This is a genomic window from Microbulbifer salipaludis (assembly GCF_017303155.1).
Taxonomy (GTDB): Bacteria; Pseudomonadota; Gammaproteobacteria; order Pseudomonadales; family Cellvibrionaceae; genus Microbulbifer; species Microbulbifer salipaludis.
The window spans coordinates 1,845,486-1,903,156 of record NZ_JAEKJR010000002.1; the positions used below are offsets into that span (position 1 = coordinate 1,845,486).

Below are 57,671 nucleotides of genomic sequence, written 5' to 3' on the forward strand. Positions count from 1 at the left end.
CGCTCACTGGAGCCGCGAAGCAAAATGATCGTGAACACAGCATTCACCATTCGACCGTTGTTGGTGCCTCAGAGCAGGACATTCAGCTTGCTATTGATGCAAGCGTTGAAAAAGCCTGCGAACTCTTGGAGAACAACATCCAGGACGATTCCCGATACCTGCTTTTTGGCTGGGACAGCGAGGTATCAACACTGACCATTGTGGTCACTGACGACGACAAACGGCACGATTCCCGTGATGTGGTGCAATGCCATCTGGTCACCGGTGGCCAGCAGCCGGATCCCGAAGACATCCAGTTTTGGATCAAGGACTACCTGACGACCTGCGCCCCCTTCTTACGCTACTCCCTGATCGCGGCATTCCATCGGGGATCCAGAGCAACCTGCACGCTACTGTGAGCGAGCCGGACTATCTGGGGTCGCCGCGACCGGCCCTCACGCTCTATCTTCCCCACCGCCCGCAAGGCCTGGATGAACTGGTCGCTGCGCCGGATGCCCGGCGGTTGGTGGAAAACAATTCCAACCACTGGCGAAAGATCGTGACCTTGCTGGCGAAGATTGTCAGCCCACAGGCGGAATGGCGCAGTTTCAGGGACGATGCGCTGTTTGCACATACCGCGCTGTGCTTTGCGCCGCGCCTCGAGGATGCATCAGGGTGGCACTGGATAGGAGGTAAGGACAACCTGCAGCGCTTTACGATCGAAGACCTGAATGCAAAAGCTTTGAAGAGTGCGCCAGAAGTTGCTCTGGACATTGAGAAGCGTGTGCTGCTGACACCCTACCCCGACTACCGCCAGCTCAGTAATGCAACGGTAGCCGAGATTCGCAACGCACTGGAGCGCGCGGGGTTTTATCGCAGGAACCAGGGACGGCCAGTTAGAGCAGTCCCTGTGCGCTGAGAGGGCTTCAAGGCCTCCGCTTTACCTCAGCGACGGGAAAGCGTCGATCCCCGGGCATCGAGCCCCGCCAGAATCGCTTTCATCTCGTCCGCTTCTTCCTGCGCCTTCTTGGCTTTCGCCGCTGCAATCCTGGCCTTTTCCGCTTCGATACCGGCTTTGATGGCACGCTCTTTGGCGGCGCTGCCGGTACGCCCGATCGCCAGCTTTTCTTTGACCGGCTTGGCCGGTTTCTTGTTGGCCGCTGCACCGGCTGCCGGCTTTACGCGGGTCACGCGGGTTTTTGCCTTGGGTGCCAGCGCGGACTTGGTGGTTCCCGGCTTTACGGTCTTGATACCAACGAGACTTTTTGCATTGAACGAGTCAAGTGCCTCTTCCACCATTTCCTGTAATTCCAGGCGATCTTCCGCCACGGCAAACAGACTCGGGGTGAAGGCGCTGGCACCAAACTTCTTGAGTTCATCGTAAAACGGATGATCGATCCCCAATGCAAGTGCGGCCTGGATTTGCTCGAAACGGGCTTCCGGGGATACCCCCTCACGCGCCGTGCCAACCCATACCTGGTCCGTATCTTCATTGGTCAGGGTGAAAACGATCATAGAACTTCAGTCAACCTCTTCTTGCTCTGGATGGTGGATCGACGGCCTGAGCCCGATTGCCGACCCACCGAAAGGCCGCGCATTCTAATGATTTAAAAGTAAAAGTGCAGACTTGACTTGAGGATCCTGCCCATTACTTTTGCGCGGGAAGATTTATCACTGAAATATCCTGTATCTGCCCTATTTCCTCGGTTGGCCAAAGTGGCAGCACCCGGCGGGCTACGCACCACTGGAACGCTACAGTCAGGTGCTGAACTGCGTCGAGGGCAATACCACGTTCTACGCCACCCCGACGCACGCGCAATGCGCTGCCGTTCAACGAAAAACAGCCCCGATTAGGAGCTGTTTTTGCACGCTGGAGCGCGGACGATCAGAGGGTGGTGATCAAAAGGTATAGGTAATCGCGGCAAAGCCCTTGAGTACGTAATCGTCATCAACGATCGGGCTGTCCGCGATATCATCCCCCAGGTACTCGGCGTTGATGTCGATCACCAGGCGCCAGTGCTCGGTAATCTCCAACATACCGCCAATGCCGCCTTCGAGGGTGACCGTGCTACCTACATCATAGGCGGGGCGACCGACGATAGCCGCCCACTGTGGTACACCAAAGTCGTAGTTGGCCAGGTCGCTACTCATCCAGTTTACGCCGAGAGACGGTCCCCAGCTGATATTTCCGTTCTGGAAGCCTTTTGACACGCGCAGGGCCGCGGTACCGCCACCAAAGCGATCGAGCACATCGTGCTGATAGCGGAAGTCCACATCGACCTGATTGGGGCCGTCATACACCAGCCCTACCCCAGCCATCAGGGTGTTGTCCCTATCCCCGAGTCCGACCAGAATCGGGCTGTCGTCCTCTTCATAGGCACCGATGCGATAGGTCGCATTGACCGCAACGCGGAGGGTGTCGCTGCCCCAGAGGCCATAGCGCAGGCTCGGGCCCACCCACTGCAGGCGCTCACCGAAATAGGTGATGGCCGGAATCACCTGCGCGACGGTGGCATCAGAACCAACATAGGGGCTGCTGCGAGCAATCACCCCCAGGCCAACACCCCATTGGCCGGACTCTCCCAGTACCTGATACAGCTCGACATCAATACTGCTCACCTCACCTTCGGCAAGGTAAAAGCTGGCACGCTGGAAACTGGGTGGCCCCTTGGGGCGATAGCCATTGGAGAGCGCAATGGGCTCTTTGGGAATACCGATGAACGTCCGGTCCAGCGCTTGGTTGTTATTTTGATCGGCGTATACCAGCAGCGCGATTGCGCCCGGGGCCACGCTATCCAAACGATAAACACCCTCCGGGTTTACCGGCATACGGAATTCTTTACGGGGGCTGCGGAAGTCACCAAAGGCATCGGGATTATCGTAAATCTGAAATACCAGGGTACCGTCGCTCGGTGGATTGGAAACACGCACCTGGAGATCGGCACTGCTGGCAGTTCCGACAAAACACAATGTGTAAATAAAACACAATCCGGCAATCAGTTTTTTCATGAGGGAGTTCACGTCCGATCGGAAATTCAAATAAGTCATACGCAACCGCAACCTCAACAGATCATCACCCCAAACACAACAACAGGCGGCCCATTGGCCGCCTGTGTCGAAACGGGTATCCCGTGGTCATCGTCGGTAATTATCGTAGGCAGATACACATCGGGACTTAGTCGAATCGATCCAGATTCATCACCTTCGACCACGCTGCCACGAAATCGTTGACGAATGCCTGATTGGCGTCCTCCGTGGCGTAGTACTCGGCAACCGCGCGCAACTCAGAATTTGAACCAAAAATCAGGTCCACCGGCGTCGCCGTCCACTTCACTTTCCCGGTCTTGCGGTCTTTGCCTTCGTAAACACCATCACCCGAAGACGACTTGGACCATTCGTTGTCCATGCTGAGCAGATTGACAAAAAAGTCATTGGTCAGTGTCCCTGGCTTATCGGTAAACACCCCGTGCTTTGAATTACCCGCATTCGCACCGAGGACCCGCATGCCGCCGAGCAGTACCGTCATTTCCGGCACGGTCAGGCTCAGCAGGTCCGCGCGGTCCACCAGCATGTCCGTCGGAGGCACAGAGTTCCCTTTGCCGTAATAATTGCGGAAACCATCCGCCATCGGCTCCAGCCAGCTAAACGACTCCACATCGGTCATTTCCGTCGTGGCATCGGTGCGCCCCGGCTTGAACGGAACATGAACGTTGTGCCCCGCCTTCTTTGCCGCCTCCGCAATCGCGGCATTGCCGGCGAGCACGATGGTATCGGCCAGTGACACCTGCTTACCACCGGACAGCGATTTATTGAAGGACTGCTGGATGGCTTCCAGTTTACCGAGCACCTTGCTCAGCTCCTGAGGATCATTCACCGGCCAGTCTTTCTGCGGCGCCAGCCGAATACGCGCACCATTCGCGCCACCACGCATATCCGAGCCACGGAAAGTGGAAGCCGAGGCCCACGCGGTGCGTACCAGTTGGGGTATCGTCAACCCGGAAGCCAGTATCTGCTCCTTGAGTTTGAGAATGTCACGCTCATCGATGGGCTGGTAATCCGCTTTGGGCAAAGGATCCTGCCAGAGCAGATCCTCTTTCGGCACTTCTGGGCCCAGGTAGCGCGCTTTCGGACCCAGATCGCGGTGTGTCAGCTTGAACCAGGCACGGGCGAAGGCGTCTTCCAGCTCTTGCGGGTTTTTGTGGAATCGCTCGGAGATCTTCCGGTAGGCAGGATCTTCCCTCAGGCTGAGATCCGTGGTGAGCATGATCGGCGGATGGCGCTTATCTTTCAGGTGCGCGTCCGGCACCATGTTGGCGGCATCCGGGTCTGTGGGGATCCACACTGTGCCGCCGCCCGGCGACTTGGTCTTTTTCCACTCGAACTTGAACAGGTTGTCCAGATAATTGTGGCTCCACTTCATCGGGGTAATTGTCCAGGCGCCCTCCAGGCCGCTGGTGCCGGTGTCTTCGGCATTGCCCTTGCCGCACTTGTTTTTCCAGCCAAACCCCTGCTGCTCAATCGAGGCCGCCGCGGGTTCTTTGCCGATACAGTCTGCCTTTACCGCACCGTGCACTTTACCAAATGCGTGACCACCGGCGATCAGCGCCACCGTTTCCTCGTCATTCATGGCCATGCGCCCGAATGAGAGTCGAATTCTCTCCGCCGCCGACTTCGGGTCCAGATTCCCGCCGGGACCCTCCGGGTTCACATATATCAAACCCATCGTCGTGGCGGCCAGATTGCGGTCTGCGAGCTTCTTGCCCTTGAAGCGCTTTTCGTGGTCCAGCATCTGGGTTTCGGGCCCCCAGTACACCAGCTCTGGTTCCCAATCATCGACACGGCCACCGGCGAAGCCAAACGTCTTGAAGCCCATGGATTCCAGCGCCACATTACCGGTCAGGATCATCAGGTCTGCCCAGGAGAGCGCATTGCCGTATTTCTGTTTTACCGGCCAGAGTAGCCGCCGGGCTTTATCCAGGTTGGCGTTATCCGGCCAACTGTTGAGCGGGTCAAAGCGCTGCTGACCACCGCCGGCACCGCCGCGACCATCGCCCACCCGGTAAGTACCCGCTGAGTGCCATGCCATACGGATCATCAGCGGGCCGTAGTGGCCGTAATCGGCAGGCCACCAGTCCTGGGAAGTGGTCAGCGTCTTCTCAATGTCTTTCTTGACCGCATTCAGGTCCAGACTATTGAACGCCTTGGCGTAATCAAAATCCTCCGCCAAAGGGCTGGAGGATGGTCCATGGTCGCGCAACGGCGAAAGATCCAGCTGATCCGGCCACCAGAAACTGTTGGGTTTGGGTTCGCCCGGTGCAGGTGCTTCCTGCGCCTGCGCCTGTAGAGAGATACTGGCGGACAGTGTCGCCACCGTCATTGCAATGGCCGTACACAGTGTTGTGGATTTTTTAAGCATGTCACTGCCTCCTGAGAAGTTGCTCGCGGTTCTGTTCTTACTATTGCTGGGTTTGAATATAGGCACTCGTACAAGGTCTATACCGGCAATTAAATCCATTGCACGCCAACCATGGGAGAATCCCTGGAAATTTCTCATAGCCCAGCATGGCCACCGGCACCATCGATAGGGCCGACCAATCGCACTTATTGGTTTTGCTGATTGTCCAGTGGCGACTACCGACAAAGCCTGACCTGAGGATTACTACACTAGCGAGAGCCATTTTTTTAATTTCCCACCTATGCAGTCAGTCAGTGCCCTGATAACCGCTCTGATTCTCGGCCTCAGTGCAGCTTCTGCCGTTTCGGCCGAAGACACGAAGAGCGCCACACCTATTGCCGTTGAGGCAGTGGTCGCGCGCACGCAGCCGTTGATTGAGGAAGTTCCCGTCACCGGCACCATTACGCCCCTGCGACAGGCCCTGCTGTCCGCGGAAGTCGCAGGGTTGATTCAGGACATTCATGCGGATACTGGCGACCGGGTAAAAAAAGGCGACCTGCTGGTGGTCCTCGATCCGGAGCTGGGCAGCATTCAGCGGGACGCGGCCGTGGCGGAAGCTGCCAGAGTGCGGGAGCTACTGGCCGATAGCCGACGCCGACTCGCGGAACTGCAGCAACTCATCGGCCAAAACCACGTGGCAGAAACCGAAGTGGAAAGCCTCGGTTCGGAAGTACGTGCGCGCAGCGCGCAGCTACAGGCGGCCCAGGTGGAAACCGAACGCCTCAGCGCCGTGCTGCGGCGGCATCAGGTAGCGGCCCCCTTTTCCGGCACCATCAGCCTGCGTGAAGTGGATGTGGGGGAATGGGTAGAGCCCGGCACTGGCCTGTTTGAGCTGGTGGATACGGACTCCCTGCGCGCCGACTTCCGGGTACCGCAACGCTATTTCTCCAGAATCCAGCCGAAAACCGGCATCCGGGTAACCCTCGACAGCGGCGAAACCTTCGATGCACAGGTGGAACACAAGGTCCCCGTGAGCCGCAGTGGCAGCCGCACGTTTCTGCTGCGCACCACTATCGACACCAGGCAGAAGAGCCTGGAACTCATTCCCGGCATGTCGGCCTCGGCGGTACTGCAGCTGAAAAGAGATCGGCAGGGAATCGCCGTGCCCAGGGATGCGGTACTGCGCTACCCCGATGGGCGCATCACTGTATGGGCGGCAGCGCCCGGCAGCCAGTGGGGTACAGTGACTGAGGTGAGCGAGCAGCCGGTGACCGTCGGGCTCAGCTTCAACGGGTGGATCGAAATCAAAACCGGCTTGCAGGCGGGGGCGCAGGTCATCGTGCGCGGTAACGAAAGCCTGCAGGCCGGGCAGCAGGTGCTGCTCAAGCGTGCGGCGACAGCGAAGCCGGACACTGGCGGCCCTTGATGTTTGAGCAGATCATCAAGCATGGAATTCTCGTCACGGTCACGGTGCTGATCATCGCCATTCTGGGCGTGGTGGCCGCGTTGCGTATTCCGGTGCAGATGATTCCCGACCTTGAAGTGCGCACCATTTCCATCCGCACCAGCTGGCCCGGCGCCACGCCGCAGGATATCGAAAAGGAAATCCTCATCGAGCAGGAAGAATACCTGCGCAATATTCCGTATTTACAGGAGCTGAAGTCCACCGCGGACCTTGGCTCCGCGTCCATCGAGCTGGAATTCCCGTTCGGCGTGGACATTCTCGAAACACAGATCCGCGTCAACAACGCCCTCACCCAGGTGCCCTCTTACCCGGAGAATGTGGATGAGCCCCGGGTCTACGCCACCTCCTTTTCCTCCAACGCCTTCATGTACTTCCGCGTGGCGCCCCTGCCCGGCAACCCGCGCGGGCTGGATATGGATATGCTGCGGGATTACGTGGAGGACAATGTGCGCCCGCGCATGTCCGGCGTACCCGGCGTGGCCCAGGTGGATGTGCGCGGCGGCGCAGAGCGACAGATTCAGATACGGCTCGATCCCAAGCGGCTGACCGAACGCAATCTCACCCTCACCGACGTGCGCACCGCCATCCGCGAACGCAACCGGGACATCTCCGGCGGCGAGGTGGAAAGCGGCAAACGCCGTTATCTGCTGCGCACCCTGGGGCGCTTCAAGGACCTGCAGGAACTGCGCGCGCTGGTCCTGCGCCGCGAGGGTGACAGTATCGTACGCCTGGGCGATGTGGCGGATATCCAGCTGGATCATTTCAAGATTCGCCGCCAAGCCTACGTCAACGGCCAGTCGGTGATCTTTCTGTCAGTACGGCGCGAGAGTGGCTCCAATGTCATCGACATCAAGCGCGCCATGCTGCGCGAGGTGGCGCAGATCAACCGGGAACAGCTGGAGCCACAGGGCATGCAGCTGGCGCTCACCGCGGATGATGTGGGCTATGTGGAAGCCTCGGTGTCCAATGTGTGGAAGAACCTGGCACTGGGCGCGCTCCTCGCCACCGCCATCATGTATGCCTTTCTGCGCTCGATACGCGCCACCGCTCTGGGTGTGGTGGGCATTCCCATCTGCACCATTGCCGCGTTTATCGGGCTGATGGTGGCCGGGCGCACCATCAATGTGATTTCCCTCGCCGGGGTCGCCTTCTCCATCGGCATGACCCTGGACAACAGCATTGTGGTGCTGGAGAGCATTGAACTGGAGCGCCGTCGCGGTCTGGATCGGCTGCAGGCTGCCATCCGTGGCGTACAGCGCGTGTGGCCGGCGGTACTGGCCTCCACGCTAACCACGGTGATGGTGTTCCTGCCGGTGGTGTTTATTGCGGAGGAAGCCGGGCAACTCTACTCGGATATCGCCATTGCCATTTCCGCATCCATTCTCGTTTCCATGCTGGTGGCGATTACGGTGATTCCCACCGCCAGCGCGCGGCTCCGGTTTGACGGCGCACGTGAGAAATCGAGGGCAGACAAGCTGGAGCACAGTCGACTGCGCCACAAGGTGATCGACGGCATAAGTTGGCTGATCTCCTCCAGCACCAGACGCCTTTACTGCATCGGACTGACCGTAGCCACCAGCCTCGCTATTGTTCTGCTGCTGACACCCCCGGCGGAGTACCTGCCCGAGGGCGAAGAGGCGAAGACCTTTGCCAGCATGAACGCGCCCCCCGGGTACAATCTGGCCACCATGCAGGAAATCGGCCTGGCACTACAGGAATATTTCCTGCCGTTTGTGGACATGGATGCGGAAGCCTTCGATAACGGCGAGGCTGAAGTGCCGGCAATGAAGTTCTTCATCCTCAGCGTGTCGCCCCAGCGCCTGCGGATCATCGCCGAAACCAAAGACCCGCGGCACATCGACGAACTGATGACCGCTATTGTGCGCAAGTACAAGCAGTACCCGGGCATGCGCGCCTTTGCCACCCGCGGTTCCATTATCAGCAGTAACGATGGCGGCACCCGCAGTGTGAACCTGGATATTTCCGGTGCCAACCTGGCGGACCTGTATCAGGTGGCCCGCACGGCCTATGATCGCGCCCGGGAAATTTTTGACGATCCCAATATCCAGACCCAGCCACCCAGCCTGTCACTGGCACAACCTTTGCTGCAGGTAACACCGCGATGGGAGCGGGCAGCGGAAGTAGGCATGAGTGCGGAAGATATCGGCTTTGCGGTGGCCACTCTGACCGACGGGGCCTTCGTCAATGAATTCTTTCTCGACGATGACAAGATCGACATCTACCTCTACAACCAGCAGGGACCTGAGGCCACCATCGAAACCCTGGAGCAGATCGTGGTCGCCACCCCCACCGGTGCGGTGCTGCCACTGTCAGAGCTGGCCACGATTGAGGAAACCGTCGACACCGCCACGGTGCGCCGTATCGATGGTCGCCGCACCGTGAGCCTGAATATCATTCCCCCCCGCTCCGTGGCACTGGAAACCGGTGTTGCCGCGGTACGCGAGGAACTGGTGCAGTACATGCGCGACAACGGCCAGGTACCGCTCGGTGTTTCCATGAATATTTCCGGTGCCGCCGACCAACTGGATGCCACCCGCGCGTCCCTCGGCAGCAATTATCTGGTGGCGCTGGCCATCATCTACCTGTTGATGGTGGCCATCTTCGCCCATTGGGGATACCCGCTACTGATCATGACCACCATTCCCCTGGGGATTGCAGGCGGAATTGCCGGGCTGGCGCTGCTGAATCTGGTGGGCGCGGTACTGCGCGGCTTGGGTTTTGAAGGCCTGCACCAACCCTTCGACATGATTTCCATGCTCGGCTTTCTGATCCTGATGGGCACGGTGGTCAACAACCCGATCCTGATCATTCATCGGGCCATCAGCAACGTGCGGGAGGACGGCCTGCAGGCGGTAGAAGCGGTTCAGGAAGCCGTGGACTCCCGCCTGCGTCCGATTGCGATCTCCACACTGACCACCATTTTCGGCCTGGCACCACTGGTGTTTCTGCCGGGTGCGGGCACCGAACTCTACCGGGGCGTAGGCGTCATCGTGATGGCGGGCATTATCGGCGCTACACTGGTAACCCTCACCATGCTGCCCTCCCTGACCGTGTTCGTGCTGGAGTGGCACCAGCGCCACACTCAGACACAAATCCATCATCCATGAAATCGCAGCCCCCGGAAATGCAGGAAGAAATCAGGAACCTGACACAACTGCTGTTTCAGCTGGAGCAAGGAACCCGTGCGCAGGATCGCGTGTCTCTCGCGCAGGTCCTTGAGGCACTGGGGCAGCGTTCTTTTGCCCCCTTGTTGCTGGTAGCCGGGCTCATCCTGTTTTCACCGCTGTCTGGTATCCCCGGCGTCCCCACGCTGATGGGGCTTCTGATACTGCTCACCTCGGTGCAGATGCTGATGCTGCGGCGCCACCTGTGGCTACCGCAATGGCTGTTGAGGAAATCCATCGCCGGCCCCCGCTTCCATCGGGCCCTGCAGTGGCTGCAACGCCCGGCCGCGTTCATCGACCGCTGGCTGCGACCCCGCCTGCCCGCACTGGTGCATCGCGTGGGGACTTACCTCACCGCGCTGCTGTGCACGGCGATCGCGGCGGCACTGCCGGTGATGGAGCTACTGCCCTTCTCAGCCACCATCGCCGGGCTGGCACTGACCGCATTCGGGCTGGCGCTGGTTGCTCAGGACGGACTGGTTGCGCTGCTCGCCCTGGCCGTGATGGGCTCTCTGGCCGGGGTGGCGATGCTGGCGTGGGTCTGAATAATGCCGGCGAGCAACCGGCAAGGATCAGGCGTCCACCGGAACCTGTTTTTCCGGCACACTGACAAGGCGCACATCGCGTTGCGGAAATGGAATTTCGATGCCGTGTTCCTGCAGGGTCTCGAGGATCATCAGCAACAGATCACCACCCACCCGGTTGCGCCCGTCATCGATGCCCTCCATCCAGAACTCCACAAACATATTCACCCCGTTATCACCGAAACTGTCGATTTCGCAGTCGGGGCGTTCTTCCAATGGCACCTCGGGGCCACTCAAGACTTTCGGGTGACTGGCCACGGTTTCCTTGATGATCTCCACCAGCTCGCGGACATTGGTGTTGTAGCCAACCCCGAAGTCCACACGGTAGCGCTGTTTCTTGTTTTTGTGCGTCCAGTTGATAAAGGAATTTGATACGAACTTTTCATTGGGCACCACGATGTCTTTACCATCGAAGGTTTCCAGCGTGGTCGAGCGCATATTGAGCTGTGTGACCAGCCCCTTCCGGCCATCCTCCATCTCGATATAGTCACCGACGGATACCGAGCGATCGAGAATGATGATGATCCCCGATATGAAATTCGAGGCGATTGTCTGCAGGCCGAAGCCGATACCCACACCAACCGCACCCCCAAACACGGCAAGTGCAGTGAGGTTGATGCCCATCAACTGCAGAATCAGCACCGCAATAATGACGAACAGGCCAATCTCAAACAGTTTGGCCACGACTTCACGGGTGCGGAAATCCAGGGTTTCCTGCTTGCGAATGATGGTCTGCCCGGTGGAATTAGAGACCCGGCCCAGCCAGAACAACAGCGAGCCAAAGATGGCGGTACGCACAATGCCATAGGCGGTCAGGCGAATATTCCCCACCTGTATGGCCATCGAGTCCAGCACCTGCACTACGTCATCCAGCACCCCCAGCACATAGAGGAACAGGATGGGCATCCCCACCCACAGAAACAGTTTCGCCACCGTGCGATTGCGGATCACCGTGCGCACGAACGAGCGGAAGAGCAGCACCAGCGCCACCGCCAGCGCAAACTGCACCAGCCAGTTACCGCCGCTGACCAGCGGTACAAACGCCGCCGCTATTTTCAGCAGTAATATCGCGAGCAGCGGAAACAGCAGCTTCCCACAGCGAAACAGCAACAGGCGTACAGGCTGGTTTTCCGGAGACGCCGGAGGGCCAGCCAACACCGGCAACAGTTTCAGAATGCGCTGAGACAGCACCCAGGCGAGAACATACACCAGCAGAATAATAACGGCCTGGCTAAACGCCTCCGGCGAAGTGAGTGCAGCCTGCCACTGCGACCAGGTGCTTGCTAAATCGAACTCGGTATCCATTGCTTAAATCCAGATAACTGTCTGTGGATCAGCCCCAGCAAGCCGCGCGATCGCGTCGGCTTCCATGGCGCTGGCCGGCACTCCGACTGTACTGGCAGAGTGAAACACAGCCGGCGCCGCCCGGACACCGAACCGTTGGCACAAACAGCCGACGCCCCTCAAATAGCGACTCCAGCCGACCTCTCCAGCCGACCCTAGTCGGCTACTCCAGCGCCTCGGCATCCGACGCGCTATAGGCATCCGCGGGCAGGTCCGCAACGTCTGGCTGACGGCGGCGACGAGTCTTGGCAGGCACCATGCCACGCATGGCTTCCAGCTTGCCAAAACACAGCAGTTTGTCGTTGGGTTCAAGCACTCGCTCGTGCTTGGGATTTGGAATAATCTTGGCGCCCCGGTACAGGGTAAGCACATTGATGTCGTGCTCATCCAGTTGCGTCTCGGCAATCGTCTTGCCCACAAACCTGGACCCTTCCGGTATATAGATTTCACTGACGCCGTAGCCCCGGCTGACCGTCAGCCGCTGGCGCACATCGATTTCGGGGAAATCCACCTGTGCAGCAATATACTCGATCACAGCGCCGGCCACATCGAGGCCGGTACAGGTTTCAATACCCTCGAGCCCCGGCGAGGAGTTCACTTCGAGAATTTGCGGGCCGGTACTGCTTTCCAGCATATCCACCCCCGCCACCTGCAACCCCATAATCTGGGTGGCACGCACGGCGGTGTCGATAAACTCCTGAGGCAAGTCCACGGGCTCCGCAATACCACCGCGGTGCACATTACTGCGGAATTCCTGCCCCTGCGCCACCCGGCGCATGGCCGCCACCACCCGATCGCCCACCACGAACGCACGGATATCCTTGCCCTTGCTCTCGGCAACGAACTTCTGGATCAGCACATTCTGTTTCTGCGCCTGCAGCAGCTCAATGATGGCTTCTGCCTGTTTTACGGTGTCGGCCAACAGGACGCCGATACCCTGGGTCCCTTCAATCAGTTTGATCACCACCGGCGCCCCGCCCACGCGCTCGATCGCGGGCAGCACGTCTTTTTTGTTGTGCACAAAGGTGGTCCGGGGAATGCCGATTTGATGCCGGCTGAGCAGTTGCAGGCTGCGCAACTTGTCGCGGGAGTTGTTGATGCCGTGGGCAGTATTCGCACAAAAGACATCCATCTCCTGAAACTGACGCACAACCGCCGTGCCGTAATAGGTGATGGAGGCGCCGATACGCGGCAGTACCGCATCGAAATCGGCAATTTGTTTTTGCCGATAGTAGAGGTCGGGAGCAGCCCGCTCCAGGTCAATGGCAAATTTGATGGTATCCAGCACGCTGACATCGTGACCGCGACTGACCGCAGCTTCCTTCAAACGACGAGTGCTGTAACAGTTGGGGCCTCGAGACAGTATGGCGAGCTTCATAATGTGTTCCTTGGCTGCATGACGAATAGCGTGGGGAATTTTTCCGACGAGCGCGGGTAGACCAGAGTTTTATTGATATTCAGGTTACCAAGTGGCAGATGCGCCAGCGGGACAATCGACGATTGCCCTACTTTATCATTTTTATCTGGCGGGGCTCGCCTTGCGTAAAAACACGCCTGACAAGGGTAGATCAATACCCGCCGAATACAAAAGCGCGCTGCCCGCTCTCCCTAATCCGGGCAGCGCGCAAAACTATCCATGAGACCCAGCTGATAGCCAAGGTCAATCACCGCCATATAAATCAATAATTTCAATTAAGGGCGACCCACCAATAGTATCTCCCCCGTACCCGATAACGCACGCCCTGCAGCCCAGGGCGCACATTCTCCAAAGAGACAAGGAAATACCATGGCTAACTACATCAACAGTGAAATCAAACCGTTCAACGCCAAGGCCTACCAGTCTGGTGACTTCTTCGACGTGTCCGACGCGGACCTGAAGGGCAAATGGTCCGTCGTCTTCTTCTACCCGGCAGACTTCACCTTCGTGTGCCCTACCGAGCTGGGCGACTTGGCGGACAACTACGCCGAATTCCAGAAGCTGGGCGTTGAGATCTACTCCGTGTCCACCGATACCCACTTCACCCACAAGGCGTGGCACGACACTTCGGAGACCATCGGCAAGATCCAGTTCCCGATGATCGGCGACCCCACCGGCACCATTACCCGCAACTTCGGTGTAATGATCGAGGAAGAAGGCATCGCCGATCGCGGTACCTTCGTGATCGACCCGGAAGGCCGCATCCAGATCGTTGAGATCAATGCCGGTGGTATCGGCCGCGACGCTCAGGACCTGCTGCGCAAGATCAAGGCCGCTCAGTACGTCGCCGCCCACCCGGGTGAAGTCTGCCCGGCCAAGTGGAAAGAGGGTGAAGAAACTCTGGCGCCCTCCCTGGACCTCGTCGGCAAGATCTAAGGAACTACTGAAAAACTACTGCGCGGGCGCCTGGCGGCGTCCGGCGGTGCCCGGAATGCTCATGTACTGTAAGTACACTCCGCTTCCTCCGCTCCGGCGGCCACCACCAGCCACCCGCTCGCTACGTTTTTCAACAGCCCCCACCTCGAAATTTACTGATTCGAAGTGATGAACTCGCCAGGAAGGTGCTGCTACCGGGTGCAACCTTGTGAGACCGTCTGCGGCCAGGACGGCCGCAGCCGAGCCCCCATGGATGGGTTTACGGCGTGTCTCACAAGGTTGCACCCGGTAGCAGCACCGCCACGACACTTAAAAAGAACCACCCAAGAATTTCAGGACACACCGATGTTGGACGCAAACGTAAAGAAACAACTGGACACCTATCTGCAGAATATCGTTACGCCGATCGAGATCAGTGTGTCCGTCGACAGCAGCCCCAAGGCTGCTGAACTGAACGACCTTGCCAGCGAAATCGCAAGCCTCTCCAGCAAGATCGATTTGAAGCAGGAAAACCGCAAACGCACCCCGAGCATGGCCATTGCGCCAGCCGGAGAGACACCGCGTGTGAGCTTCGCCGGTATCCCCATGGGCCACGAATTCACCTCCCTGGTGCTCGCCCTGCTGCAAGCCGGCGGCCACCCTTCCAAGGTGGACCCGGAGCTGCAGGAGCAGATTCGCACTATCCAGGGCGACTTCCACTTTGAAACCTATATCTCGCTGTCGTGCCAGAACTGTCCGGACGTAGTCCAGGCCCTGAACCTGATGGCGAAACTGAATCCCAATATCACCCACGAGATGATCGACGGCGCCCTGTTTCAGGACGAGGTCGACGAGCGCCAGATCATGGCGGTACCGGCGGTGTACCTGAACGGTGAGCATTTTGGCCAGGGCCGCATGGATCTGGAAGAAATCGTGGCCAGAATCGACACCGGTGCCGAGGCGCGCCAGGTGCAAGAGTTAAACGAGCGCGAACCTTACGACGTGCTGGTGTTGGGCGGTGGCCCCGCCGGCGCCGCCGCGGCGATTTACGCCGCGCGCAAGGGCATCCGCACCGGTCTTGTGGCCGAACGTTTTGGTGGCCAGGTGATGGATACCGTGGGTATCGAAAACTTTATTTCAGTCCCTTACACCGAGGGCCCGAAACTGTCCGCCAGCCTGGAGCAGCACGTGAAAGAGTACGGCGTCGACATCATTACCGGTCAGCGCGCAGCCCAGCTGAAGCGTGACCAGCTGATTGCGCTGGAACTGGAAAGCGGTGCCACCCTGGCGAGCAAATCCGTGATTCTCGCCACCGGCGCACGCTGGCGCGAGCTGGGAGTACCCGGCGAAGCCGAATACCGCAACAAGGGCGTAGCCTACTGTCCGCACTGCGACGGCCCCTTCTTCAAGGGCAAACATGTAGCCGTGATCGGCGGTGGTAACTCCGGTATCGAAGCCGCCATCGATCTGGCGGGGATCGTCAAGCACGTCACCGTGCTGGAGTTCGCCGACACCCTGCGCGCCGATGACGTGCTGGTACGCAAGGCGCGCTCTATGGCCAACATCGACATCATCACCAATGCACAGACCACCGAGGTGCTCGGCGATGGCAACAAGGTCAATGGCCTGCAGTACACCGACCGTGTCAGCGGCGAAAGCAAACAAGTGGAGCTGGCGGGCGTCTTTGTACAGATCGGCCTGGTGCCGAACACGGAATTCCTCAAGGACAGCGGCCTGGAAATGAACCGCATGGGCGAGATCGTGATCGACAGCCGCGGTGCCACCTCCATCCCCGGGGTGTTCGCCGCCGGCGATGCCACCACCGTGCCGTACAAGCAGATCGTGATCTCCATGGGTGCCGGTGCCACCGCCGCACTCGGCGCCTTCGACCACCTGATTCGCACTTCGGTCAGTGATGAACCGGCAGAGTCCGAGTCAGGTTCCGTGACGGATGCCGCATCAGAGCCCCTGTCGATGGCCAGCTGACCGCTGCATCAGACCCAAAACCCGGATACCGGTTTCCCAGCGGTATCCGCTCCTCCCCCTGCGGTTACCCCAACCGCGCACACTGGGAAACATCCTCAATGATTGCAGCCGGCACCAGCCGGCTTTTTTTGGGGTAGACCATGCCTGACCGGACTGGCGCGCAATTTCGTCTACGCTTCCTACAGAGACGTTCCCAAAAGGTAACGTCACATACCGTTTCTGGCTGGAAAGGGAAAGACAATGGGCAATCTCATGCAGATTCTGAGGCACCGTTCATCGGTCTATTTCACTCTGATACTCCTGGGCGCCGCAATCTCCGGTATCGGGTTAACCGGCTGTGGCAGCGACCACGAGCGCAACGCACCATCCGAGCAGAGCCAGCGTGCGACCCAGGTGTCACAGGAGGCGTCACAGGAGCCGTCACAGGAGGCGAACGGCACAGCGACCGGCGCTCCATCCAATGCCGAGGGCCCGGGTGTCGCCATGAGCGATACGTTTATCGAAGATCTGGTGACCCGCTCCTACCCGTACGTGGCACTGTACAACGTCAACAACAAGTTCGCCGCCAAACAGGGGGGCTGGAATACCTGCTCAGCGGACACCCAGCTCAAGGATCACACGACGCGCGAAATTGCGCGGCCCAACAACGACACCCTGTATATCAGCTGCCTGCTGGATCTGCGCAGCGAACCCGTGATTCTCAAGATCCCCGCATTTGACTCAGACTACGTTTCCCTGATGATCACGGCCTACGACCATTACGTGAATGTGCCGCTGTCTACCCGTGCCGGCGATTTCAAGAAACCACTGACCCTTCTGCTCTACAGCGCGCGCACAAAAAACTACGACGGCGCGCCGGTAGAGGGGGTGGATAAAATCTTTGAAGCCAGTGGCGATTTTGTCTCTGCGGTATTCCGCGTGATGCCCCACAGCCAGGACAAAGACCGCTTTGCCAAAATCCTCGAGCAGATGAAAAGCGTCACACCCGCGCCCCTGAATGCATTTCTTGGCAAGCCGGCCATCCCTGCTGAGTCGGTGGACTTTCCGGCGGTGGGTGAAACCGATGTCGCGGTGTTTGGTAATAACCTGTTTGAGGTGATGCAGTTTGTGTTCAACCACACCACGTTTGATCCGGACAACCCGGAGGATCAATCCGTACTGGCGCTGTACAAGCACTTTGGCATTGCGCCGGGGAATACGTTCGACCCGGACAAGGTCGCTAACGTCGACAAGCGTCGCATCCGTGACATGGCCGAGCGCATCCTGAAAAAAGGGCTGGCATCGAGCGCAGATGACGCACTCATGGCCAGACTACAGCCAAAAATGTTCCAGCCAAAAGGCCAGACCGATCTCGAAACCCTGCTGACCGTATCAATATTTGGCCCCATCGGCCTGCCCATGGAAGAAGCAGTCTACCCGAGCATCACCACCGCCGATGGCAAACCAATGAATGCCATGCACGATTACGTGCTGCGTATGTCCGCCAATGAATTGCCCCCGGCGGGCGCCTTCTGGTCACTGACACTGTACGACCTTAAGGATGGTTTCTTCATCCCCAACGAGCGCAAAAAATACAGTGTCGGCCAGAATGCGGGTATGAAGCTGGATGATGATGGGGGAATCACCATTTATATCGCCAAAGACAAGCCCGACGGTGTGCCGGAGGAAAACTGGTTGCCCATCGAACGCAAGGATCTGGATCTGAGCCTCACCATGCGCATCTATGTGCCGGATCTCGAGAAATACGCCAACTGGACCGCGCCGAAGGTCGAACAAATCGACCAGTAGACCGGCACATTTCCCCGCCAACCTTCCGGTGTCGCGGCAACCTGCCACTGAACCGACCACTGGAAGGTAGCGGGAATCCGCGCAAACCGGGTAGTATCAAGACGATCAGTACGAGCACCGCGGTGACCGCACTGCTGTTCCATGCCGGCCAGCTTTCGGCCGGCACAACCCTGACCTGTTACGGGAGATGCAGTAGAGACCCGCCCGTTTGTTGGAGCAACGCGCATGACACGCACCGAAACTCCCATACGCCGAGGCAGAGCACTGCGCTACTCTTTCGCCTACTTCCTGCCAATTATTGTCTGTTTCAGCCTGCTAAAAGGCGGCTTCTGGCTCGCCGCCCCGCTACTCTACCTCTATGGCGTACTCCCCGTGGCAGAGTGGCTGCTCCCCCAGTCCACCAGAAACCTGCCGGAGGACCAGGAGGCCCACGTCGCAAAAGATCCGCTGTACGATCTGCTCCTGCTCATGGCCCTGCCGGTTCAGTGCGGGGTGCTGGTGCTGTTCTTTTCACGTATTCCAAGCTATGCACCACTGGAGCTGCTGGGCGGCACGCTGAGCGTTGGCTTGATGTGCGGTGTTTTCGGCATCAATGTAGGCCACGAATTGGGGCACCGTGCCGACCGCTTGGCACAACGGGTCGCCCAGGCACTACTGATGAGCTCTCTCTACACACATTTTTTTATTGAGCACAATCGCGGCCACCACCGCCATGTGGCGACTCCCGAGGATCCCGCCAGCGCCCGCTACAATGAGTCCCTCTACCATTTCTGGTGTCGTTCGATCTCGTCCGGTTACATCTCTGCGTGGCAGCTGGAAGCAGAGCGCTTGCGGAAACTCGCACGTGCGCCGCTCGGCATTCACAACCAGATGCTGCAGTTCCAGCTGGCCCAGTTGCTGCTATTGGCGGCCATCCTTGCGACATTCGGCCCCGTTGCCCTGGTCTGCTTCATCGGAGCCGCCATTGTTGGCATATTGATGCTGGAAACGGTCAATTACATCGAGCACTACGGTCTCTGCAGGGCGACGCTCGGGCAGGCCGAAACAGGTCCAGCGCGCTATGAACGGGTTCAACCAAGACACTCTTGGAATTCGGATCACTGGCTGGGGCGTCTCTCCCTGTTTGAGCTGACCCGCCACTCCGATCACCACTTCAGGGCCAGTCGCCGCTACCAGATACTCCGCCATCACGACGACAGTCCCCAGTTACCCGCCGGCTATCCGGCAATGATGCTGCTGGCCTGTGTGCCGCCGGCATGGTTCCGGGTAATGAATCCCCGGGTGGACGCCGTGCGACCTGTACCCGCCTCGCACTAGCCCCCTGACCGCTCGATCCTGGTGAGCATTTTTTAACTTGCCCGGTCGACTAGGCTACAATGGCGCCGGTGATACACCCGCTCCGCGCACAACCCAGTAGGTACCCAGTCCCATGGCATCTCTCCAGGATCAGCTCTTGAAGGCCGGCCTTGTCGATAACAAACAGGCCAAAAAGATCAGTAAAGAAAAACGCAAACAGAACAAGGTGGCCAAGAAGTCCGGCGAAGCACAGGTCGATGAGGCCAAGCAGGCCGCAGAGGCCGCCCGCGCAGCCAAGATTGCCCGGGACCGGGAACTCAACGCCCAGCGCGAGGCCGCCGCACAGCAGAAAGCCATTGCGGCCCAGATCAAGCAGATGATCCAGCACAACAAGCAGCCCAAGGGCGCCAACGGTCGCGACGATGTGGCCTACCACTTCACCTTCGAGAAGAAGGTAAAGAAAATCTATGTGTCCACTGCGGTACAGGAGCACCTGACTGGGGGCCGTCTGCTGATTGTTGGGGAAGGCGAGGAATTCGAGCTGGTGCCGCGGGTCATTGCCGACAAGATCGCCGAACGCAACCCGGCCATGGTGGTACAGCCACCGCAACAGTCCACCCCACAGGACGAAGACGATCCCTACGCGGGCTACGAGATCCCCGACGACCTGATGTGGTAACCCTTGGGGGATATGTCATGACCGATAGTGACCCGATTATCGCCCAGGTCGAGCAGTGGCTAAGGGACGTAGTGGTCGGGCTCAATCTCTGCCCGTTTGCGCGCAAGCCGTTGCGTGCCGGGCAGATTCGCTTTGTGGTGAGCGATGCCACCAGCGACGAGGTATTACTGGAAGAGCTGCAGGACGAGTTTCAGGTGCTCGACCGCACCCGGCCCGAGGAAGTGGAAACCACCCTGCTGATCCTGCCCACACACCTGCGGGATTTTCACGATTACAATTTTTTCCTGGGGGAGGCTGAGCGCCTGCTGCAGCGAGAGGGCTATGAAGGCACCTATCAGGTAGCCAGCTTTCACCCCCACTACCAATTCGCCGGCACCCAACCGGACGATGCGGAGAACCTCACCAATCGCGCCCCCTACCCCATTCTGCATCTACTGCGGGAAGAAGGCCTCGAACGGGGACTGCGCAATTACCCAGACCCGGAAAGCATCCCGCACAACAATATCCTGCGAGTAGAAGCGCTGACGGAGAAAGAGAAGCGCGCGCTGTTCCCCTACCTGTTTTCTCCGTGATCACGGCATCGCACAAAATGGCAGTACTCAGGTCGAACAGCCGGTACTGTTGTGCCGCAATTCACTGAATGCCTGATACTGCGTAAAGAATATTTTCCCGGAAATTTCATTCAAAAAGCCCGAGCGCTGCAGGCTGTCCATTACCGGGCCCTTCACTTCAGACAGATGCAGACACACCCCGCCCTCTGCCAACTGCACATTAATGGATTCCAGGGTTTCCAGCGCGCTCCAGTCAATTTCGTTGACCGCGCTACACATCAGAATCACATGGCGAATTTCCGGATTGGACGCGACATCGGCATAGATACGCTCCTCCAGAAACGCGGCGTTGGAAAACATCAGACTTTCGTCCACGCGAATAGTAAGGACCTGCGGTACCGTAAGCACAGCATGCCGCTTGATATTGCGAAAATGCTCCGTACCCTCTACCAACCCCACTTCAGCAATATGCGGCTTGGAGGTGCGATATAGGAACAGCACAATCGATGCCACCACACCGCAGGACACACCGGCTTCCACCCCGAACAATAGCGTGACCACAATAGTGACGAGCACGGCAAAAAAGTCACTGGGCGAGAAGCGCCAGGTTTTCTGCAATATGGAAAAATCCACCAGTGAGAGCACGGCAACGATGATCGTGGCCGCCAGGGTGGCCTTTGGCAGGTAGTAAAGGAACGGGGTCAGGAATATAGCCGCCAGCGCAATGCCAATAGCGGTAAATATGCTGGCCAGCTGGGTCTCGGCGCCCGCATCAAAATTGACCACCGACCGGGAAAACCCGCCGGTAACCGGGAAACCACCGGAAACCCCGGAGGCCATATTCGCCGCGCCCAGACCAATCAATTCCTGATTCATGTCCACTTTCTGGCGACGCTTGGCCCCCAGGGTCTTGCCCACCGAAATCGATTCCACATAGCCGATGATGGAAATCATCACCGCGGGCATCCACAACTGCTGGATCAATGCCAGGGAAAAACTCGGCCAGGCGAAGCTCGGCAACCCACTGGGGATTTCCCCCACCAATTTTACGCCCCTGGACTCCAGGTCAAATCCGCTGGCGAGCAAAACAGTAACGATGACCCCCACCACCGGGGCGGCCTTCACCACCAGCGCAGCAGCATTGCGGGACAACGAGCATCGCTGCAGTAGCGCTACCGCACCGCGTCTTGACCAGAACAAAAACCCTACCACGCCAGCGCCAAGCAACAGGGTATAGAGATTGATGTTGCCAAGACCTGCATACATGGAATGCAACAGTTCGGGCAGGTTATCGCCGTGCGCCGAAATTCCCATCAGGTGCTTGAGCTGACTGAATGCGATCAGAATCCCGGAGGCGGTGATAAACCCGGAGATTACCGGATGCGACAGGAAGTTGGCGAGGAAGCCCAGACGTAAAATACCCAGCAACAGCAGAAACAGGCCAGACAGTATCGCCAGCAACACCGCCGCAGACAGATAGTCCGCGGTACCCTGTGCGGCCACCTGTCCCAGTGCTGCCGCGCTCATCAGCGACGCAACCGCCACCGGCCCCACTGACAGCGTACGGCTACTACCAAACAGGGCGTAAGCCACCAGCGGCGCGATACTGGCATACAGCCCCACCTCTGCCGGCAGCCCCGCCAGCAGGGCATACGCAAGGGATTGCGGAATCAGCATAATGGTGACGATGACCGCGGCCAGCAAATCCCTGTGCAGGGATGCCAACGAATACCCTCGCAACCACGTCACGGCGGGAACCACTCGGGCCAGCGCCTGCGAAGTGTCGTTATTGGAGACCTCTTTCACCAACACAATTCCTCTGTCAGGCGCCCTAGTAGGTCACCAACACGCCGCTAACGTCAAAGCCCGCCTGCTGCGCGGCCTGCTGCAGCTGTTTCTTGTCGGCGCCGTTCAGACAACTGGCCGCCGCCCACAGATTGGCAGAGCGGTTGCCCGTACGACAAAACGCATGGACCTTTTTGCCGCTGTTCAACACCTTGGCAAATTCCTCGCTGTGGGCGGGCTGCATCTGGCCGCGGCAAAACGGGATGGCGATAAACTCCATGCCCGCCGCGGTCACTGCCTGCTCCAGCTCCGCAAAGGAAGGCTGTCCCTCTGCCTCTTCCTCCAGGCGATTACAGACCACGACCGCCACTCCAGCCTCGGCTAGCGTCGACATTTCGCTCAGTGCCGGCTCCGCGGATACGGAGACCTGCTTATCCAGTTGTTTGCTCTCCATTACGTATTCCCTCCAACCATCACAGTTTGTTGATCGGCACTTTGAGATACACGGTGCCGTTGTCTTCTGCCGGCGGCATTTGTCCGGCCCGAATATTGACCTGAATCGAAGGCAGGATAAGACGCGGCATCGCAAGAGTGGCATCCCGCTCGCTGCGCATTTTTACAAACTCGTCTTCGCTGATGCCGTCGTGCAGGTGAATGTTGCTGCGCTTTTGTGCACCCACGGTGGTTTCACACTGATACTCGCGGGCGTCATTCGGCGGGTAGTCATGACACATAAACATCCGGGTATCCTCCGGCAGAGCCAGCAGCTTCTGTACCGACTGGTACAGGGCACGCGCATCACCGCCGGGGAAATCACAACGCGCACTGCCCACATCCGGCAGGAACAGGGTATCGCCAACAAACAGGGCATCCCCAATCAGCCACGCCATATCTGCCGGTGTGTGCCCGGGCACATAGATCACCCGCCCTTGCAGCGCACCAATGGTGAAGGTGTCGCCATCGCCAAACAGGTGGTCAAACTGGGAGCCATCCACCAGAAACTCTTTTTCCAGATTGAATACATCGCGGAAGATGCCCTGCACCTGACAAATGTGGTCGCCGATGGCGATCTTGCCGCCGAGCTGATCGCGGATGTAGGGCGCAGCGGAGAGGTGGTCCGCATGGGCATGGGTTTCCAGTACCCACTCAACCGTCAGCTCTCTCTCACGCACGAAGGCGACTATTTTTTCTGCGCCCTCGGTACTGGTGCGGCCCGAGGCCTGGTCGAAGTCCAGCACCGCGTCGATCACCGCGGCGCTACCGCCATCCCGGTCATAGATCACATAGCTCCAGGTTTCGGTATCCCGGTCGAGAAAGGCTTCAACAAAAGGGCGTGTGGCAATAGTGGTCATGGTCTTCTCCCATCTGGCGGCCCCGAAAGAGGCTTAGATGATTTAGGAATAACTTAATAACTGAGAGAAATATAACTTCCATTACTATACTTTTCAATATAATATTTTTCCCGAAACTGTTAGCGCGCCAGCGGGTCACCATCCGGAGCCCCGTCCACGCTCAAGAGATCGCTCAAAGACCACCATGCCCGACACCAGTGACATCCAGCTCGACAAAATGCGTGCCGCCGCGGGAGAGGCTTCCCTGCTGTTGCGCTCACTGGGAAACCAGGATCGCCTGCTGCTGCTGTGTCAGCTAAGCCAGGAAGAATTGTGTGTCAGCGAAATTGAAGAACGACTGGATATTCGCCAGCCAAGCCTTTCGCAACAGCTGGGCGTACTGCGCCGGGAAGGCCTGGTCACCACCCGCAAGGCGGGCAAGCGGGTCTACTACCAGGTAGCTGACCCGAAAGTCCTGGCCCTGCTAAACACTTTGTATCAACTGTATTGCGCGGAGTAACTCACCACCATGAACATTGACTGGAACGCATTTACCCCACTGACCGCCCTCGCCGGCGGCGTGCTTATCGGGCTTGCCAGCGCCTGGCTCATCCTGATGAATGGCCGAATTGCCGGCATTTCCGGCATTCTCGGCGGCCTGCTGAACAACGAACGCGGCAACCGCGGCTGGCAACTTGCCTTTATGCTCGGGCTGCTCGCGGGTCCCGCCATCTGGGCCCTGTTCCACGCCCTTCCCTCCATCGAAATCAACGCCAGCTACCCGGTGCTCATCGCCGCCGGCCTGTTGGTGGGCATTGGCACCCGCTACGCCGCGGGCTGCACCAGCGGCCACGGCGTCTGCGGGCTGTCCCGCTTGTCGCCGCGGTCACTGGCCGCCACCCTGACCTTTATGTTTGGTGGTTTTGCCACTGTGTACGTTGTCCGTCATTTGCTGGGGGCCTGAAGCCATGAATAAAGTCACCATCTCCGCCTTCGTATCCGGCTTGATTTTCAGCTTTGGCCTGCTGCTCTCCGGCATGGCCAATCCGGAGAAAGTCCTCGGCTTTCTCGACCTGTTTGGCGCCTGGGATCCCTCCCTGGCGCTGGTAATGGGCGGCGCTATCGCTGTGGGCCTGCCCGCCTTCCTGATCGCCCAAAAGCGAACCAACGCGATTTTGGGTGAGCCGATGCACCTGCCCGCTAACCGCAAGCTGGACAAGCGCCTGCTACTGGGCAGCCTGGCGTTCGGTGTTGGCTGGGGACTGGCAGGTTTTTGCCCGGGCCCGGGCATTGTTGCCTCTGGAGCGCTCGAGCCTGGCGCCCTGGTATTCGTGCTGGCCATGGTGAGCGGGATGCTGGTATTCCGACAGCTCGAACGTCGCACCCGCTGAACCCCACATCCGCCAAACCCTGGAAGCGGGGCCAAACTGGCCCTGCGCCCGCAGCAGCAGCTATCCTGATGGAATCCATCAGGCCTCTGGACCACTACTGCATACGTGAAGCGGGCATACCGACTGATACCCAACTGGCTGAGAAACTACCGCCGCCGGTGGCTGGCTTCTGACCTCACCGCGGCGCTGGTTTCCGGCATGTTGCTGGTGCCTCAGGGGCTGGCCTACGCACTGCTGGCCGGCCTTCCCCCTCATGTGGGGCTCTACGCCAGCCTGGTCCCACTGATCGCCTACGCTGCCTTTGGCAGCAGCAGCGCCATGTCCGTCGGCCCCGCTGCTGTCCTCTCCTTGATGACGGTCTCCGCCCTGAGCCCCCTGGCCGCCGCCGGCAGCCCGGAATACATCGGCGCCGCAATCGTGCTGACACTCCTGAGCGGCCTGTTCCTGTTCACCATGGGGCTGTTCAAGCTCGGTACCCTGGCGAATCTGCTCAGCCATCCGGTAATCAGCGGATTTGTGTCCGGTGCCGCCGCACTGATTATTGTGGGCCAGCTCCCCGCACTGCTGGGCATAAAAGCAGACGGCGAAACCGCGTCCATAAAGCTGTTTCATATCCTGGAACACCTGCCCGATGCCCACCTGATCACCATGGCGTTCGGAGTGACCACGGCGGTGGTGCTGATCTTCAGCCGGCTGTGGCTACCCATGCTGCTGTTTCGCCTCGGCGCCCCCAAACAATTCGCGCGCCTGGCGGCGCGGTTGATGCCAATGCTGCTGGTCCTGTGTGCCATCGGATTGGTGCACTGGCTGAAACTCGGGGACAAGCTGGATATTGTGGGCGATATTCCAGCCGGGCTACCGGAGATGGCGCTGCCCGACTGGGACGGCAACCTGGTGTACCGGCTATTGCTGCCGGCCCTGATTATTTCCCTGCTGACCTTTGTGGAAAGTCTTTCCATCGCCCAGGCACTGGCCGCACGGCGAGGGGAACGCCTCAACGCAGACGGAGAACTCCTCGGGCTTGGCGCCGCCAACATCACCAGCAGCCTCTCCGGTGGACTGCCGGTGGCGGGCAGTTTTTCGCGCACCGCCGTCAATGCCGAAGCGGGCGCGGTCTCGCCATTGGCCGGCGTACTCGCGGCACTCATGATGGTACCGGTACTGCTGTACCTCACCGGCCTGTTCAGCGAGCTGCCACTCACCGTGCTTGCGGGCATCATCATTGTCGCCGCTGCAAGCCTGTTTGATTTTCGCGGTTTCATTCACAACTGGCGCTATGACCGCACCGATGGTATCGCCATGTTATGCACCTTTATCGGTGTGCTGCTGTTTGGTGTCGAAGTGGGTATTGCGCTGGGTATCGGCCTCTCGTTTGCCACCCTGATCTGGCGAAGCAGCCGGCCACATATCGCGGTCGTGGGGCGGATGCCCGGCACGGAGCAGTTCCGCAATGTGCTGCGGTACGATGTAGAAACCCACAAGGACATTCTTTTCCTGCGTATCGACGAGAGCCTGTTCTTCAGCAATATCAGTGCCGTGGAAGACCGGCTGCTCAGCGAACTGAAACGCCACCCGGATACCCGCGACCTGGTGTTGATCCTGTCTTCGGTGAGCCGCATAGACGGCACCGCACTGGAGCGCCTGCATCAGATCAACAAGGACCTTCGCAGTCGCAGCATTCGCCTGCACCTTTCCGAAGTAAAGGGACCGGTACTGGATCGCCTGAGCCGCTCCAAACTGCTGGAAAAACTCACCGGTCGTATTTTCCTGTCGTCCTACATCGCAGAGCTGGCGCTGCGCCACGGCAACGAAGCACCTCCTGCCGAGGAGGAGCCCGCATAAAGCCCTGTACCGCCACGACCAACACTGGCAATATATACAGTGTTTTAGTGTTTGCAGCTACGCGGTACAGGAACCCCATGTCAGGTGACACCTCCCAGCCCCCGGAAACGCTCACGGAAGAGCAGCAGGCCATCGCCAACCATTCCGGCGGGCATGCCAAAATCATTGCCGTTGCCGGTTCCGGAAAAACCACGGCCCTGCTCTACTACATCAAAAACCGACTGACAGCCGGCGTGGCCCCCGGGCGCATGCTGGTACTGATGTACAACCGCAACGCGCGAGAAGATTTTGCCCAACGCTTGGCAAATCTTTGCGGCACTTCCGTTCCCCCGGTCAACACCTTCCATAGCCTCGGTTTCAGAATTTATCAGCGCCTGATCGCTCGCGGCCAGATTGAACACACCAATCTCAACCCGCTGCCGCAATCTGTGGTCCAGCTGCAGATCTGGAAAGCCATTGAGGCTTGTGCGCCACCGGCAGAAATTGAAGACATTCGCGCGCGCAAACAGTCAGAAACCGAGGCCGCCGAGTTTTTTATCGATTACACAAAGACCGTACTCAGCGGCGACCTGAGCGCGTTCCAGCGCCTCAAACTCGGCGATGAGTACCTGTATTTCCTGAAGGTATTTCGCCATTTTGAAAACTGGCGACGAGAACAGAACGCGGTGACCTATGCGGACCTGATTTATGACCCGGTCATGCTGTTTAGCCAGCAACCGGAAATCGCAGAGCAGTATGGCGGGTTTTACGAGGATATCCTGGTGGACGAGTATCAGGACATCAACGAAATCCAACACTACCTGCTACGTGTTTTACATGGCAAATCCGGCAACGTCATTGCCATCGGCGACCCGGATCAAACCATTTATGAGTGGCGCGGGTCGCGCCCAGAATTCCTATTGCGGTTGTTCGATGGGGATTTCCCGCCGTCGAATGTTTATCAGCTGAGCCGCACCTTTCGCTACGGCCACAGCCTGTCGCTGGCGGCCAACCACTTCATTCACAATAACCGTGAGCGCGCAGATATTTTCTGCGTATCCGGTAACCCCCACGCCGAAACCCAATTGCAACAGGTGCATACGGAAAATGAGGGCAAGTGGCTGGTGGAACACCTGCGCCGCTGCCAACAACAGGGTACTTCGCTTGCCACCATAGCAATACTGGTGCGGCTCTGGTCCGTGGCCGCGCCGCTGGAACTCGCCCTGTTGGCCAACAACATTCCCTATCGCTCCGGCAACCGCAATACGGTACTGTCACGACGCGAGCTGCGCCCCCTGTTCTGGAGCCTGAATATCGCCGCCGGCCGATTTGCCGAGCAGACCAGCAAACGCCGCGCCCAGGGTCTCTACGAATGGATGACCGCACCGCACATCCGGATTCCCCGTGCGATTCTCGAGCCTATCTGTGAGCGCCTCGCCCACCATGAAAAAGGCTGGGGCAAGCAGCTGCTCAAGCTGATTCCGGAGTCCCTCAGCCAGCATCAGTGCAAGCGACTCAGGCAGCGCGCGGAACTGTTACAGCAAGTGGAAAAATGGCGCGGTCACGGCGGCGAACTGGTACGTCGACAACTGAGTGACCTGGATTATCTGAGCGGAATCGGCGAAGACGCGTTCAATCGCCAGCAGGCAGAAGAAAAGCAGCAAACCATCCTGGCCTTCTGCCAGTACCTGGATCAGTTGCGCATGCCTGCACGAGAAACACTGGAACATCTTCAGCAGCTCCAGCGCCAGCATCAACAGCAGCATGGTGGAGAAGACAGCCCGACCGCCGAGACAGCGGCAGACGCCATTCAAATCACCACCATGCACCAGTCCAAGGGACTGGAATGGGATCAGGTGATCATTCCCTCGATGACCGTGCACAACATGCCTTACCAGCCCCAGCGGGACTTCTCCACCCCCGCATCCACGGAAAGTGAGCGCCGATTGATGTATGTGGCCATGACCCGTGCCAGAAAACAGCTCTACCTGCTGACACCCGCGCCGGAAACGAATGCACGCAATCCCCGCGAAGCCGATTCAGAGCAAAAGCCGTCGGTGTTTCTCGATGAAATGCACCTGCCACTCAGCAACCTGCTCGGAGAAACCTTACCCGCGCGCCCGCCCAATATTACGACCCCGGTTCCGGTAACCCGCCTCGCCCTCCGGTATCTGGCTGCCTGTGATTACAACCCCGAGATCAATGCACCGCGCGCCGCACTGCGCAAACCGCAGCTCGGGGAAAGTATCCAACACCAGAAGCTGGGCTACGGCAGGGTGACCAGGTGGGAAGATTCGAAAGTGGAAATATTGTTCAGCGATCGCAAGACACGCCGCTTTGAGTGGGAAAAGCTTTCACAATTTCTGATGTAACAGGGGGAATTCACTCCCCCCCGGAGCCCTGCGCAAACTGCTGGCTAACATTGAAAAACAGCGGGTACTCTTCACCGGACTCCGGATCACGCACCTGCATTTTGTCGTAGATGCCCTGCTTGTCATACACGATCGACTGATCCAGAACCTGCAGGCCTTTCAAGCGCACAAAACCCCGCAGCTCCGATGTGCTGATGGTGAAAAACGCACTTTCCTGAGATTTGCCATCGCCACTGTTTTCGATGGAAGTCATCAGACCCTCCACCATGTAGCGGTGCTGATCTTCCCGTTCAAACTCGCCCGCCTGCCCACTGCACACTACACCAATCATGTGCGCTTCCAGGCTCATGTAGTTGTGTTTCAACACCTTGTCGACATTGCGCAGACATTCCTGAAAATCCGCGCGCTCCACCGATCCGTATGCCTCGGGAAGCCCATCCAGCTTCATTCCCCCGTAAGGGTTGTACTCGGATGACTCCGCATAGGCCCGGCGCAGCCGATCAAAATCCAGGGTGAAACTCAGCTGATAGGCCTCTGCCAGCAACTGGCGGTATTCACTCTGATTTTGCTGACGCAACGCCGGCTCGTCGGCAGACTCCTGCACGCCCGATGTGCCACAGGCTGTAAGAAGCACAGCGAGGCTCGCCACCAGGCCGCGCAAGGCAAGACTGCGAAAGTTCAATGAGTGATCACGAGGGTGTATTGCCATGACTTGCTTCCGTTGTGGGTTTTACCCGCTTTCCAAAAAGGCCCTTCGGCTGGGACTCAACCAACTGCGTCCGCGGGCGAAGGAAATCGCGCAGTTTTTCCTGCTCCCACATCGCGTCTTGGTATCCCAGCTCCATTAACTCGCCCAGATAGGGCTTTTCAAACAGGAGGTAGCTGGCGGCCGAGGCCCCACCCCCAGAAGTCGTTGCCCCGGTAGAGCGGAATAACCAGCGCAGTGCCGGCGGCAGGTAGCGCACTTTGCGCCCGGCGATACGGTCCAGACTCTGACTGGGCTCAATCACCGCCGATTCCACCGCGCGCAGGGGCGCCAGGCCGGCCAATTCCTTTTCTTCCACCGAGTCGAGCAACAGATTGACCCGGTCCAGGTGCTCGAGATCCCCCTCCAGACTGTCAATAAATGCCGCATTGAACAGCTGCCCACCAATCTGCGCCAAGGAGGGCGAATGCCGGGCAACTTTCCGGCGCTTGCCCCAGTGCACCGGGGAGCGGTTATCCGAAACCCCCACCACAAACACCCGTGAGGCGCCGAGATGCAAGGCGGGGCTTATGGGCGCCAGTTGACGCACCGCACCATCGCCGAAATAGTCTTCGCCGATCTTTACCGCCGGAAACAAAGTGGGGATTGCCGCCGACGCCATCAAGTGCTCCACGGTGAGCGCGGTGCGCTCCCCGCAGCGCCGGAAGCGCCGCCACTCGGTGACATCCTCACCGCCCTGAAAAAAGCTGACCGACTCGCCCTCGCTGTACGACATGGCATTGACACTGACCGCGCGCAGGTGCCCTGCATCGATATTCCGCTGGATGTTGGCAAAGGGGATCACCTCCTCCACCAGTGCGCGCAGTGGGCGATTGTCCAGCAATGCCAGGGGCTTGCGCCGTGCCACACCATGATTGAACAGGGACCGTGAAATGGCCAAAAAGTTGCCGAGCAGGCTTCCCCAGTTACTGCGGTAGATATCGTCGACGGTGAGCCCCATCCAGAGGTCGTACAAGCGGGCTACGGCTTCCTTGAAGCTTCCGGGGTATGTCGCCAAAACCAGCGCATTAACCGCCCCCGCAGAGGTGCCACAAATGATCTTGAAGGGGTGCGACTCAGACTCCGGCGTTAATTCCGCCAAGGCCTTGAGCACGCCCACCTGATAGGCGGCGCGCGCGCCACCACCAGAAAGCACCAGTGCACCGGCATCGAGAATTGGGGGAGGTGGCGGGGTGTTGACCGACAAAGTTTGCTACCAGATCGACAAAAACCGGGACATGATTTCGGAAACGCCCACTTTTCGAGCGACCTGTCCCATCAAAAATTATTGTGGCTATTATGCCTACTCAACAGTCTAGGCCAGAATAGCAGGCAATATTACCCGTCGATACCGCCAGACGCAGATGCGGGCACAATCCTGAGCGCACAAGAACACATTATGACCATAATGGCGTCACCGGGTCATATCGACTACATAGCGACCGATACCATGGCCGCGATGCAAGCGGGCGAGAAACTCCGGGGCCTGGTCGAGTGAGATGTCTTCGGCGATCTTTTCCAGCTGTTCACCGATGTACCAATCACCGGCAAGCTTGCCCCAAACCCCTGCTTTCTTCTGCAGTGGCAACTCCACACTGTCGACCCCAAGGAGACTAATTCCCCGCAGGATGAACGGAAACACGTTGGCCTGGAACTGCGCCCCCGACGCCATGCCACAGGCAGCGACACCGCCGCCATACTTCAGGCACTTGATGACGTTGAACAGGGTCTCGCCACCCACCGTATCCACCGCCCAAGCCCACAGAGGCTTGGCGATCGCCTTGTCGGCAAATGGCGCCAGGGTTTCCCGGTCAAGGACTTTCCAGGCACCCAGACTGGTCAAAAATTCAGCGGATTCGAGTTTGCCGGTAACGGCGGCCACTTTGAACCCCAGCTTGCCCAGCAGCGCCACCGCAATCGAGCCCACGCCTCCGGTGGCGCCAGTCACCAGGACCTCGCCATCGGCCGGACGCGCACCGGCTTCGAGCAACTTTTCCACACACAGGGCCGCGGTGAGTCCGGCAGTCCCGAGTATCATGGCTTCCCGCGAACTGAGCCCATCTGGCCGTGGGGTCACCCACTCCCCGGGAACCGCAATCCGCTCGGCAAGCCCGCCGGCGGTATTCATTCCCAGGTCGTAGCCGGTCACAATCACCGGATCACCAACGGCAAAGGTATCACTCGCATCGGCAATCACCGTACCCGCCGCATCGATACCCGGCGTATGCGGGTACTCGCGGGTAACCGCGCGGTTACCAAAGGCCGACAGGGCATCCTTGTAATTCAGCGATGAATGGGAAACGGCAATAGTGACCGGGTTCTCCGGCAAGCTGGATGGGTCGAGGTTGACGATTGCCTGGTCATATTTGCCCGCGGCGACTTCCTCAACGACCATGGCCCGGTAGGTGGTGTCAGACATAACTTTTCCGTAAGCGGATTCTGGTAATCAAACCGTGCGCGGCTATCTCACTGCGCCTGATGGCGCCACGCCGCAAGCCGGGAGAATATGCGCGCGAGCGCGCTCTCGATCCCCGCCTGCGTCGCGAAGCCAATTTTCTTGGCAATATTTTGTCGTTCTTTGTATTCCACCTGATACAGGTCCGCATTCTGCGCCCTTGACGTCAGGTATTCATCCGAGGTTTTCAGCTCGTCAATCAGCGCAAGATCCAGCGCGCGCTGCCCAAACCAAACCTCACCGGTGGCCACCTTTGCGATATCCAGCTGCGGGCGATACTCGGAAACAAAGTGCTGGAAGAGCGTGTGAATTTCCTCCAGGTCGCTCTGGAATTTTTCTTTACCTTCCGCGGTGTTTTCGCCAAACATGGTCACTGTACGCTTGTATTCACCCGCGGTGAAAAGCTCGAAATCCACGTCATTGCGCTGCAGCAGGCGGTGGAAGTTTGGCAACTGCGCAACCACGCCAATGGATCCGAGCATGGCAAAGGGTGCAGCCAGTATGCGATCTGCAACACAAGCCATCATATAACCACCACTGGCAGCCACCTTGTCGACGGCAATGGTCAGTTTCACTCCCGCACTGCGCACCCTGGCCAGCTGGCTCGCCGCCAGGCCGTAGTTGGCCACCATGCCCCCGGGACTCTCCAGAACAACCACAACTTCGTCGTCTTTCTGGGCGACCTGCAGTATTGCGGTAATTTCTTCCCGCAGGTTGGACAGCGCACTGGCCTTGATATCACCATCAAAGTGCACAACGAACAGCCGCTTGCGGTGTTCACTCGTCTCCGCACTTTGCGGCTCGCTTTCGCCAACAACCGAGGACTGCCCCGCCGCTTCGGCATCCGCCTCCGCCTGCTCAGCGGGCTGGACTTCCTGCGTTTCCGCCGAGCCGGAGCCCTTTTTCTCTTTATGAGCCTTTGCCTGCGCCTTGCGTTCGGCTTTATGTTGTTTGGCGCGGGCCTTGGCTTCGGCCTTGCGATCCTTTTCCTGCTGTTTTTTGCGCTCCGCGTAGTCAGCGTCATCCATGAGCGCTTCCAGGAGGGTTTCTTTCATGTCCTGATAGCGGTCATTCAGGTGCGTCACGGCAATATGACCGGGTTGCCGGTCTTTCATGTGCGACCGGTTTGCCACCACGATTCCGATCACCACCAGCAGCGCCACAACGATGGTCACTACTTTTGCCAGAAACAATCCATATTCACTGAGAAATTCCACTCAACCCCCAAATTCCAATTTACTGATTTGGCACACAGGCGAAGCCCGCTGCCTATTGCCATTCGTTCAGTGCGGTGCGCGCCTGCTGGTTCAGCGGCCGCGCCAGCAGACCGGTATGGCTGATACGCACCTCATACACGGCACCATCCTGCATCGGCAGGAAAGTCGCACTACCGTACACGGCGTCCACCACCGGTACACGATTATCCATGTCACGTAACAGCGCCCAGACATCCACACCGTGTCCACTCTCGCCCAGGGCGTGGACCGAGCGCTCTTTGGTGCGCTCATCCTGTAGCGTGAGATAGCGCCCGCTGAGTCGATCGAGGCGATAGGCCGGTTCAATGCCCCACCGCGCCAGCACCCCTTTCCACTTCAGCATTCTCGCATCCAGCTGCCATTGGTCGCCGTACAACTCAAACTCTTGGGAGATACCGTCTTCATCGGCAAACTTCACCATAAAGTGCTGATCGCCCATACGTTCGAAACTCACCGTTCCGACGCTGTGCTCTTGTTCCAGATTCCGGTAGCTGTATACGTCCAGGGCCACCAGAACGATCAACAGCGCCCCCGCCAGTAACAGCAGGCCCACTGTTCCCCGCAGAAACCCGAACAGCCAATTGCCCTTCAGCAACACCTTACCGCCCCAAAACACCAGCAGCAGGGCGATGAACGCAATCAGAAACGTAATCGCGATATACATTGTCTTTGCCTCGTAATTTGGCGAAATTATTTGGCGGAGCTACACCGCACCCAACATTCAATCCATTTCAATAAATGTACGAATCAATTGCCCGGAAAGGGTCTGTGCCGGTGGGATATCTTCAGGCACCTGTGACCGCTTATACCACCGGGCTTCTGAGATTTCTTCTTTGTCGGGAACCAGCGTACCGCCGGTTGCCTCGACCAGAAAACCGATCATCAACTGCCCAGGGAAAGGCCAAGACTGGCTACCCACATAATGTGCCTCCCCGGTTTCAAGGCCCACCTCTTCGTAAACTTCCCGGGCCAGCGCCTGCTCGGCGTTTTCCCCCGGTTCGATAAAACCGGCCAGCGCGGTATACAGAGCCTTGCGGTGGCGGGCATGACGGGCCAACAGGCACTGGTCCCCGCGCGTGACAAGCATAATGACACAGGGGGATATACGGGGATATACCGCCAAAGAGCAGTGTTCGCACACCCGTGCGCGATCGCGCGAATGGTAGACGGTCTGGGCACCACAGCGGCCGCAGAACTGGTGATCGAGATCCCAGTTCACCACCTGTGTCGCGCGCCCTACCAGAAAGAAAAGCGACTCTTCCACGGCACCCAGCAGACTCCTTAGCCCGCGCCATTCGCAACCGGGGATATCGACCCTCATGGGTAAATGATGCACACCACAGGCACCACCGCGCCACTCACCGAGGTAGTGACTCACGCTGGTACCCTGCTCCGTAAATGGGTGGGTCGCAGGAATCTGAACAGGAAGCACGCGATGCAGCGGTCCCTGATGAGAGCACAGTACTTCGCCGCCGGAAACCACGATGTGCCAATGAAATTCCGGATGCGGTAGCACGCACCCGGCGGAACTGAAGTCTGTCATAGCAGGTTCGAATTCGCCCGATATCGAGCCCTAGACTGTATCATCGGGTGATATCAAGCAACCTCCACCGGATACCCGAGGGCTTCGAGGCTCTCTACCGCCAGATCCAGGGATTGTTGGTCGGCCTGACGGTGGAGCTTTATCTCGCCCAGGTAGTATTCCAGGCTGATGATGGCATCGGCAAAAATCTCCAGGGACTGTTCTACCGCGGGAGCCACGTTCTTTTGATCGATCACGGCATCGACAAAATGCGCGAGACGCTCAACCACGGCCGCCGCGCGCGCGAGGCCCACCACAACCAAACCACCGCGCACACTATTCAATGTGGTGGACACATTGCGAATGTGTCCGTGATCAAATCCGGAATCGGCATATGAGCCCAGCGCACGCTTGATCAGTGACAGACCGGCTTCGGCTTCTTTCAGCACCGCCAGCTCGGCCTCCGCCAGCTGACTACGCTCTGGAGCAATATCCGCCTGACCGGTCTCATCCAGCTCGATACTGCCGCTCTGGCGCAGTGCACGGATGGTGCTGTCGACGGTCAGAATCTGATTGGTCAACTGCTGCAGTGCGTTATCGGCAGCGCGGCCGCCAGTGTGTGCGCAGGTCCGGTACGCGGACAGGGAGCCCGACAGGTTTTCGCCGATGCGACGGAAGTTGAGCAGCACCAGCGTATTGGCGATTCGGCGCAGGGTGTCTACCAGCCCCCCCTCTTCATCGAGATCGGCAGCGCCCAGGGTTTCGGCATCGTCCAGCATTCGACGCACACCCGACAGCTCCTCATCCAGCGCATTGGCAACGGCGGCGATCGCCGTGGCGCCGGGCCCGCCGAGGCTTGCACGGTCGCGTTCCAGCTCCGGCTCACGATAGGGCAAAGGTTTGATACCAAAAACCTGCAACAGCCTCTCGCCCTGCTCCGAAGGACCCGCAAGCGCCAGCCAGTAGAGACATTCTTTGATCAACACAGGCGGCGCAGGCTGATCCAGCGCTGCGTCCCCCTCGCGACAGATATTGCGCAGGCGACGATCCAGCATGCTGAAGACCATCACACGCTGCCGGTTCACCAGCATTTCCCGAGACGCCATGGCGCTGATTGCGGAGCCGGCAACCGACCAGAGCTTGCCATTAGGGCGACCGGCACAGACACTGGCAATACGCTGTAAGGCGCGTGCCATCATGGTGTACGCCGGCCCGGAAGGCTTACCCTTCAGCAACGCCAGTAATCCCACCTGATACATGTGCCGGAAGCGACGCACAAAGGTCTTCAGGTCTTCGGACATAACGGCCGAGGACACGACTCCCGGCACATTCGCATCCAGGCGACAACGCAGGAACTGGCTTTCTGGCACCGGCGCTTGGGCGCGGGAGAGACGCAGGTTATTGATATAGGGAACCAGAAGTTCCGGGCGTGGAGTGGCCCGGTTCTGGACAAAATCGAGGTAACGGGTCAGCACATAGAATGCTGTACCCACGCCCTCAAGGAGCTCCTCTGGCGACTGCTGGCGGTCCTGCAGCAGATCCCCCATGGCGACCAGCATTTCCTGGGCCAAAAGCTCGGCGGCCTTTAGCTGCACCATCTGCAGTACGCCGGTGACCTGACGCAGGCCCTGAATGCTCTTTTCGAGGGAGGCCTTGTTCGCGTGGTCGGCGGCAAACTGGTCCAGGTGAGCGGCAGCCCCTTCGATACTGGCGACCAGCTCGTCTTTTACCAGGCTGACGGAGGTCAGGTTGATTTCGCGCAATTCACTCATTGCCTACACCACTGCAATTTTCTTTCTATTTATTTAGACCCAGCCCACCCGTGTACCACCGGGTGGCTTCCCTTCCCACCGCAACGAACGCGCAGCGGGATACTGTCAGGCAGAAGGGCAATTTATACCAAACCGCACGATAGTCTACCTTTCACCCCCGATTTTCTACCGAACAATCGACAAAATAGGATGACAAACCAGGTAACCGGCAAAACCAATTGAATTTTCCGGCAGAAATGGGTAGCTTCCCGCGCGCCCCGGGCCAACGGCACCGAGGCCCGCCCTACGGAGAACCAAGGAAGCATCACCGGCATGAACGCGCTCGACTACACCCATTCCACCCCAGGCGGCAGTATCGGCCGCGCTTTCAGTGCAAACTTTCTCGGTGAGGCTCCCAACTGGTACAAGTTGACCATTGCTGCTTTTTTGATCATCAACCCGATCATACTGTATACAACCTCCCCGTTTGTCACCGGCTGGGTATTGATTGGGGAGTTTATTTTCACACTCGCCATGGCGCTGAAGTGCTACCCGCTGCAACCGGGCGGGCTGCTAGCCATTGAAGCGGTATTACTGAAAATGACCAGCAGCGAATCCGTATTCCACGAAGTCAGTGAAAATATCCAGGTCATTTTGTTGCTGATGTTCATGGTCGCAGGCATCTATTTTATGAAAAGCCTGCTGCTCTATGTCTTTACCAAGCTGCTGATCAATGTCCGCTCCAAAACCACACTGTCACTGCTCTTTTGCGGTGTATCAGCCATCCTGTCGGCATTTCTCGATGCGCTGACCGTCACCGCGGTGTTGATCGCCGTGGCCATCGGCTTTTATGCCGTGTACCACAAAGTGGCCTCCAATCGGCAGGCACATCCGGAGCACGACCACTCCAGCGATGACACCGTTGTCGAATACCATCGCTCCGATCTGGACCAGTTCCGCGCGTTTCTCCGCAGCCTCATTATGCACGGTGCCGTGGGCACTGCACTGGGCGGCGTGTGCACCCTGGTGGGTGAACCGCAAAATCTGCTGATCGCGGAAAAGGCCGGCTGGGACTTCCTGGAATTTTTCCTCAACATGGCACCAGTGACGGTACCTGCCCTGGCGGCCGGGCTCATCACCTGCTTTTTTCTCGAGAAAACCGCCATCGCCGGCTACGGCGCCAAGCTGCCACACGCGGTGCGTGAGGTGCTTGCGAATTTCGCCAGAGACCAGGAACAGAAACGCAGCAAGCGCGATGTCGTGGAACTCTGGGTACAGGGCGTAGTGGCTGTCATTCTGGTGCTTTCACTCGCCTTTCACGTGGCGGAAGTCGGGATTATCGGCCTGATGATCATTGTGCTGCTCACGGCATTCAACGGCGTGATCCAAGAGGCCCGCATCGGCCACGCGTTTGAAGAAGCCCTCCCGTTCACCGCCCTGCTGGTGGTGTTTTTCGCCATCGTTGCGGTGATCCACGAACAACACCTGTTCGAACCGATTACCCACTTTGTGCTGAGCCTTGAACCCGAGCAGCAGCCTGGCATGCTGTTTTTGGCCAACGGCGTTCTCTCCATGATCAGTGATAATGTGTTCGTCGCCACCGTTTACATCAATGAAGTGAAAACCGCACTGACCGCCGGGGAAATTACCCGCGAACACTTCGACAAGCTGGCGATCGCCATCAATACCGGCACCAATCTGCCGAGTGTTGCCACGCCGAACGGCCAGGCCGCCTTCCTTTTCCTGCTCACCTCGGCACTGGCGCCGCTGATCCGCCTCTCCTATGGCCGTATGGTCATCATGGCGCTGCCCTACACTCTGGTGCTGACCGCCGTCGCGCTCTTTTGTGTGGTTTACGCCCTGTAGGAAGATACCCACTCCGCTGATTCACGAGCCGTCCCACACAACCAAAAATGGGGCCCGAATGCCCCATTGTGGTTTAGCGTCTGGCGGTTGCGCCACAGTTACCAGTAATGCTTACCTGCCGCCTTTTCCAGTAAACCGATAAACTCCGCGTGCGCCTGCTCCTCCTCGGCGCTGGCACGCAGCACCGCAAGCGGTGCACGATCGGCACTCAGACGGCGGATTGACCCAGCTTCGCTCTGCTGGGTCTCTTCCCCTTCACGCTCATCGCCACCGTTGCCAGACCCCGCCAATGCGAGATCCGTCTGGCCGCCGGTCATCAACAGGTAGACGTCGGCCAGGATCTCCGCATCCAGCAGTGCGCCGTGCAAGTCTCGCTGGGAATTGTCGACGAAATAGCGCTTGCACAGCGCATCCAGGTTGTTTTTCTGCCCCGGATGTTTTTCCCGGGCCATGGTGAGCGTATCAAGCACCCCGCAGTGTGCAGCGACGGACTGCCAACGGGGACTCCCGAGACGCTTGAGCTCGGCATCAATAAAGCCGACGTCGAACGGCGCGTTGTGTATAACCAGCTCTGCGCCGTCGCAAAAGGTCATGAAGTCATCGGCGATCTGGGAGAACACGGGCTTGTCAGCCAGGAACTCGTTGGTAATGCCGTGAACCTCGATCGCTCCGTCGTCTACTTCGCGCTCGGGATTAATATATTGATGGTAGTGCCGGCCGGTAAGCTTACGGTTGATGAGCTCCACACAACCGATCTCGATAATACGGTGGCCCGATTTTGGATCCAGACCAGTGGTTTCCGTATCGAGAACAATCTGACGCATACTATTACCCCCCAAGCTCATCGATGCCGCGGTTTGCCAACGCATCCGCCCGCTCATTACCGGGATTACCGGAATGCCCCTTTACCCAATGCCACTGCACGTCGTGATGGGCAATGGCTTCATCCAGCGCCTGCCACAGGTCTGCATTTTTAACCGGTTTCTTATTGGCGGTTTTCCAGCCGTTTCGCTTCCAGTTGTGAATCCAGCCGGTAATGCCCTGGCGCACATATTGCGAGTCCGTGTGGAGGTCCACCTGACAGCGCTGATTGAGCGCATCGAGCGCCTGGATCGCAGCCATCAGCTCCATACGATTATTCGTCGTCAAGGCTTCGCCACCACAGAGTTCTTTTTCTGCATCGCCGCTCTTCAGCAATGCCCCCCAGCCCCCGGGACCCGGATTACCCCGGCAGGCGCCGTCGGTATAGATGGTAACTTGTTTCAACACAGACTCTTGTCATTCAAACGGGATTCAGTGGGCCCGCAAACGGGGCCCGCTATTTACGGCTTCTTGTGGCGGCCGGTGTGACGGTGTTTGGCAGCGACCCGCGGGCTACTGGGAACCGCGCTCAATGCAGGTTTTTTGTCGCCGTTCCAGTTGAGCTTGATGGTGCGCATCCTGGCCACTTCTTTGCGCGCGACTATGATGTAAAAGCCCCCACAGGGCAAGTGCCAGCGGTTGCCCATACGCTCCATCCAGGCGGTCTTTGCCAGTAAGTCGGCATGCTGGAGCGGCAAGCGGAAGAACCCCCGCTCCGCGGGTGCCGCGTGCAGATCCAACAGGTGCATCCAATCCGCGATTCGTGCCGCACGCAGCTGGTTACCCCGCTGATACGCACTGGCAGAGCGAAATACACGCGACAATCCCAACAGGGAAAAAGGATTAAAGCCGATCACGACCATGTGCCCGCCAGGAATCAATACCCGCGCAGCCTCCCGCAATACTTGATGCGGGCGCGGAGAAAAATCGAGCTGGTGGTGGAGCACCGCCACATCAATAGACTCGGACGGCAGCGGCAACTGCTCAAAGTCCACCAGTGCATCACCGCCACCATCAACGCAGGGGCTCAGCCGAAACCGGTGGTTGATCCGGCTACAGGCCGCGAAGTCCACCTTGCGCGCCACACTCGCCTGCATCAGATGATAACCGAACAGCCCCTCCACCAGAGGCTGGGCAAGCGCGAGTTGCTGGGTCAGAATCTCTTGGCCCAGCGAACTCTCAAACCAGTCTCCCAGGCTGACACACGATTCTGCCAGCGAGACAACCTGATCTGCACCGCGATCGAACAGGGGTTTACGGCCCGTTTCTCTGCTCATCTGCAGCTCCTGATCCTTGATAAAGTAAACTGACGTTGCCTGTGCCAGCATGTCAATACAGCCCCCAACCACCGTGACGGGACCCGGCCTGTGTTAAGGTTGCCCAAACAAAACCAGATTCCAGACTACGTTAGGTTAGCGGGGAGTACCGATGATCACAATCCACCCGATATCGGCTTTTAGCGACAACTATATCTGGCATTTGCATCAAGATCGCGAACATTGGGTGGTAGACCCCGGAGATGCCACCCCGGTGATAGATGCTTTGGGAGAGCAGCAGCTGCAGGGCATCCTGCTCACCCACCACCACTTCGACCACACCGGCGGGGTGCAGGCCCTCAAGGAAAAGTATGACTGTGAGGTCTATGGTCCGGCGTCAATCCAGGGCGTCACTCGCCCCCTGCAGGACGGCGACCGCTTTTCCCTGTTGGGATGCGACTGCGAGGTGATCGCTGTCCCCGGACACACCCTTGATCACATCGCCCTGGTGCTCACTGAAGGCAGCACTACCCACCTGTTTTGTGGCGACACCCTGTTCGCGGCCGGCTGTGGGCGCCTGTTTGAGGGCACCCCACAACAGATGCACCAGTCGCTGTCGCGCCTGGCGGCCCTCCCTGAAGCAACCAAGGTCTACTGCGCGCACGAATACACCCTCGCCAACCTCGCCTTTGCCGCCGCCGCGGAGCCCGGCAACCCGGATATCAAGGAACGTATGGCCGCGGCACGCGCTGCGCGCGCACAAAATCACCCAACGCTACCCTCCACCATCGGAACCGAGTTGCAAACCAACCCCTTCCTGCGCACCCAGTCTCCAGAAATTCAGGCACAGGCTGCTGCGCAAGGAGGCGACACGGCAAAAACAGCTGTAGAAATATTCGCCAGTTTACGCCGCTGGAAGGACACTTTTTGACCAACTTGCATTGACCGGAACCAACCTCCATCTTTAGAATCAGACAATTGCTAATTAACGCTCATACGTATTACTCGATTACGGTGACAACAGGCCCTTCGAGCCAGCGCCGTGCCGTAACAGTGACAAAGTAGTAGTCAGCACCGTGGGTGAGCGGAACCCGCGTAGCCAGATAACAAGAGCCAACAGATAACGACAGACTGCGGATACCAGAATGGTTTATAAGAAATTTGCTGTTGCGATACTCGCAGCAGCTGTGGGGGCCTGCGCGCAAATGGAGCGTGCGCCACAGTCCGCAACCAGCTCAGAGGTTGCGCCGGGAACCGATACCACTGCGAGTAGCTTCGACGCCATCAGCCAGAACATTATGGATGCCGCTGAACCCGCGCTTCCACCAAACGATATCTGGCAGCGACTCCGACAGAGGTTTTCCCTGGACCGGGAGCTCGATCGCCCCAAAGTAAAGGATTACGTCAAGTACTTCTCGTCCAACCAGGGCTATATGGCGCGCGTAACCGAGCGTTCCCGCCGCTACATCTTCCATGTGGCCGAGCAGCTCGAGCAGTCCAATGTTCCCATGGAATTTGCCCTGCTACCGATCGTAGAAAGTGCCTACGATCCGTTCGCCTACTCCCACGCCCAAGCTTCCGGAATGTGGCAGTTCATCCCAGCGACCGGCCGGTCTTTCGGGCTACACCAGAACTGGTGGTACGACGGTCGCCGCGATGTGGTCGAATCCACCCGCGCAGCCAGTGAGTACTTCAACTACCTTTCTGCAAAATTTGATGGAGACTGGCTACTGGTGCTCGCGGCCTACAATGCCGGGGAAGGAACCGTGCGCCGCGCCATGGAGCGCAACCGCCGCAAAGGCAAGGGCACCAGCTTTTGGGACCTGAAATTACCCCGTGAGACTCAGCGCTATGTTCCCCAGCTGCTCGCCCTGGCAGAAGTGGTTGCACGATCCGATCACTACCGGGTGCCCCTGCACGACGTGGGCAACACCCCCTACTACACCGCTGTAAATGTGGGCAGCCAGATTGATCTCGCCCAGGCCGCGGAGCTCGCGGACGTAGAAATTGAAGAGCTGTACCTGCTCAACCCCGGCTATAACCGCTGGGCCACCGACCCCAATGGCAGCCATCGCCTGCTGATTCCACAGGATAAGAGCGCACGCTTTATCGCCGAGCTGGAAAAGCTGCCTCCCGAGCAGCGGGTCAGCTGGCAGCGCTACCAGGTAGCCCGGGGCGACTCCCTTTCCGTGATTGCCCGCCGCTACGAAACCACCGTTTCCGCAATCCAGCAAACCAATAAGCTACGCGGCAGTAGCATCCGTGCCGGCCAGACGCTGCTCATCCCCAGTGCTTCCGGGCCCAGCGCTCAATACGCCTACTCCATCGACCAGCGCGTACAACGCAAGCAGTCTTCCGGAAGCGGTAAGAAATCCAGCTATACCGTTCGCCCCGGCGACACCCTCTGGGGTATCGCTCGCTCGCTGGACGTAAAGGTGCGCCAGCTTGCCAGCTGGAACAGCATGGCTCCGGGAGACACGCTTCGCCCCGGTCAGAAACTGGTGGCCTACACCAAGGCCAATACGGGCAACGATACCAGCCGTACAACCCGCAAGGTTTCGTACCGAGTGCGCAATGGTGATTCGCTCTACCGTATTGCCAGAAAATTCAGCATCGACATCAGCGACATCGTCCGCTGGAATAAAATCAGCAAGAACAGTTACCTCCAGCCGGGACAGCGGCTCACACTGTTTGTGGATAGCGCGTCGAACGGTTAAAAAATAGCAGACCATTTCCGCACACAACACCATCCCAACGTCTATCGAAAGGCATAAAAAAACCGGCGAAAACGCCGGTTTTTTTATTTCTGTTGCCCTCAGCAGGGAACGATCATTCTGCCACAGCAGACAGCTCGATATCCGCCTTACTCGACAAGTAGCGTTGTACAGCGGCCAGCTCAGCGCTGCCCTGCATGGAAGCCAGCTGCTCCATCAGCGCCTCACGCTGCTCCTTACTCTGGCGAGAGAGGTCCCCCGCACGCACATCCCGGAGCTGCACCACAACGACATCACCGGTATTGAGAACGAACTGCTGCAGATTTTTCGCGCCAGGCTTGGGCGCATCCATACCGAAGACATGGTTCACCACCTCTCCGCGCGCACCGAACCCGCCCCGACGGGTTTTATCACTGGTTTCCAGAGTGAGCCCCTCTGCACTGGCGAGATCTGCCAGCGACTCGCCGGATTGAGCCTGCTCCTTAAGCGAAGCGGCCTTGCTCGCCAGCTGCTCACTGGCCTTGAGGCGTTTCAGACGCTCTACGATCTGCCCCTTCACTTCCTCCAGCGGCTTCACGCCCGCCGGCTTGTGCTCCACCACCTTCAAAACCACAGAGTGGTTTTCAGACAGATCGAGCACATCAGAGGTGTTGCCATCTTCCTTCACTTCCGGAGAAAACGCGGCCTCAATCACCTGACCCTCAGTAGTGATACCAGCACCACCCTGACGGGAGAACAGTGGCGACTTCTGCACGCGCACGCCCAGCTCTTCTGCCGGCCCGGCCAGTGATTCTGCGTTATACGCGAGGTCACCCAGGCGGCTGATAGCCCCGACGAACTCACGCTCTGCCTCGGCATTGCGCAAGCGCGCAGCAATAGCGGCCTTGCGCTCTTCAAAGCTCGGAGGCTCGGCATCCGCTACTTCAATCAGCTTGATAAAGTGTGTGCCCGCTTCTGTTTTCACCGCGCCTGACACTTCACCAACTTCAAGATTGGCCAAGGCATCTTCGAACGCTTCTGGGAAAACATCACCACTGGTGAAGCCAACATCGCCACCCTCATCGCGGGAAACGAAGTCATCGGAGTATTCTTTGGCAAGCGCGGCAAAATCAGCACCGCCGGAAAGCTTCTCCTGAACCTGATCCACTTTTTCCTGCGCTGCTTCGTCATCGCCCTCAATCAGGATATGCGCAGCATGGCGCCGGATATTCGCCTGGAAGCTTTTCACTTCCTGCTCGTATTGCGCACGCAGATCTTCTTCAGCGACATCGATATTCGCCGCAAACTGCTCGGGCGTCAGCTCGATATATTCAATGGCAACCTGCTCCGGACGCTGGAAGTCCTGCTGGTTTTCATCGTAATAGGTCTGAACCTCAGCATCAGAAAGCTGGATATCCCCCAGCAGCGGAGCCGCCGAAAGCGTCAGATAGTCAAAGTCACGCTCTTCCATGGACACAGACACGACTTCCTCTGCCTCTGCACGGGTGGCAAAAGCACTATCCGCCACGCTGCCAATGTACTGCTGCATGACCATTTCCTGCTCCAGCAGCTGGCGGAACCCTGTCGGGCTATACCCCATGCGGCGCAGGCCATTAAGGTACATCTGCTGATCGAACTGACCATTGACCTGGAAGCCCGGCATTTGCACGATTTCCCGGTCTACAGACGTCGGGCTCATGACCATGCCCCGCTCCATCGCGGCTTGCCGCATCACCGAGCTATTTACCAGCTGCTGCAAAACCGGGCCGCGAAGCTGCTCGTCTGTCAGCAGGTCTGCGGGTACGTTTTCACCATACTGGCTTTCAATCATGCTGCGACGATTTTGGATCGCTCGCTGCAGGTCGAGATTGGAAATTTTTTCGCCGTTGACTTCGGCTACCTGGTCGGCAGAACCGCCACTGGCGCCGGTGAAGAAATCAATTCCACCGATCACCATGATAAATCCAAAGAACGCAGCGACGATAATCGCAGCTGTTCCTTTCAGGTTGTCGCGCATGGACTGAAGCATATTCAGCTCCGAAATTTAACTCTATCAGTACAAATCTGGATCATTGCTTATTGTTGTTGCAGTGCGACAACGACTGTGTTGCCAGAGTCACACTGAATACGGTCGATAACCGCTGAACCAGAAAAAATTCGACTTTTCAGAAACAAAAAAGGCGCATCCAACTGATACGCCTCTTTGAAGCATTGCAGATTACAAAGCCTCTTAATTTACCGCGTCTTTCAAAGCTTTACCGGCCTTGAAATTAGGGATTTTAGCGGCGGCAATTTCAATGGGGTCGCCGGTGCGAGGATTGCGGCCGGTACGCGCAGCGCGCTCTTTGACAGCGAAAGTGCCAAAGCCAACCAGGGCAACCTGGTCACCTTTCTTCAGTGCATCGGTGATGCTGTCTACCATCGCGTCCAGCGCACGGCCAGCGGCTGCCTTCGGGATGTCGGCAGATGCGGCAATGGCTTCAATCAGTTCGGACTTGTTCACGCTATATCCCTCTGTTCTTTATCTAGGTTTCTAGGTGTGTATGTAAGGTCTGTTGCTGCCCTGTTTTTACAAGGCGCAAAGGTGCATTTTTTTGCAATTAATCTTTGATCGCCCGCGGCTCCCCGCAGCGAAACAAGCCCCGTTTTATACCAACTGCCCGTTGGTGGGTCAAGGAACCATGCGGCTTTGCGGGGAGTTGGACACTTTTGAATCACTATTGTTCAGGCAGCGTCCGCCGAGATCATTTTTTAACCTGCTATCACGCAGGCTGCGTACTCTACGCGAATTTGCGCGGTCTATTCAATGGTTTTTTCACACCGACGAGCAGCCCGGGGAATAATTCTTCCCCGGACTGATCGGTGTAATGCGGTGTAATTTCAATCCAACGATCAGTGGGTCTGGATCGATCGTTGCGAGCGCTCTTCCGCCTGCTTTTTCAGCGCAGAATACTCTTCGTCACTCAGTGGGCTGGGCATCTTTTCCAGAGCGTACTCCAAAACCTGGTCGATCCATTTCACGGGTTTGATCACCAGATCCTGCTGGATATTATCGGGAATATCCTTCAGGTCACGCTCGTTGTCCGCCGGAATCAGAACCGTCTTGATCCCCCCACGATGCGCCGCAAGCAGCTTTTCTTTTAGGCCACCGATACGCAGGACCTCACCCCGCAGGGTAATCTCCCCGGTCATGGCGACATCAGAGCGCACCGGAATGTTGGTCAACACCGACGCCAGAACCGTACACATGGCAATACCTGCCGAAGGGCCATCTTTTGGCGTAGCCCCCTCCGGCACATGGATGTGGATATCACGAGTTTCGTGGAAATCCGGGGGAATACCCAACGCCTGTGCCCGGGCGCGAACCACGGTCAAAGCCGCCTGGATCGACTCCTGCATGACGTCACCCAGAGAGCCGGTTTTGATCACGCGCCCCTTGCCGGATACCGCAGAGGATTCGATCGTCAGCAGCTCACCACCCACTTCGGTCCAGGCGAGGCCCGTTACCTGACCGATCTTGTTCTCTTCCTCGGCACGACCGTAATCGAACTTACGCACACCCAGCAACTCTTCCAGCTGTTCAGGCTTTACCACCACTTTATTGGTTGTGGCCTTACGCACATGTTCGGTGACGACTTTACGACAGATCTTTGCCATCTCCCGATCCAGGCCACGCACACCCGCCTCGCGCGTGTAGTACCGAACCACATCACGCACGGTCTCGTCGGCAAGTTCCAACTCTTCCGGCTTTAACCCGGCAGCTTTGCGCTGCTTTGGAATCAAATAGCGCTGCGCGATGTTCAATTTCTCATCCTCGGTGTAACCGGGGATGCGGATGACTTCCATCCGGTCCAGTAAGGGCCCGGGGATATTCATCGAGTTGGACGTACATACAAACATCACATCAGACAAGTCATAGTCCACTTCGAGATAGTGATCGTTAAAAGACTTGTTCTGTTCCGGGTCGAGAACTTCCAACAGTGCCGACGCAGGGTCACCGCGGTGATCCATTCCCATTTTGTCGACTTCATCCAGCAGGAACAGCGGGTTTTTGACCCCGACCTTGGAAATCTTCTGTACCAATTTGCCGGGTAGCGAACCGATATACGTGCGGCGATGGCCACGAATTTCCGCTTCATCGCGCACACCGCCGAGCGCCATACGCACATACTTGCGATTGGTGGCACGCGCAATGGATTCACCCAGCGAGGTTTTACCCACACCGGGGGGGCCTACCAGACAGAGGATGGGGCCCTTGACCTTTTTCACCCGTTTCTGCACAGCGAGGTATTCGAGGATGCGCTCTTTCACCTCTTCCAGACCGTAGTGATCCTTGTTAAGAATCTCCTCGGCCTTGATCAGGTCGTGGCGCACACGGCTGGTTTTCTTCCAAGGAACACTGAGCATCCAGTCGATATAGCTGCGCAGTACCGAAGCCTCGGCAGACATGGGCGACATCATTTTCAGCTTGGCGAGTTCCGCGCGGGTTTTCTTTTCCGCTTCGGCCGACATACCGGAATCGGCAATTTTCCGCTCAAGCTCTTCGATTTCGTTGGGCTCTTCGGTGATTTCCCCCAGCTCTTTCTGAATGGCCTTCATCTGCTCATTCAGATAGTACTCACGCTGGCTCTTCTCCATCTGCTTTTTAACGCGGCCGCGGATTCGCTTCTCCACCTGAATCAGGTCGATTTCAGAATCCATCAGGCCAAGAAGATGTTCCAGGCGCTCTTTTACACTTACCGTCTCCAGTAACTCCTGCTTCTGGGGAAGGTCCAGGGACATGTGTGCGGCAATGGTATCCGCCAGCCGCCCCGGCTCATCAATGCCCGACAGAGAGGTCATCACCTCGTTCGGCACCTTCTTACTGACGCTCACGTATTGCTCAAATTGGGACATGGCAGAGCGCACCAGCGCCTCGGATTCCGCCTCGGGGAGATCTTCGGACTCCAGCGAAGAGACACTGGCGCGGTAGTGGCCATCCCCCTCCTGAATCTCCTCGACTTTCACCCGATGCCCACCTTCAACAAGCACCTTGACGGTGCCGTCTGGTAGCTTGAGCAGCTGCAGTACGCTCGCAACAGTACCCACTCGATAGACGTCATCGGCACCAGGGTCATCCTCGGACGCCTGGCGCTGCGCCACCAGAAGCACCTGCTTATCGCTGCGCATGGCCTCTTCCAGCGCATCAATAGACTTCTCCCGCCCAACGAACAGCGGAATCACCATATGGGGATACACCACCACATCACGCAGTGGCAAAAGGGGGTATTCGTTCAAGGTCTCGGATGGCTGGTCCATAAAACTCCTCTCGGCCTTCAAGCGGCTCACGGCCACCAGTTTGGCGACTTATTCGTCATCGGGTGCATCCTGTGCCGGCTACCCGTGCGCGCCAGTTCAGTTCCTAACTTGGGGGCAAGCCTCAGAATAACAAGCCCGCCCTCGCCGGCGCAGCAAAATTAGTTTAATTCAGGGGGCACGGAGATAGTCATGGAACATGCAAATTCCGCAGCAACCATATGTCATAGCACAGAAATTTACGACAGGAGCACCCGGTTTGGATTAATGCGGGCTTTCACAGTGGGTCAAGCACAGAGCGGCAGGCACAAAAAAGCCCCGGAACCGGGGCTTTTCGGAGGTGAGCAACTTACACCGACGCGATTACTCCTCGGGAGCCGCCTTTTGGGGTTGCTCCGCCTGCTCGTACACCAGGAGCGGTGCTGACTCGCCGTTAATTACGGCCTCATCAATCACCACTTTGGCCACATTGTCCAGGCTCGGGATATCGTACATGGTTTCCAACAACACGGACTCCATGATCGACCGCAACCCGCGGGCGCCCGTTTTACGCTCCATCGCCTTGGAGGCCACAGCGTCCAGAGCATCGGGGCGGAAGTCGAGCTCCACACCCTCCATCTCAAACAGCTTCGAGTACTGCTTGGTCAGGGCATTGCGTGGCGCAGTAAGAATCTGCACCAGCGCCGCACGATCCAGCTCTTCGAGAGTGGCGGTAACCGGCAGACGCCCTACAAACTCGGGGATGAGGCCGTAGCGGACCAGATCTTCCGGTTCGAGATCCAGCAAAACTTCACCGAAGTTGCTGGCGCCGTCTTTGGATTTCACCTCTGCAGAGAAACCGATACCGCCTTTTTCGGACCGGTCGCGAATGACCTTGTCCAGGCCCGCGAAGGCACCGCCACAAATAAACAGGATATTCGAAGTATCCACCTGCAGAAATTCCTGCTGTGGATGCTTGCGGCCGCCCTGCGGGGGTACCGAGGCAACCGTACCCTCAATCAGTTTCAGCAGCGCTTGCTGCACGCCCTCACCGGATACATCGCGAGTGATCGACGGGTTATCAGATTTGCGAGAGATTTTGTCAATCTCATCGATGTACACAATCCCCTGCTGGGCTTTCTCTACATCGTAATCACACTTCTGCAGAAGCTTCTGAATGATATTTTCAACGTCTTCCCCCACATAACCTGCTTCTGTCAGGGTGGTGGCATCGGCGATGGTAAAGGGGACATTCAGCAGGCGCGCCAGGGTTTCCGCCAGCAGCGTCTTACCGCTACCGGTCGGGCCGACCAGCAGAATATTGGATTTCCCCAGTTCAACATCATCCTTGCCCTTCGCGCTCTTGCTGCTGCGCAAACGTTTGTAGTGGTTGTACACCGCTACTGCCAGCACTTTCTTGGCACGGGCCTGACCAATCACGTACTGGTCGAGGATTTCAGTAATTTCCTGGGGCGTGGGCAAGCGGGAATCGTCACCATCAACAGACTCCTGAACTTCCTCGCGAATGATATCTGTGCAGAGTTCGACGCACTCGTCGCAAATGTAAACAGATGGACCCGCGATGAGCTTGCGTACTTCCTGCTGGCTTTTGCCACAGAAGGAACAGTAAAGGAGCTTGCCGTTGTCTTCTCCGCTGTTCTGATCAGTCATCTATGTACTCCGTGGTCTGGCAGCCAGCCGAAATGCGGCGGCAAATTGGGTTCATAAGCAAGATGCGGCCTTTTGGCAGGTTTTTCAAGTTTTTTTAACCGCCCCGCTGGAAGTCGGGAAAACGGCAGTCTGGCGCTGGGGCAAAGGCCTCCCGAACCCAGAGAACAAGGCTCCGGGTTTATCCGGGTTCTTAGGCCAATGATGCCCCGTTATCGGTTTTGCGGGGTTTACTGCCCCAGAGTCTGGCGACGGGCCAAAACTTCGTCCACCAGACCGTACTCTTTTGCCTCATCCGCGCTCAGGAACCGATCCCGATCGGTATCCCGCTCAATGTCCGCGACGCTGCGGCCAGTATGATGTGCCATCAGCTCATTCAGGCGTGCGCGGATTTTCAGGATTTCCTGCGCGTGGATATGAATGTCAGACGCCTGCCCCTGGGCACCACCACTTGGCTGGTGGATCATTACCCGGGAATTTGGTGTCGCATAGCGTTTACCTTCGGCACCCGCGGTCAACAGGAATGCACCCATACTGCATGCCTGACCGATACACATGGTGCTGACGTCCGGCTTGATGAACTGCATGGTGTCGTAGATGGACATGCCCGCAGTCACCGAGCCACCCGGTGAATTAATATACAAATGGATATCTTTGTCGGGGTTTTCCGCCTCAAGGAAAAGGAGCTGAGCAACAACCAGGTTGGCCATGTGATCTTCCACCGGCCCCACCAAGAAAATAACGCGCTCTTTCAGGAGGCGAGAGTAAATATCAAAAGAACGCTCCCCTCTCGCGGTCTGCTCTACCACCATCGGTACCAGGCCGCCGGTGGCGAGAATTTCTTTGTTGTTCAGGGAATTATCAATATATGCCATGGATACGGTGCTTCCTTTTTCGGCGTACAGGCGACTACAAAACGGGCGTGCTCAAAAAAGGCACAACCCTGAAAAATATGGTCATTCTGAGCTTAACTGCTCAGCGAAGATAAAGCCAGTTGGGAGCAGCGAGATCAGAATGGGAAAGATCGGCAAGAAGGTGAGAGAAAACTGGTAGCCCTGAGCGGCGACTCATCGGGAGAACATCGCCGTGCCAGAAAAATGTACTGGCGAATAAAAAACGGCCACCCTAGGTGGCCGTTTTCTGCAATCAAGCCTGTTTTTGCGGCTTGATTACGTCGTCGTAGGTGCTTTCCACTTCGCTGACCTTGGCCTTGTCCAGCACAAAGTCTACGACCTGGTCTTCGAGAACTACAGACTCAACACCCGCGAGCAGCTCGCGATTGTTGAAGTAGTATTCGACGACTTCTTCAGGCTGCTGATAAGTAGACGCCAGCTCTTCCACCTTCGCTTTTACACGATCAGCGTCCACAGCCAGTTTGTTTTCCTTCACGATCTCGCCAACAACCAGGCCGAGAACAACACGGCGCTTGGCCTGATCTTCAAACATGGTGTCCGGCAGCATTTTCGCCGCGTCTTCCGGATTGATCTGGCCGCCAAACTGCTGAACCATCTGGCCACGCAGGGTCTGAACTTCACCCTGTACCAGTGCCGCCGGAATTTCTACCTGATGCTTTTCGAACAGCTGGTCCATAACCTGGGTCTTGACCTTGTTCAGGGCGGCGTTTTTCAGTTCGCGCTCCATGTTGCCACGGACTTCTTCGCGGAACTTTTCTTCGCCACCCTCTTCAACACCATAACCTGCGAAGAACTCATCGTTCAGCTCAGGCAGCTCGGGCTTCTCGGAAGCGGTCACCTTGATAGTGAACACCGCTTCAGCGCCCGCCAGGTTTTCCGCCTGGTAGTCTTCCGGGAAGGTAACGGTTACTTCCTTTTCCTCGCCAGGCTTCATGCCGATGATGCCATCTTCGAAGCCGGGAATCATGCTGCCAGAGCCCAGCACCAGCTGCTGACCTTCTGCCTTGCCACCCTCGAACTCCTCGCCGTCTTTACGGCCAACGAAGTCGATGGTTACACGGTCGCCCTTCTGGGCTTTGCGCTTGGTTTCTTTCCAACCAGACTGCTGCTTGCGCAGCACGTCGATCATGTTGTCTACGTCGGCGTCAGTCACTTCTGCTTTCGGACGCTCAACCTCAACTTCAGACAGGTCAGTCAGGATCACTTCCGGGTACACTTCGAAAGTGGCCACGTATTCCAGGTTCTCACCCGGGGTCACGTTTTTTGCTTCAATGCTCGGCTGTCCAGCCGGCTTGACCTGCTCTTTCTGAACCGCTTCGTAGAAAGAACGGCTCATCACTTCACCCAGGACTTCCTGACGCACACCGGCACCAAAACGCTGGCGTACCACTTTCATCGGCACCTTGCCCTTGCGGAAGCCGTTGATGCGCACGGTCTTGGACGCTTGCTGAAGGCGCTTGTCAACTTCCTTATCGACGACTTCTGCCGGCAAATTGACCGTTAAGCGACGCTCCAGACCGGAAGTTGTTTCAATGGAAACCTGCATGATAATCCTCGTGAGACTTTTCTCTTCACAGATACCGGGCTACGGGAGGCCCCGGCACCGGCGATTAGCGTTTTGCCGGCAGTCATTCGCCGACCGCCAAATACAAACAGCCCGCGCCGCACACGTTTCCCACCGGGAAAATGTGCGTCTGGCACGGACTGCAAAAACTTGTTTGGTGGGGACGGGGAGACTTGAACTCCCACACCTTGCGGCACCAGAACCTAAATCTGGCGTGTCTACCAATTCCACCACGTCCCCGCAACCTTGCAGTGCTAAGCCGTTGATTTGCCTGAGTTTTTACACAAAATCCAGACTGGCCTGCAACAAGGGGAGCAGATTGTGCCACAGCGGACACGGGGCTTCAACAATACCGCACCGGTAATGGTGCAGCTGACCGAAAAAACAACGGGGCGCCGATCCCGGCGCCCCGTGTTCATCCAGAACAGTGGGTGTTAGACCCGCTCAACGATGGTGGTAATGCCCTGCCCCAGGCCGATACACATGGTAGAAACCCCCAGGTCTCCACCCTCGTTCTGCAGCACGGACAACAGAGTGCCAGTAATACGGACACCGGAGCAGCCGAACGGGTGGCCGAGCGCAATGGCGCCACCGTACAGGTTGACCTTCTCGTCCATCACATCCAGCAGATTGAGGTCCTTCAGCACCGGCAGTGCCTGCGCCGCAAAAGCTTCGTTCAGCTCGACCTTGTCGATGTCGTCGATGGTCAAGCCGGCATTTTTCAGCGCCTTCTGGGTAGACGGCACCGGGCCGTACCCCATGATGGACGGATCAACCCCGGCCAGCGCCATCTCGCGCACTTTGGCAATCGGCGTCAAACCGAGGGCTTGTGCCCGCTCGGCAGACATCACCAGCATCACGGATGCACCATCGGTAATCTGGGACGAGGTGCCCGCAGTGACCTGACCGTGCTTCGGATCAAACGCCGGCTTCAATTTGGACAGCGCCTCCGCTGTGGTTTCCGGGCGGATGGTCTGATCCGTTTCAACCAGCATTGGCACGCCATCTTCGTCGTGTCCCTCAATCGCAATAATTTCACGATTGAACTTGCCCTCTTCCGTCGCCTTGGCGGCGCGCTGGTGAGAACGGGCCCCGAACTCATCCATTTGCTGGCGCTGGATACCGTGCATCATCGCCAGGTATTCCGCGGTCATCCCCATGGAACCCGCGGCCTTCGCCATATAGCGACCCAGCATGGGGTTCGGGCTGACGTGTTCCATCATGTTCAGATGGCCCATATGCTCTACGCCACCCACCACATACACATCACCCAGACCCGCCTGGATACTCGCCGCAGCGGTGTGCAGGGAAGACATGGAGGAACCACACAGGCGGTTAACCGTCTGCGCGGGAATCGTGTGAGGCAGACCGGCGCGCAGCACAATCATGCGGGCGACGTTGAAACCCTGCTCATCGCGTTGCATCACACAACCCCAGATCACATCATCGATCTCTTTCGGGTCGAGCTTTTCATTGCGCTGCAGGAATTTCTTCAGCAGCTCCGCAGACATATCGTCCGCACGTACATTGCGATACACGCCGTTTTTGGATCGTCCCATGGCGGTACGCGCATAGTCGACGATTACGGCATCTCTAGGATTCAGACTCATGGAAACTCTCCTTACTTGTCGCCGTAGTAGGTTTTGCCGCTGGCGGCCATTTCGCGCATGCCATCGGTGGGCTTGTACAGCTCGCCCAGATCACTGTGCTTCTCAGCCATCTTCACGAAGTTATCCAGGCCGATGCTATCCAGCCATGCGAAAATGCCACCGCGGAAAGGCGGGAAGCCGATGCCGTAGACCAGCGCCATATCCGCCTCGGCCGGAGAGTCCACAATACCCTCTTCCAGACAGCGGGCCAGCTCGGTGGCCATCGGCACCATCATACGCTCGATAACTTCGTCGGCTTCAAACTCACGACGCTCGGCAACGTGCGGCTTCAGCAGATCGTAGACCTCTTCCGCCACCACTTTCTTCGGACGACCTTTCTTGTCTTCTTCGTAGACGTAGAAGCCCTTGCCATTTTTCTGGCCATAGCGCCCGGCTTCGTACATCACGTCGGAGGCAGCGGTAAAGGTTTTACCCATGCGCTCAGGGAAGCCTTCCGCCATGACTTTTTCTGCGTGCACACCAGTATCGATGCCCACTACGTCCATCAGGTAAGCCGGCCCCATTGGCCAACCCCAGCGCTCCATCACCTTGTCGACCTGCTGGAAATCCGCGCCATCGCGCACCAGCATGGCAAAGCCGGCAAAATATGGGAACAACACACGGTTCACGAGGAAACCGGGGCAGTCGCGCACCACGATCGCTTTCTTGCCCATTTTATTGGCATAGGCGACAACGCGGGCAACCGCTGTTTCAGACGTTTTCTCACCGCGAATCACTTCCACCAGTGGCATTTTGTGCACCGGGTTGAAGAAGTGCATGCCGAGGAAGTTTTCCGGGCGCGACAGCGGCTCTGACAGAGTGTCAATGGAAATGGTGGAGGTATTGGAGGCGATCACCGTGTCTTCTGAGACCTTGGTTTCAACTTCCTTCAATACCGCATGCTTTACCTTGGGGTTTTCCACAACCGCTTCCACCACGATATCGACATCGCTGAAGCCATCGTAGCTCAGGGTGGGCTCAATTCGGTTGAGTGTTTCCGCCATTTTCGCCGGGGTCATACGCCCGCGATCCACCAGCTTGGTCAGAAGCTTACCGGCCTCTTTCAGCCCCAGGTCAATACCGTCCTGGTTGATATCCTTCATCTTGATGGGCGTGCCCTTGTAGGCAGACTGATAGGCGATACCGCCACCCATGATGCCCGCGCCCAGTACTGCGGCACGCTCAATTTGTTTGTCGGACTTTTTCTCCCAACCCTTGGCAACCTTGCTGACCTTCTGATCATTCAGGAACAGTCCTACCAGAGACGCAGCGGTTTCTGTTTGGGCGCTGGCAATAAATTGCTGCTGCTCGATCTTCAGTGCTTCGTCGCGATTGAGCTTGTAGCCCTGCTCAATGGAAGTCACTGCGTTAACCGGGGACGGATAATTGCGCCCGGCCTGCTGACCAACAAATGCCTTGGTGGTGAAAAAGGCCATCAGGGCTTCAGTGTCATTCAGCGGGATCGGGGACTTCTTGGTCTCCCGGCGCTGTTTGTAGTCCAGCTCACCATCGATAGCACGGGTGAGCAACTTCAATGCGGCGTCTTTCAATTGTTCCGTCGGTACAACGGCATCCACAGCATGCGCGGTCAATGCGGCATCCGGGCGCTGCTCTTTACCGGCGGCGATCCACTCCGCAGCCACATCTACGCCAACGACGCGCGGCAGGCGTACGGTACCACCCCAACCAGGAATCAAGCCGAGCTTCACTTCCGGCAAGCCCACTTTGGCTTTATCGCCCATCACGCGGAAATCGCAACCGAGGCAGACTTCGAAGCCGCCACCCAGTGCATAACCATTGATGGCAACCGCGGTCGGGAAAGGGAGGTCTTCCAGGCGGTTGATGTTTTCATTGTTTTTGTTCATCAGCTCGGCAATACCTTCTGGCCCGGCGGAAAAAGCTCCACCAAACTCGGTAATGTCCGCACCAACGATAAACACACTTTTTCCGCTGGTCAGCAACAGGCCTTTGATATCACCAGCCTTTTCAATCGCATCCAGGGCCTCGGAAAACTCCGATACGGTGAGACGGTTGAATTTGTTGACGGACTCGCCTTCCAGATCGAATTTCAGTTCCGCGATGCCGTTGTCCAGCATCTGCACGGATAGCGCTTTGCCACTAAATAACATTATTGACCTCATTGATTGGTGACCGGGACGCAACAGTAGGGTTTACACCGGTCCGGGGGGTCGGGTTGTGCAAGACAGATTTCGGATTGCCTCTCGGCGAGCATACATCGATACCATAACCAGTCGATGACGCATTCACCAAAATCGGTCAAGGCCCAAGTATAGCCAGATTAAAACGCTCGTTTGAATACCATTTCCGCCATATCCACTGGCCGGTTTGATGCCCACTGGCCAACCATGCCAGCCACAAGATCAAAGAATGACCAAGTTGCTGCAAGAAACAGCAAATGGTCAGATCACCGGAACAGAGGATCATCTGGCGAGCGTCACAGAAAGCAATATAGAAAAGGGCTCAGACACTCGGGGGATTATTGGCGCTGACCAGCACGCAGTCGCAATCACCAATATTGCGAAAACGGTGCGGCCGGCGGCTGCGGAAGTAATAACCATCACCGGGCCCGAGTATGGTGATCTCGCGACCGACCGTCACCTCCAGTTGCCCGGATACGACGATCCCGCCCTCCTCGCCATCATGACTCAGGAGCTCGGGCCCGGTATCTTCACCAGGCGGGTACACTTCGTAAAGAATGGACATGGTGCGATGGGAATTGCCGGCCCCGAGTAATCGATATTCGATCGGGCCTGGCCCCACATTGGGCATCTCGCTGGCGCGAAAAAAAACTTGCGGCTGACTATCAAATTCAAACGTGAAGAAATCGGCCAGCGACATGGGGATGCCGTTCAGCACCTTTTTGAGCGACCCCACGGATGGGCTGACCCGGCC

At 58.0% G+C, this 57,671-nt stretch carries 47 protein-coding genes, 1 tRNA gene and 1 pseudogene (2 of these 49 cut by a window edge); 20 read left to right on the plus strand and 29 right to left on the minus strand.

Features of this window, described 5'->3' with window-relative positions; genetic code table 11:
- A protein-coding gene (locus JF535_RS13545; protein WP_207003033.1) for a hypothetical protein crosses the window boundary here: on the plus strand, window positions 1-398 show its 3' portion. 34 nt of this gene lie to the left of the window's left edge; 398 of the gene's 432 nt are visible here — the last part of the coding sequence; its start codon lies off the left edge, out of view; its stop codon occupies window positions 396-398.
- Window positions 395-898 (plus strand): DUF6942 family protein, encoded by a 504-nt coding sequence (locus tag JF535_RS13550; protein WP_207003036.1) that lies wholly within the window; start codon window positions 395-397, stop codon window positions 896-898. Before JF535_RS13545 ends, JF535_RS13550 begins: the two co-directional genes overlap by 4 nt.
- Before the next feature lie 26 nt (window positions 899-924).
- Here the strand turns inward: JF535_RS13550 and JF535_RS13555 are convergent, their stop codons facing one another.
- Window positions 925-1,494 (minus strand): GIY-YIG nuclease family protein, encoded by a 570-nt coding sequence (locus JF535_RS13555; protein WP_207003038.1) that lies wholly within the window; start codon window positions 1,492-1,494, stop codon window positions 925-927.
- Window positions 1,495-1,723: 229 nt separating this feature from the next.
- Between JF535_RS13555 and JF535_RS17020 the strand changes: the two genes are divergently transcribed.
- Window positions 1,724-1,891: a DUF72 domain-containing protein gene (locus tag JF535_RS17020; RefSeq protein ID WP_422880017.1), complete on the plus strand. Its 168-nt coding sequence runs from the start codon at window positions 1,724-1,726 to the stop codon at window positions 1,889-1,891.
- Here JF535_RS17020 and JF535_RS13565 read toward each other — a convergent pair.
- A complete protein-coding gene (locus JF535_RS13565; protein ID WP_207003042.1) occupies window positions 1,879-2,988 on the minus strand; it encodes a MipA/OmpV family protein in 1,110 nt (369 codons plus the stop codon). The genes JF535_RS17020 and JF535_RS13565 overlap by 13 nt on opposite strands.
- A gap of 166 nt (window positions 2,989-3,154) precedes the next feature.
- Window positions 3,155-5,395, minus strand: coding sequence for a catalase/peroxidase HPI (gene katG / locus JF535_RS13570; protein ID WP_242523824.1), 2,241 nt, complete (start codon window positions 5,393-5,395; stop codon window positions 3,155-3,157).
- Window positions 5,396-5,675: 280 nt separating this feature from the next.
- Here katG and JF535_RS13575 point away from each other — a divergent pair, with 280 nt between their 5' ends.
- Genes JF535_RS13575 through JF535_RS13585 form a run of 3 tightly spaced genes read left to right on the plus strand, consistent with a single transcriptional unit; the run spans window position 5,676 to window position 10,569 of the window.
- Window positions 5,676-6,800 carry an efflux RND transporter periplasmic adaptor subunit gene (locus tag JF535_RS13575; RefSeq protein ID WP_207003044.1) on the plus strand — a complete coding sequence of 375 codons (1,125 nt, stop codon included), beginning with the start codon at window positions 5,676-5,678 and terminating at the stop codon, window positions 6,798-6,800.
- Complete coding sequence (locus tag JF535_RS13580; RefSeq protein ID WP_207003045.1) at window positions 6,800-9,967, plus strand: efflux RND transporter permease subunit; 3,168 nt, start codon at window positions 6,800-6,802, stop codon at window positions 9,965-9,967. The genes JF535_RS13575 and JF535_RS13580 overlap by 1 nt, the downstream gene beginning before the upstream one ends.
- Complete coding sequence (locus JF535_RS13585) at window positions 9,964-10,569, plus strand: exopolysaccharide biosynthesis protein (protein ID WP_242523825.1); 606 nt, start codon at window positions 9,964-9,966, stop codon at window positions 10,567-10,569. Before JF535_RS13580 ends, JF535_RS13585 begins: the two co-directional genes overlap by 4 nt.
- Before the next feature lie 27 nt (window positions 10,570-10,596).
- Here JF535_RS13585 and JF535_RS13590 read toward each other — a convergent pair whose 3' ends face one another.
- From JF535_RS13590 to rimK, 3 genes and pseudogenes are all read right to left on the minus strand, one after another.
- Window positions 10,597-11,913: a mechanosensitive ion channel family protein gene (locus JF535_RS13590; RefSeq protein ID WP_207003046.1), complete on the minus strand. Its 1,317-nt coding sequence runs from the start codon at window positions 11,911-11,913 to the stop codon at window positions 10,597-10,599.
- A gap of 202 nt (window positions 11,914-12,115) precedes the next feature.
- On the minus strand, window positions 12,116-12,430 hold the full coding sequence (locus JF535_RS16795) for a cation:proton antiporter regulatory subunit (RefSeq protein WP_242524011.1): 315 nt from the start codon (window positions 12,428-12,430) through the stop codon (window positions 12,116-12,118).
- Window positions 12,407-13,330 (minus strand): annotated as a pseudogene (gene rimK / locus JF535_RS13595) (30S ribosomal protein S6--L-glutamate ligase); the annotation flags it as partial. The pseudogene rimK and the gene JF535_RS16795, both read right to left, overlap by 24 nt.
- A gap of 408 nt (window positions 13,331-13,738) precedes the next feature.
- On the opposite strand from rimK, the gene ahpC reads away from it, so the two are divergent.
- The 6 genes from ahpC to JF535_RS13625 all read left to right on the plus strand — a co-directional run bounded on the left by ahpC (window position 13,739) and on the right by JF535_RS13625 (window position 20,605).
- Window positions 13,739-14,305 (plus strand): alkyl hydroperoxide reductase subunit C, encoded by a 567-nt coding sequence (gene ahpC, locus JF535_RS13600; RefSeq protein ID WP_207003048.1) that lies wholly within the window; start codon window positions 13,739-13,741, stop codon window positions 14,303-14,305.
- Between the two features lie 345 nt (window positions 14,306-14,650).
- Window positions 14,651-16,270, plus strand: coding sequence for an alkyl hydroperoxide reductase subunit F (ahpF, locus tag JF535_RS13605; protein WP_242523826.1), 1,620 nt, complete (start codon window positions 14,651-14,653; stop codon window positions 16,268-16,270).
- 240 nt (window positions 16,271-16,510) lie between these two features.
- A complete protein-coding gene (locus tag JF535_RS13610) occupies window positions 16,511-18,058 on the plus strand; it encodes a DUF1214 domain-containing protein (RefSeq protein ID WP_207003049.1) in 1,548 nt (515 codons plus the stop codon).
- Between the two features lie 225 nt (window positions 18,059-18,283).
- On the plus strand, window positions 18,284-19,375 hold the full coding sequence (locus JF535_RS13615; RefSeq protein WP_242523827.1) for an alkane 1-monooxygenase: 1,092 nt from the start codon (window positions 18,284-18,286) through the stop codon (window positions 19,373-19,375).
- A gap of 112 nt (window positions 19,376-19,487) precedes the next feature.
- Window positions 19,488-20,033, plus strand: coding sequence for a DUF2058 domain-containing protein (locus JF535_RS13620; protein WP_207003050.1), 546 nt, complete (start codon window positions 19,488-19,490; stop codon window positions 20,031-20,033).
- Between the two features lie 17 nt (window positions 20,034-20,050).
- Window positions 20,051-20,605, plus strand: a complete 555-nt coding sequence (locus JF535_RS13625; protein ID WP_207003051.1) for a DUF1415 domain-containing protein — start codon at window positions 20,051-20,053, stop codon at window positions 20,603-20,605.
- 27 nt (window positions 20,606-20,632) lie between these two features.
- On the opposite strand, the gene JF535_RS13630 is transcribed toward JF535_RS13625, so the two are convergent.
- From JF535_RS13630 to JF535_RS13640, 3 genes are read right to left on the minus strand one after another with little or no spacing between them, the layout of a single operon-like run.
- Window positions 20,633-22,390 (minus strand): SulP family inorganic anion transporter, encoded by a 1,758-nt coding sequence (locus JF535_RS13630; protein WP_340674180.1) that lies wholly within the window; start codon window positions 22,388-22,390, stop codon window positions 20,633-20,635.
- Between the two features lie 25 nt (window positions 22,391-22,415).
- A complete protein-coding gene (locus JF535_RS13635; protein ID WP_207003058.1) occupies window positions 22,416-22,823 on the minus strand; it encodes a protein tyrosine phosphatase family protein in 408 nt (135 codons plus the stop codon).
- Window positions 22,824-22,842: 19 nt separating this feature from the next.
- Window positions 22,843-23,721, minus strand: coding sequence for an MBL fold metallo-hydrolase (locus JF535_RS13640; RefSeq protein ID WP_207003060.1), 879 nt, complete (start codon window positions 23,719-23,721; stop codon window positions 22,843-22,845).
- Between the two features lie 184 nt (window positions 23,722-23,905).
- Between JF535_RS13640 and JF535_RS13645 the strand changes: the two genes are divergently transcribed.
- From JF535_RS13645 to JF535_RS13665, 5 genes are all read left to right on the plus strand, one after another.
- A complete protein-coding gene (locus tag JF535_RS13645; protein WP_207003062.1) occupies window positions 23,906-24,220 on the plus strand; it encodes an ArsR/SmtB family transcription factor in 315 nt (104 codons plus the stop codon).
- 9 nt (window positions 24,221-24,229) lie between these two features.
- Window positions 24,230-24,664: a YeeE/YedE family protein gene (locus JF535_RS13650; protein ID WP_207003064.1), complete on the plus strand. Its 435-nt coding sequence runs from the start codon at window positions 24,230-24,232 to the stop codon at window positions 24,662-24,664.
- Between the two features lie 4 nt (window positions 24,665-24,668).
- The gene (locus tag JF535_RS13655) at window positions 24,669-25,091 is read left to right on the plus strand and encodes a YeeE/YedE family protein (RefSeq protein ID WP_207003066.1); all 423 of its coding nucleotides are present in this window, start codon (window positions 24,669-24,671) and stop codon (window positions 25,089-25,091) included.
- 105 nt (window positions 25,092-25,196) lie between these two features.
- Window positions 25,197-26,933 carry a sulfate permease gene (locus tag JF535_RS13660; RefSeq protein WP_207003068.1) on the plus strand — a complete coding sequence of 579 codons (1,737 nt, stop codon included), beginning with the start codon at window positions 25,197-25,199 and terminating at the stop codon, window positions 26,931-26,933.
- A gap of 77 nt (window positions 26,934-27,010) precedes the next feature.
- Window positions 27,011-29,284: an ATP-dependent helicase gene (locus JF535_RS13665; RefSeq protein ID WP_207003070.1), complete on the plus strand. Its 2,274-nt coding sequence runs from the start codon at window positions 27,011-27,013 to the stop codon at window positions 29,282-29,284.
- A 10-nt stretch (window positions 29,285-29,294) separates the two neighbouring features.
- Here the strand turns inward: JF535_RS13665 and JF535_RS13670 are convergent, their stop codons facing one another.
- From JF535_RS13670 to JF535_RS13700, 7 genes are all read right to left on the minus strand, one after another.
- Window positions 29,295-29,993, minus strand: a complete 699-nt coding sequence (locus JF535_RS13670) for a DUF4919 domain-containing protein (RefSeq protein ID WP_207003072.1) — start codon at window positions 29,991-29,993, stop codon at window positions 29,295-29,297.
- Entirely contained in the window at window positions 29,974-31,236 is a 1,263-nt protein-coding gene (locus JF535_RS13675; RefSeq protein ID WP_242523828.1) for a patatin-like phospholipase family protein, read from the minus strand. The genes JF535_RS13670 and JF535_RS13675 overlap by 20 nt, the downstream gene beginning before the upstream one ends.
- 207 nt (window positions 31,237-31,443) lie before the next feature.
- Entirely contained in the window at window positions 31,444-32,448 is a 1,005-nt protein-coding gene (locus JF535_RS13680; protein WP_207003074.1) for a YhdH/YhfP family quinone oxidoreductase, read from the minus strand.
- A 47-nt stretch (window positions 32,449-32,495) separates the two neighbouring features.
- Entirely contained in the window at window positions 32,496-33,701 is a 1,206-nt protein-coding gene (gene sohB, locus JF535_RS13685; protein ID WP_207003076.1) for a protease SohB, read from the minus strand.
- A 52-nt stretch (window positions 33,702-33,753) separates the two neighbouring features.
- Window positions 33,754-34,404 carry a cation/multidrug efflux pump gene (locus tag JF535_RS13690; protein WP_207003077.1) on the minus strand — a complete coding sequence of 217 codons (651 nt, stop codon included), beginning with the start codon at window positions 34,402-34,404 and terminating at the stop codon, window positions 33,754-33,756.
- Between the two features lie 57 nt (window positions 34,405-34,461).
- Window positions 34,462-35,283, minus strand: coding sequence for an NAD(+) diphosphatase (gene nudC / locus JF535_RS13695; RefSeq protein ID WP_207003079.1), 822 nt, complete (start codon window positions 35,281-35,283; stop codon window positions 34,462-34,464).
- 53 nt (window positions 35,284-35,336) lie between these two features.
- A complete protein-coding gene (locus JF535_RS13700; protein ID WP_207003081.1) occupies window positions 35,337-37,034 on the minus strand; it encodes a FimL-related protein in 1,698 nt (565 codons plus the stop codon).
- A gap of 312 nt (window positions 37,035-37,346) precedes the next feature.
- Here JF535_RS13700 and nhaB point away from each other — a divergent pair, with 312 nt between their 5' ends.
- Window positions 37,347-38,879 carry a sodium/proton antiporter NhaB gene (gene nhaB, locus JF535_RS13705; protein ID WP_207003084.1) on the plus strand — a complete coding sequence of 511 codons (1,533 nt, stop codon included), beginning with the start codon at window positions 37,347-37,349 and terminating at the stop codon, window positions 38,877-38,879.
- A gap of 98 nt (window positions 38,880-38,977) precedes the next feature.
- On the opposite strand, the gene dnaQ is transcribed toward nhaB, so the two are convergent.
- Genes dnaQ through JF535_RS13720 form a run of 3 tightly spaced genes read right to left on the minus strand, consistent with a single transcriptional unit; the run spans window position 38,978 to window position 41,017 of the window.
- Window positions 38,978-39,703 (minus strand): DNA polymerase III subunit epsilon, encoded by a 726-nt coding sequence (dnaQ, locus tag JF535_RS13710; protein ID WP_207003085.1) that lies wholly within the window; start codon window positions 39,701-39,703, stop codon window positions 38,978-38,980.
- A 4-nt stretch (window positions 39,704-39,707) separates the two neighbouring features.
- Window positions 39,708-40,145, minus strand: a complete 438-nt coding sequence (gene rnhA / locus JF535_RS13715; protein WP_207003087.1) for a ribonuclease HI — start codon at window positions 40,143-40,145, stop codon at window positions 39,708-39,710.
- Window positions 40,146-40,201: 56 nt separating this feature from the next.
- Window positions 40,202-41,017, minus strand: a complete 816-nt coding sequence (locus tag JF535_RS13720; RefSeq protein WP_207003088.1) for a class I SAM-dependent methyltransferase — start codon at window positions 41,015-41,017, stop codon at window positions 40,202-40,204.
- A gap of 151 nt (window positions 41,018-41,168) precedes the next feature.
- Here JF535_RS13720 and gloB point away from each other — a divergent pair, with 151 nt between their 5' ends.
- Both gloB and JF535_RS13730 read left to right on the plus strand, forming a co-directional pair.
- Window positions 41,169-41,927, plus strand: coding sequence for a hydroxyacylglutathione hydrolase (gloB, locus tag JF535_RS13725; protein WP_207003091.1), 759 nt, complete (start codon window positions 41,169-41,171; stop codon window positions 41,925-41,927).
- 214 nt (window positions 41,928-42,141) lie between these two features.
- On the plus strand, window positions 42,142-43,713 hold the full coding sequence (locus JF535_RS13730; RefSeq protein ID WP_207003100.1) for a LysM peptidoglycan-binding domain-containing protein: 1,572 nt from the start codon (window positions 42,142-42,144) through the stop codon (window positions 43,711-43,713).
- Window positions 43,714-43,825: 112 nt separating this feature from the next.
- On the opposite strand, the gene JF535_RS13735 is transcribed toward JF535_RS13730, so the two are convergent.
- The 10 genes from JF535_RS13735 to JF535_RS13780 all read right to left on the minus strand — a co-directional run.
- Window positions 43,826-45,718, minus strand: a complete 1,893-nt coding sequence (locus JF535_RS13735) for a SurA N-terminal domain-containing protein (RefSeq protein ID WP_207003101.1) — start codon at window positions 45,716-45,718, stop codon at window positions 43,826-43,828.
- A gap of 201 nt (window positions 45,719-45,919) precedes the next feature.
- Complete coding sequence (locus JF535_RS13740; protein ID WP_010132873.1) at window positions 45,920-46,192, minus strand: HU family DNA-binding protein; 273 nt, start codon at window positions 46,190-46,192, stop codon at window positions 45,920-45,922.
- A 389-nt stretch (window positions 46,193-46,581) separates the two neighbouring features.
- Window positions 46,582-48,987 carry an endopeptidase La gene (gene lon, locus JF535_RS13745; protein ID WP_207003102.1) on the minus strand — a complete coding sequence of 802 codons (2,406 nt, stop codon included), beginning with the start codon at window positions 48,985-48,987 and terminating at the stop codon, window positions 46,582-46,584.
- Between the two features lie 360 nt (window positions 48,988-49,347).
- The gene (gene clpX / locus JF535_RS13750) at window positions 49,348-50,634 is read right to left on the minus strand and encodes an ATP-dependent Clp protease ATP-binding subunit ClpX (RefSeq protein ID WP_207003103.1); all 1,287 of its coding nucleotides are present in this window, start codon (window positions 50,632-50,634) and stop codon (window positions 49,348-49,350) included.
- 227 nt (window positions 50,635-50,861) lie between these two features.
- Window positions 50,862-51,506 carry an ATP-dependent Clp endopeptidase proteolytic subunit ClpP gene (gene clpP / locus JF535_RS13755; RefSeq protein ID WP_207003104.1) on the minus strand — a complete coding sequence of 215 codons (645 nt, stop codon included), beginning with the start codon at window positions 51,504-51,506 and terminating at the stop codon, window positions 50,862-50,864.
- 271 nt (window positions 51,507-51,777) lie between these two features.
- On the minus strand, window positions 51,778-53,091 hold the full coding sequence (tig, locus tag JF535_RS13760; RefSeq protein WP_207003106.1) for a trigger factor: 1,314 nt from the start codon (window positions 53,089-53,091) through the stop codon (window positions 51,778-51,780).
- A 173-nt stretch (window positions 53,092-53,264) separates the two neighbouring features.
- Window positions 53,265-53,349 (minus strand) — tRNA-Leu (locus tag JF535_RS13765).
- A gap of 194 nt (window positions 53,350-53,543) precedes the next feature.
- A complete protein-coding gene (fadA, locus tag JF535_RS13770; RefSeq protein ID WP_207003117.1) occupies window positions 53,544-54,719 on the minus strand; it encodes an acetyl-CoA C-acyltransferase FadA in 1,176 nt (391 codons plus the stop codon).
- A gap of 11 nt (window positions 54,720-54,730) precedes the next feature.
- Window positions 54,731-56,887 carry a fatty acid oxidation complex subunit alpha FadB gene (fadB, locus tag JF535_RS13775; protein ID WP_207003125.1) on the minus strand — a complete coding sequence of 719 codons (2,157 nt, stop codon included), beginning with the start codon at window positions 56,885-56,887 and terminating at the stop codon, window positions 54,731-54,733.
- A 352-nt stretch (window positions 56,888-57,239) separates the two neighbouring features.
- Window positions 57,240-57,671 carry the 3' portion of a cupin domain-containing protein gene (locus JF535_RS13780; protein WP_207003131.1) on the minus strand. It continues 159 nt past the right edge of the window, so only the last 432 of its 591 coding nucleotides appear in the window; its start codon lies beyond the right edge, outside the window — the gene reads right to left on this strand; it ends in the stop codon at window positions 57,240-57,242.

Excerpts from the sequence above, each read along its gene's own strand:
- JF535_RS13555 (WP_207003038.1), bottom strand. The coding sequence starts at position 1,494 with ATGATCGTTTTCACCCTGACCAATGAAGATACGGACCAGGTATGGGTT.
- JF535_RS13565 (WP_207003042.1), bottom strand. The coding sequence starts at position 2,988 with ATGAAAAAACTGATTGCCGGATTGTGTTTTATTTACACATTGTGTTTT.
- katG (WP_242523824.1), bottom strand. The coding sequence starts at position 5,395 with ATGCTTAAAAAATCCACAACACTGTGTACGGCCATTGCAATGACGGTG.
- JF535_RS13575 (WP_207003044.1), top strand. The coding sequence starts at position 5,676 with ATGCAGTCAGTCAGTGCCCTGATAACCGCTCTGATTCTCGGCCTCAGT.
- JF535_RS13580 (WP_207003045.1), top strand. The coding sequence starts at position 6,800 with ATGTTTGAGCAGATCATCAAGCATGGAATTCTCGTCACGGTCACGGTG.
- JF535_RS13585 (WP_242523825.1), top strand. The coding sequence starts at position 9,964 with ATGAAATCGCAGCCCCCGGAAATGCAGGAAGAAATCAGGAACCTGACA.
- JF535_RS13590 (WP_207003046.1), bottom strand. The coding sequence starts at position 11,913 with ATGGATACCGAGTTCGATTTAGCAAGCACCTGGTCGCAGTGGCAGGCT.
- ahpC (WP_207003048.1), top strand. The coding sequence starts at position 13,739 with ATGGCTAACTACATCAACAGTGAAATCAAACCGTTCAACGCCAAGGCC.
- ahpF (WP_242523826.1), top strand. The coding sequence starts at position 14,651 with ATGTTGGACGCAAACGTAAAGAAACAACTGGACACCTATCTGCAGAAT.
- JF535_RS13610 (WP_207003049.1), top strand. The coding sequence starts at position 16,511 with ATGGGCAATCTCATGCAGATTCTGAGGCACCGTTCATCGGTCTATTTC.
- JF535_RS13615 (WP_242523827.1), top strand. The coding sequence starts at position 18,284 with ATGACACGCACCGAAACTCCCATACGCCGAGGCAGAGCACTGCGCTAC.
- JF535_RS13620 (WP_207003050.1), top strand. The coding sequence starts at position 19,488 with ATGGCATCTCTCCAGGATCAGCTCTTGAAGGCCGGCCTTGTCGATAAC.
- JF535_RS13625 (WP_207003051.1), top strand. The coding sequence starts at position 20,051 with ATGACCGATAGTGACCCGATTATCGCCCAGGTCGAGCAGTGGCTAAGG.
- JF535_RS13635 (WP_207003058.1), bottom strand. The coding sequence starts at position 22,823 with ATGGAGAGCAAACAACTGGATAAGCAGGTCTCCGTATCCGCGGAGCCG.
- JF535_RS13640 (WP_207003060.1), bottom strand. The coding sequence starts at position 23,721 with ATGACCACTATTGCCACACGCCCTTTTGTTGAAGCCTTTCTCGACCGG.
- JF535_RS13645 (WP_207003062.1), top strand. The coding sequence starts at position 23,906 with ATGCCCGACACCAGTGACATCCAGCTCGACAAAATGCGTGCCGCCGCG.
- JF535_RS13650 (WP_207003064.1), top strand. The coding sequence starts at position 24,230 with ATGAACATTGACTGGAACGCATTTACCCCACTGACCGCCCTCGCCGGC.
- JF535_RS13655 (WP_207003066.1), top strand. The coding sequence starts at position 24,669 with ATGAATAAAGTCACCATCTCCGCCTTCGTATCCGGCTTGATTTTCAGC.
- JF535_RS13665 (WP_207003070.1), top strand. The coding sequence starts at position 27,011 with ATGTCAGGTGACACCTCCCAGCCCCCGGAAACGCTCACGGAAGAGCAG.
- JF535_RS13670 (WP_207003072.1), bottom strand. The coding sequence starts at position 29,993 with ATGGCAATACACCCTCGTGATCACTCATTGAACTTTCGCAGTCTTGCC.
- JF535_RS13680 (WP_207003074.1), bottom strand. The coding sequence starts at position 32,448 with ATGTCTGACACCACCTACCGGGCCATGGTCGTTGAGGAAGTCGCCGCG.
- JF535_RS13690 (WP_207003077.1), bottom strand. The coding sequence starts at position 34,404 with ATGTATATCGCGATTACGTTTCTGATTGCGTTCATCGCCCTGCTGCTG.
- nudC (WP_207003079.1), bottom strand. The coding sequence starts at position 35,283 with ATGACAGACTTCAGTTCCGCCGGGTGCGTGCTACCGCATCCGGAATTT.
- JF535_RS13700 (WP_207003081.1), bottom strand. The coding sequence starts at position 37,034 with ATGAGTGAATTGCGCGAAATCAACCTGACCTCCGTCAGCCTGGTAAAA.
- nhaB (WP_207003084.1), top strand. The coding sequence starts at position 37,347 with ATGAACGCGCTCGACTACACCCATTCCACCCCAGGCGGCAGTATCGGC.
- dnaQ (WP_207003085.1), bottom strand. The coding sequence starts at position 39,703 with ATGCGTCAGATTGTTCTCGATACGGAAACCACTGGTCTGGATCCAAAA.
- JF535_RS13720 (WP_207003088.1), bottom strand. The coding sequence starts at position 41,017 with ATGAGCAGAGAAACGGGCCGTAAACCCCTGTTCGATCGCGGTGCAGAT.
- gloB (WP_207003091.1), top strand. The coding sequence starts at position 41,169 with ATGATCACAATCCACCCGATATCGGCTTTTAGCGACAACTATATCTGG.
- JF535_RS13730 (WP_207003100.1), top strand. The coding sequence starts at position 42,142 with ATGGTTTATAAGAAATTTGCTGTTGCGATACTCGCAGCAGCTGTGGGG.
- JF535_RS13735 (WP_207003101.1), bottom strand. The coding sequence starts at position 45,718 with ATGCTTCAGTCCATGCGCGACAACCTGAAAGGAACAGCTGCGATTATC.
- lon (WP_207003102.1), bottom strand. The coding sequence starts at position 48,987 with ATGGACCAGCCATCCGAGACCTTGAACGAATACCCCCTTTTGCCACTG.
- clpX (WP_207003103.1), bottom strand. The coding sequence starts at position 50,634 with ATGACTGATCAGAACAGCGGAGAAGACAACGGCAAGCTCCTTTACTGT.
- clpP (WP_207003104.1), bottom strand. The coding sequence starts at position 51,506 with ATGGCATATATTGATAATTCCCTGAACAACAAAGAAATTCTCGCCACC.
- tig (WP_207003106.1), bottom strand. The coding sequence starts at position 53,091 with ATGCAGGTTTCCATTGAAACAACTTCCGGTCTGGAGCGTCGCTTAACG.
- fadA (WP_207003117.1), bottom strand. The coding sequence starts at position 54,719 with ATGAGTCTGAATCCTAGAGATGCCGTAATCGTCGACTATGCGCGTACC.
- fadB (WP_207003125.1), bottom strand. The coding sequence starts at position 56,887 with ATGTTATTTAGTGGCAAAGCGCTATCCGTGCAGATGCTGGACAACGGC.